Consider the following 57671-nt stretch of genomic DNA (forward strand, 5'->3'; position numbering starts at 1 on the left):
CCCCCTGGCTGGGCGCCACCATGGGCTTGACAGGCCGACCGATGGCTTCGCCGTCCATCTGGCGCAGGGTGTCCACCCACACGCCCGTGGCGTTGACCACCGACCGAGCGCGCACCGTGAATTGCTGGCCGCTGTCCGCGTCCTCGCAGACAAAACCCACGACCTTGCCAGCCTCGTGAACCAGCGACCGTGCAGGACAGTAATTGACAACCAAAGCGCCCAGGCTGGCGGCCGTGCGCGCCAGCGCCAAGGCCAGGCGAGCGTCATCGAACTGGCCGTCCCAATATTTGACACTGCCCTTGAGCCCCTCGGTACGGGCGGTGGGCAGACATTGCAGGGTGCGAGCGCGCCCCAGAAACTCCGTAGCGCCCAGGCCAGCCTTGCCTGCAAGCGCGTCATACATCATCAGCCCGATGCCATAGAAGGGTGTTTCCCAGAAACGGTACGACGGCATCACAAAGGGCAGCGGTTGCGCCAGATGGGGCGCGTTGTGCAGCAGAGTAGTGCGTTCATGCAGCGCCTCGCGCACCAACGCGATGTTGCCCTGGGCCAGGTAACGGACCCCGCCATGCACCAGCTTGGTGGCCCGGGACGAGGTTCCTTWGGCGAAATCGTGTGAATCCACCAGCACGACGCTGAAGCCGCGCGCCGCGGCATCCAGCGCCACCCCCAGGCCCGTCGCGCCACCGCCGATAACGGCGAGGTCATACTGGTGCGGCTGGGCGAGGCGGGCCAGGAGGTCGGCGCGCCGTGTAGGAAGGGGTGCGGTGGCAATGGTCATGGGGTGATTGTCCATGGGCGGAGTAGAAACCAAGGGTTTACCCTTGAATTCCTGACACTCCCGGGGTGAGAACCCGCCCCGCAGCCGCACAGGTGCCGAGGGCGGTATCGAGCAAAAAAGGCAGCCAGAGACCTTGTGAGCCCTGGCTGCCGATCAATGGTGGTTACAACCACACCTTGATCTGTGGATCAGCGCGTCTTGCCGTCCTTCCACGCCTGCAGCAACTTGTCGTAGGCAATGGTTTCGCCCTTTGGCTTCTCATTGGCCAGCTTCTTCCAGGGGGCCTGCTTGTCGCTCAGCCACTTGTTGGGGTCGCTCTTGGGGTTGAGCTTGGGCGCGCAGTGGGCCATGCCTGCGCGTTCCAGGCGGGCCATCACCTGGTCCATCTCGTCGGCCAGGGTGTCCATGGCGCCCTGGGGAGTCTTCTCGCCCGTGACCGCCTGCGCCACGTTCTTCCACCACAACTGGGCCAGCTTGGGGTAGTCGGGCACATTGGTGCCGGTAGGCGACCATGCCACGCGCGCCGGGCTGCGATAGAACTCGACCAGGCCACCGAGCTTGGGCGCGGCGTCCGTCATGGCCTTGGACTGGATGTCGCTCTCGCGGATCGGGGTCAGGCCCGTCAGCGTTTTCTTGAGCGACGTGGTCTTGGCCGTCACGAACTGGGCGTACAGCCAGGCGGCAGCCGTCTTGTTGGCGTCATGGTCCTTGAAGAAGGTCCASGAGCCCACGTCCTGGTAGCCGTTCTGCATGCCCTGCTTCCAGTASGGGCCGTTSGGGCCGGGGGCCATGCGCCACTTGGGCGWGCCGTCGGCGTTCACCACGGGCAGGCCGGGCTTGGTCATGTCGGCCGTGAAGGCGGTGTACCAGAAGATCTGCTGCGCGATCTGACCTTGCGCGGGCACGGGGCCGGCTTCGCCGAAGGTCATGCCCGTGGCTTCCTTGGGCGCGTACTTCTTCATCCAGTCCACGTACTTGGTCAGCGCATATACGGCTGCGGGCGAGTTGGTCGCACCGCCACGGGCCACGCTGGCGCCCACTGGCGTGCACTTGTCGTCCGCCACACGGATGCCCCATTCGTCGATCGGCAGGCCGTTGGGCGCGCCGATGTCGGCAGAGCCCGCCATGGACAGCCATGCGTCGGTGAAACGCCAGCCCAGGGATGGGTCCTTCTTGCCGTAGTCCATGTGGCCRTAGATSGGCTTGCCATCGATGTTCTTYACGTCGWTGGTGAAGAACTCGGCGATATCCTCATAGGCGCTCCAGTTGAGCGGCACACCCAGGTCGTAGCCATACTTGGCCTTGAACTTGTCCTTGATGTCCTTGCGGTCGAACAGGTCGGCGCGGAACCAGTACAGGTTGGCGAACTGCTGGTCGGGCAACTGGTACAGCTTGCCGTCTGGCCCGGTCGTGAACTTGGTGCCGATGTAGTCCTTGATGTCGATGCCGGGGTTGGTCCACTCCTTGCCTGCACCGCCCATGTAGTCGGTCAGGTTCATGATCTTGCCGTAGCGGTAGTGCGTTCCGATCAGGTCCGAGTCCGAGATCCAGCCGTCATAGATGGACTTGCCCGACTGCATGGAGGTCTGCAGCTTCTCGACCACGTCGCCCTCCTGGATCAGGTCGTGCTTGACCTTGATGCCAGTGATTTCCTCGAACGCCTTGGCGAGCGTCTTGGATTCGTATTCGTGGGTGGTGATGGTCTCGGACACCACCGAGATTTCCTTCACACCCTTGGCCTGCAGCTTCTTAGCCGCGTCCATGAACCACTTCATTTCGGCCATCTGCTGGTCCTTGCTCAGCGTGGAGGGCTGGAACTCGGTGTCGATCCATTTTTTGGCCTCCGCCTCGCCCGCCATGGCGGCCTGACCCGTCATGACCGCCACTGCCAGTGCCAGCGCTGTGTACCGCGTCTTCATAGTGCCTGTCTCCTCATAGTCATCTCCCCTTTGGATGCAAGGGTCACGCGGCTCCGGGGAAGGGTTGAGCCGCGCGACGGGAACCATTGAAACCAAGGCTGCCTGCAAACACCTCACCCCTTGCGCAGGATGAGCAGCAGCAGCGCCATCGACAACACAAAGCTGATCCAGATCGACGGGTCGCCCTGCAGGCTGAACCACTGGGCCAGCTTGCCGCTGACGCCGACAAAAATCAGATTCACGTAGGCCGCCGACAACAGCCCAATGAACAGCCGATCACCGCGCGTTGTCTCCAGCGGCAAAAAACCCTTGCGCATCGTCGTGGGCGACTTGATCTCCCACACTGTCATACCGATCAGCATCAGCACGATGCAAATGAAGAACACCGCCACGGGCAGCGTCCAGGCCATCCAATCAAACATGTCGCTGCCTCCTCAAACCCGCCCCATCGCAAAGCCTTTTGCGATGTAGTGGCGAACAAACCAGATCACGATCGCACCCGGCACGATGGTCAGCACGCCAGCGGCGGCCAGCGTCGCCCAGTCCATGCCCGAGGCGCTCACGGTGCGCGTCATGGTGGCCACGATGGGCTTGGCATTCACGCTGGTCAGCGTGCGCGCCAGCAGCAGCTCGACCCAGCTGAACATGAAGCAGAAGAACGCGGCCACACCCACACCAGCCTTGATGAGCGGCAGGAAAATGGTCATGAAAAAGCGCGGAAAGCTGTAGCCATCGATATAGGCCGTCTCRTCGATCTCGCGCGGAATACCGCTCATGAAGCCTTCSAGAATCCACACCGCCAGCGGYACGTTGAACAGCAGGTGCGCCAGTGCCACGGCAATGTGCGTGTCCATCAGCCCCACGGTGGTGTAGAGCTGAAAGAACGGCAGCAGGAACACGGCGGGCGGCGTCATGCGGTTGGTCAGCAGCCAGAAGAACACATGCTTGTCGCCCAGGAACTGATAGCGGCTGAAGGCATAAGCAGCGGGCAGCGCCACGGTGAGCGAGATCACCGTGTTGATGSCCACRTAGATCAGGCTGTTGATATAGCCCGARTACCAGGACTCGTCSGTGAAGATGSTCTTGTAGTTGGCCCAGGTGAAGTGCTGGGGAAAGAACGTGAAGGTCGAAAGRATCTCCTCGTTCGTCTTGAAGCTCATGTTGACCATCCAGTAGATGGGCAACAGCGCGAACAGCAGGTAGACAACAAGGAAGATCGACCGCTTCTGGAAGCGCTTTTCATTCATGGCCGGCTCCTTCGTTGCTGGCGGTACCCACGCGCTGCATCCAGTTATAGAGGATGAAGCACAGCAGCAGGATGATGAAGAAATAGATCAGCGAAAACGCTGCGGCAGGGCCCAGGTCGAACTGGCCCACGGCCTTGGTCGTCAAGTACTGGCTCAAGAAGGTGGTGGCATTGCCCGGYCCGCCGCCGGTCAGCACGAACGGCTCGGTGTAGATCATGAAGCTGTCCATGAAGCGCAGCAGCACCGCRATCATCAGCACGCCRCGCATCTTGGGCAGCTGGATGTAGCGGAACACCGCGAACTTGCTGGCGCCATCGATGCGTGCCGCCTGGTAGTACGCGTCGGGGATGGAGCGCAACCCGGCAAAGGCCAGCAGCGCGACCAGCGGCGTCCAGTGCCACACATCCATCAGCAGCACCGTGAGCCAGGCCTGCGTGGCGTTGCCGGTGTAGCTGTATTCGATGCCCACCTCTTGCAGCAGCCTGCCCATGAGGCCGATGTCGGCACGGCCATAGATCTGCCAGATGGTGCCCACCACGTTCCAGGGGATCAGCARCGACAGCRCCACCACCACCAGCACSGCCGAMGACTTCCAGCCCTKSGCMGGCATGGACAGYGCCAGCAGAATGCCCAGCGGAATCTCCACCGCCAGCACAGCCAGCGAGAAGGTGAGCTGGCGCAGCAGCGCGGCGTGAAGTTCCTCGTCGCGCATCACCTGTACGAACCATTCCGTGCCCACGAAGACACGGCGCTCGGGGCTGATGATGTCTTGCACCGAGTAGTTCACCACCGTCATCAGCGGCAGGATGGCTGAGAAGGCCACACACAAAATCACGGGCAGGATCAGGAACCAGGCCTTCTGGTTCACGGGTTTGGTCGTGGTACTCATTGGAAACCTCCTTGCTGCGCACTGCGGTGCTGAGCGCCTTCGGGCGGCCGGGCGGCGCTCATGGGGCGACCTCCGCGGTCAGCAACTGCTCGTTCTGGTAGAAGCAGGTGTGGGTTCCCAGCACCTGCAGCCATGCCGTGTCGCCGGCCGATGGAAGCCGCGTCTCGGGCGTGAAGCGCGCCTTGACGGTGTGCTCGCCCACCTTGGCGGTCAGCATCTGGTAGGTGCCGATGTCCTGCACTTGCACCACGTTGCAAGGCAATGCGCCCGGCTGCTGCGGTTGGGCCAGCGTCAGGTATTCGGGCCGGATGCCGACCTGCAGGTCACCGTTAGGCAGCGCACGGCCCACGGGGCTGGCCAGGCGGTGCCCGGCCACAGTGAGGCTGTCGCCCTCGCTGTTCGCAGGCAAGAAGTTCATGCCTGGCGAGCCAATGAAGTGCCCCACAAAAGTGTGCGCAGGCCGCTCGAACAAGGCATCGGCCGACCCCACCTGCACGGCCTTGCCGCGCGTCATCACCACCACCTGGTCGGCAAAGGTCAGTGCCTCCACCTGGTCGTGSGTCACGTAGATCAGCGTGAGCTTGAGYTCGYGGTGGATCTGCTTGAGCTTGCGGCGCAGCTGCCACTTGAGGTGCGGRTCGATCACSGTSAGCGGYTCGTCGAACAGCACSGCYGMSACRTCGSYGCGCACCAGKCCRCGGCCSAGCGAGATCTTCTGCTTGGCRTCGGCCGCGAGGCCSGMGGCGCGCTGGTTSAGCTGGCCGCTCATKTCSAGCATYTCGGCRATCWCGCCCACACGCTKCYTGATCTGGTCCTCGGGCACCTTGCGGTTGCGCAGCGGRAASGCSAGGTTCTCGGCCACSGTCATGGTGTCGTAGATCACCGGAAACTGGAACACCTGSGCRATGTTGCGYTCCTGSGGSSTGGCGCGCGTCAYGTCRCGSCCRTCRAASRKCACCKTGCCSTGCGASGGYACGAGCAGGCCCGASATGATRTTGAGCATGGTSGTCTTGCCRCAGCCCGAGGGGCCGAGCAGCGCATAGGCACCACCGTCCTCGAACTCCATCTTCAAAGGCAGCAGCGCGTAGTCGCCGTCCTGCTGCGGGTTGGGCTTGTACGAATGCGCCAAGTCCAGGCTGATGCGGGCCATTTCAGCGCCCTCCTTGTGCAGTAGCGGGCCGTGCGGGCGCCCAAGCCAGTCGACCGTCGGCACCAAACACATAGACCTGGGCAGGGTCCAGGTGCAGTGTGATGGGCGTGCCCAGTTCAAAGTAATGCACACCGGTCAACTGCGCCACCAGGTCACCCCAGGGTGTGGCCGCATGCACAAAGGTGTCGGAGCCCGAAATTTCGGCCAGCTCGACCACTCCGCCCACACTGATGTCACCCGGGCGGGCCACCACGCGCAGCGCACTGGCGCGCACGCCTGCCGTGAGCCCTGCGGCCGTGGCCACCCCTTGCGGCAGATGCACGGCCAGCTCCACCCCACCCTGCAGACGCACCCCGGAAGGGGCCGCCGAGGCAGCAATGAGGTTCATGGGCGGGTCGCTGAAAGCGCGCGCCACACGCAGCGAATTGGGGGAATGGAACACCTCGGCGGTGGGGCCGTACTGCAGCAACTGACCTTCGTCAAGCACTGCGGTGTAGCCACCCAACAGCAGGGCCTCGCCCGGCTCGGTGGTGGCATAGACCACGGTGGACTGGCCGGCGGCAAACAGCTGGGTCAGCTCCTCGCGCAGTTCTTCGCGCAGCTTGTAGTCSAGGTTCACCAGCGGYTCRTCSAGCAGCATCAGCGGCGCRYYCTTGGCCAGCGCRCGCGCCAGCGCCACRCGCTGCTGCTGCCCGCCGGAGAGTTCGGCCGGGTAACGATCCAGAAACATGTCGATGTGCAGGCGGCTCGCAATCTCACGCACCCTGGCGTCGATGTTCTTTTCACCGCGCAGCTTCAGGGGCGACGCAATGTTGGCCGCCACCTTCATCGAGGGGTAGTTGATGAACTGCTGGTACACCATGGCCACATTGCGGTCGCGCACGGGCATGCCAGTCACATCCACACCATCGACCTTGACGGTGCCCGACGTGGGCGTATCCAGCCCGGCCATGATGCGCATCAGGCTGGTCTTGCCCGCCTGGGTCGCTCCCAGCAATACCGTCACGGCATTGGGCTGAAGCGACAGGTTCATGTCGTACAGCCAGGTCTGCGCCCCGACTTTTTTGCTGATGCTGTCCAACGCCAGCTGCATGAAGCATCCTCTTCCGGCCCTGAGGCCTGTGTGAAAGGGCTGCACACACGCACGGCAGCCCTCAAATTTCGATCTTTTTCATTTTTGTTCCTTTTTGTTCGAATCGAATCAAGGTTTACCCTTAATCAATTCGTTTTTGTTCGATTTACAGTCTTTAGCGTGCCACCGGGCACCAAAGCGAATGTTTCAGATTCGTTACGATTCGGTGACATAACACTGCGCACAACACCCCCACCGTGAACACCAATCCCCGCCAACTCCAACTCCTCGAAGAAGTGCGCGCGCGCAAGTCCGCCACGGTGGAACAACTTGCCGACACCCTGGGGGTCACGCTGCAGACGGTGCGCCGCGATGTGCAGCGCCTGGCGGAGTCGGGACTGCTCACGCGCTTTCATGGCGGCGTGCGCGTGCCCAGCTCCACGGTGGAGAACCTGGCGCACACCCAGCGCGAAAACCTGCATGCCGAAGGCAAAGCGCGCATTGCGCGCGCCGTGGCCGAACAGGTACCCAACGACTGCTCGCTGATCCTGAACATCGGCACCACCACCGAGGCCATTGCCAAGGCGCTGCTGCACCACCGGGGCCTGCGCGTGATCACCAACAACCTCAATGTGGCCGCGATCCTGAGCGGCAACCCCGAGTGCGAGGTCATCGTGGCCGGCGGCGTGGTGCGCGCCCGTGACCGGGGCATCGTGGGCGAAGCGGCGGTGGACTTCATCCGCCAGTTCAAGGTGGACATTGCGCTCATCGGCATTTCGGGCATCGAGCCGGACGGGTCGCTGCGCGACTTCGACTACCGCGAGGTGAAGGTGGCGCAAACCATCATCGAGCACGCGCGGGAGGTCTGGCTGGCGGCCGACTTCAGCAAATTCAACCGCCCGGCGATGGTGCAACTGGCCACGCTGGCGCAGATCGACCGCCTGTTCACCGACGCACCGCCGCCCGAGCCCTTCCCGGCCCTTCTGCAAGATGCTGAAGTCATCTGCACGGTAGCTGCGTAGCTTCACCTATCCTTTGCCCTCATGACCTACCTGCTCGCTCTCGACCAAGGCACCTCCAGCTCCCGCAGCATCGTTTTTGACGAAAGCGGCCACATCGTGGCGCAGGCGCAGCTGGAGCTGCCGCAGATCTACCCCCAGCCCGGCTGGGTGGAGCACGACCCGCTGGAGATCTGGCGCACCCAGCTCGCCACCGCACGCGATGCGCTGGCCAAGGCGGGCATTGCGGCCAGCGACATACGCGCTGTCGGCATCACCAACCAGCGCGAGACCACCGTGCTGTGGAACCGCCAGACCGGCCAGCCCGTGCACCACGCCATCGTGTGGCAGGACCGGCGCGCCGAACCCGCCTGCGCCCAGCTGCGCGAACAAGGCCATGCCGCCACCATCCAGGCCAAGACCGGCCTGCTGGTGGACGCCTACTTCTCCGGCACCAAACTGCAGTGGATGCTGGACCATGTGCCCGGCGCGCGGCAAGCGGCCGAGCGCGGCGAGCTGGCCTTTGGCACGGTGGACAGCTGGCTGATGTGGAAGCTCACCCACGGCAAAGTGCACGTGACGGATGTGAGCAACGCCTCGCGCACCATGCTGTTCAATGTGCACACCAACCAGTGGGACGACGAGCTGCTGGCGCTGCTGCGCATTCCCAAGGCGCTGATGCCCGAGGTGCTGCCGTCCAGCGCCCACTTTGGCGACATCGCGGCCGACCTGCTGGGCCACGCCATCCGCATTGGCGGCGTGGCGGGCGACCAGCAAAGCGCGCTGTTCGGCCAGGCCTGCTTCACCGCCGGCATGGCCAAGAACACCTATGGCACGGGCTGCTTCATGCTCATGCACACAGGCGGCACGTTCCAGACATCGCAAAACGGCCTGCTCACCACCAGCGCGGCGCAGCCGGGCACGCAGCCCGAATTCGCCATGGAAGGCAGTGTGTTTGTCGGCGGCGCGGTGGTGCAGTGGCTGCGCGACGGCCTGCGCGCCATCTCCACCAGCAACGAGGTGGAGTCACTGGCCCAAAGCGTGCCCGATTCGGGCGGCGTGATGATGGTGCCCGCCTTCACCGGCCTGGGCGCCCCGTACTGGAAGCCTGACGCACGCGGCACCATCACGGGCCTCACGCGTGGCACCACGCTGGGCCACATTGCGCGCGCGGCGCTCGAAAGCATTGCCTACCAGAGCGCCGCCCTGCTGCTGGCCATGAGCCGCGAYGCTGTGGCCGCCGGCGGCGCCCCSGTGRGCGAGCTGCGYGTGGACGGCGGCGCSWGCRTSAACGACYTGCTGATGCAGTTCCAGGCCGACCTRCTGGGCATYCCGGTGGTGCGGCCTGCAGTCATCGAGACCACCGCTTTGGGCGCGGCCTACCTGGCAGGGCTGTCGAGCGGCGTGTACCGCAGCACGGATGAACTCTCGCGGCTGTGGCGCGCCGACCGCCGCTTTGTGCCCACGCTCGGCAGCGCGCGTGCGCAGGAGCTGATGGCGAACTGGGAGCATGCGGTGCGCCAAACTACGGCAGCCTGAGGTCCCCGCGGCGCTGGGGTGACAAGGTCTCTGCCGTCCCAGTAGCCCGTCTTTCCTCCCATGAGTCCTGCCGCTGTCGCCGCTGCAGACATGGACTGACGGCCCGGCGGCGCTACCATCGTGGCCCTTCCTTGTTTGCCACCTTGCCTGCACGCACCATGAGCCAGACCACTGCCTCCCCAAACCTCCCCACCATCGCCTTCATCGGCGGCGGCAACATGGCCAGCGCCATCATCGGCGGCCTGATCGGCCAGGGCCACCCCGTGAGCCAGATCGAGGTGGTCGAGCCCCACGCCCCCACGCGCGAGGCGTTGCTCAAGAACTTTGGACTCACGGCGCAGCCCGAGGCGGGCGCTGCACTGCAGCGCGCCAGCATCGTGGTCTGGGCGGYCAAGCCCCAGACCTTCAAGGACGCCGCCGCACAGGCCAAGGCGCACACCCAGCAGGCCCTGCACCTGAGCGTGGCGGCGGGCATCCGCTCGGACAGCATCGCCCAGTGGCTGAGCACCGAGCGCATCGTGCGCACCATGCCCAACACGCCCGCGCTGGTGGGCAAGGGCATGAGCGCGATCTACGCACGCCCCGCCGTGACCAGCGCCGAACGCCAGAGCGTGGAGTCCATCATGGCGTCCACCGGCGAATTCCTGTGGGTAGAGAGCGAGACCCAGCTGGACGCTGTCACCGCCCTCTCGGGCTCGGGCCCGGCCTATGTGTTCTATTTCCTCGAAGCCATGACGCGCGCCGGTGTGGGCATGGGCCTGACCGAAGCGCAGGCGCACCAGCTGGCCGTGGGCACCTTTGTGGGCGCCTCGGAGCTGGCTCGCCGCTCCCATGAACCCCCGGCCGTGCTGCGTGAACGGGTCACCTCCAAGGGCGGCACCACCTATGCCGCCCTGCAGTCGATGGAAGCCAGCGGCGTGTCGCAGGCGTTCGAGGCCGCCATGCGCGCTGCCGAAAAGCGTGCCAACGAACTCGGCAACGAGTTCGGATCTTGATGTTTTGGGGCGGTAGCGCTAGTCGATCAAGCGCTGACTGCTATTAATTTGTGAGCACCACCCGCACCAGATAGCTGCCCGCAATGCCCGCAAACACCGTGGCGCCCAGCCAGTGGTTGATGCGGAACGCCTTGAAGCAGCCCTCGCGGGTGCGGGTGCGGATCAGGGTGAAGTGCCACACGGCCTGGGCCAGCGCCACCGCAAGCGCTACATAAAATATAGCGCCCAAGGCATACGGTTGTAGCACTACCGCCCAAATACCCAAGAAAAGCAGATAAAACACCACGATGGCGGCCACATCCAGCCGCCCGAGGGTGATGGCCGAGGTCTTGATGCCGATCTTGAGGTCGTCGTCGCGGTCCACCATGGCGTATTCGGTGTCGTAGGCCAGCACCCAGAACATATTGCCCAGCCACATCCACCACGCCACCGCAGGCACGCTGCCCTGCACGGCGGCAAACGCGATGACGATGCCGAAGTTGAACGCAATGCCCAGCACCGCCTGGGGCATGGAGATGATGCGCTTGGTGAACGGGTAGGCAATGGCCACCAGCACGGCGGGCACCGACCAGGCGATGGCGGCGGTGTTGGTGGTGAGCACCAGGCCAAATGACACCAGCGCCAGCACCGCCCCCAGGCCCAGCGCCTCCTTCACCGACACCGCACCGGTGGTGACCGGGCGCTGCGCCGTGCGCTTGACGTGTTTGTCAAAGTCGCGGTCGGCCACGTCGTTCACACAGCAGCCTGCGCTACGCATGAGGATGGTGCCCAGCACAAACACCGCCAGCAGGTGCCAGCCCGGGAACCCCTCGGCCGCAATCCACAGCGCGCTCAGCGTGGGCCACAGGCACACCAGCCAGCCAGCGGGGCGGTCCCAGCGGATCAGGTCGAGATAGAGCGAAAAACGGCTGCGGGGGGAAACAGGGGACGACGACATGATGGGACCATTACAAGAGCAGGCTCCGCAGCAAGACGCTGCGGCGGGTGGCGGGCCACGGGCGCACAGAATGTAGCAGCAGCGCCGCGACTGGGGCACGCATCGCCGGGGCCAGGTAACGGCCCCAGCGCGAGCACAAAACCCGTTAAAGTCTCCGCTCGTTCCCCCAACGCACCGCCCCCTGGGGCACCAACGCATGCCCCATACATCGACCTCCCAGGCCGCCACGCGTTTTGCTGTCCCCCGCGGAATGCTGGTGGGATTTGTGATTGCTGCCCTCGCCACGGTGCTGATCGCGCTGGTGAACTTCCGCACCGCCCAGGTGCGCGCGCAAGCGGTGGAAGCCATGGACGAAACCACGGTGACCATGCGCCACCTCAACCTGTTCGTGTCCTCGCTGAAAGACGCCGAGACCGGGCAACGCGGCTATCTGCTGACGGGGGACGACACCTATCTGCAGCCCTACAACCTGTCGCTGGGCGCCATGGAGCGCAATATGGCGCGCCTCAAGGAGCTGACGAACGACAGCGCCGTGCAGCGCCGCCTCGTCGTGCAGATCGACGACCTGCACCACGAAAAACTGCGCGAGCTGGGCGAGACCATTGAACTGCGCCGCTCAAAAGGCCAGGAGGCCGCCGTGGCCGTAACCCGCAGTGATGCCGGCAGGGTGCTGATGGACCGCATCCGCGACCTGGCATCGGACCTGTCCACGCTGCTGAACCAGCAGCTGGAAAGTGACCGCAAGCAGTGGGTAGAGGCGGCCTCGATGTCCACCTACTACTCCTGGGGCGGCTCGTTCGTGCTGCTGGTGCTCATCTGCCTGTCGGCCGCCGCCAATGCACGGGAGTACCGCCTCAAGGCGCAGCAGTCCTGGGTGGCGGCCGGCCTCAACGGGCTGAGCCAGCGCATCCAGGGCGACCACCGGCTGGAGGACCTGGGCCAGCTCACGCTCGAATACCTGGCGCAATACCTGCGCGCGGCCGTGGGGGCCGGCTATGTGGCCGACTGCAACGGCGCGCTCACCCTGTTTGGTGGCTACGCCCTGCCCCGCGAACGGCTGGAGCAGCGCCTGCTGCCCGGCGAAGGCCTGGTGGGCCAGGTCGCGCGCTCGCGCCAGATGCTGCATGTGCGCGATGTGCCCGCCGGGCACCTGATGGTGTCGTCCAGCACCGGCCAGTCCGCGCCAACCGAGCTGCTGCTGGCCCCCGCCATCGAGAACGGCGAAGTGTTTGCCGTGATCGAGCTGGGCTTTCATCGCCCGCTGACCGAGCCTGAGCGCACCCTGATGGAACGCGCCTCGGGCATTCTGGCGGTGGCGATCCGCGCGGGGATTGACYGCAACCGCCTGGAAGCCTTGCTGGAAGAAACCCAGCGCCAGTCCGAAGAGCTGCAGACCCAGCAAGAAGAGCTGCGCGTGAGCAACGAGGAGCTGGAGCAGCAAAGCCGCATCCTGCAAGAGTCGCAGGCCCAGATGGAGGTGCAGCAGACCGAGCTGGAGCAGACCAACGCCCACCTGGAGGCGCAGACCCAGCAGCTGGAATACCAGCGCGAGCAACTGCTGCGCGCCCAAAGCGCCATGACGGACAAGGCGCGCGAACTGGAGCTGGCCAGCCAGTACAAGAGCGAGTTCCTGGCCAACATGAGCCACGAGCTGCGCACACCGCTCAACTCCACCCTGATCCTCGCCAAACTGCTGTCCGACAACAAGCCAGGCAACCTGAGCGCCGAGCAGGTGAAGTACGCGCAGACCATCTACGCGGCGGGCAACGACCTGCTGGCACTCATCAACGACATCCTCGACCTGTCCAAGATCGAGGCCGGCCAGGCCACCGTGTCGGTGGAAACGGTGACGCTGTCCAAGGCCCTGCAAACCCTGATCGACCCGCTGCGCCCGCTGGCGCAAGAAAAGGGCCTGACGTTCACTGCCACCGTCGCGCCCGACGCACCCGCCACGCTGGACACCGACCCGCAGCGCCTTGGGCAGGTGCTCAAGAACCTGCTGTCCAACGCGCTCAAGTTCACCGAGAAAGGCTCGGTGGCGCTGCATGTGTCGCGCAACCCGGACGACACCCTGTCGTTTGCCGTCAAGGACACGGGCATCGGCATTCCGGCACACCAGCAGGAACTGATCTTCGAAGCCTTCCGCCAGGCCGATGGCAGCACCCACCGCAAGTACGGCGGCACGGGCCTGGGCCTGTCGATCTCGCGCGATCTGGCTCAGCTGCTGGGTGGGTCCATCCACGTGCACAGCACGCCGGGCGAGGGCAGCGTATTCACCCTGGTCCTGCCCCAGAAGCTGGTGCCTTCGTCGCCTGAAGCTGAACCCGCAATGCCGGTGGCGGCGCCTGCGCCAGCCCACGCGACGGCACCGGTCGTCGCACCGGCTGCTTCAGCCCCCGCGTTGCCACCCGTGGCGGCCCCCACCGCACCCGCAGCCCCGCGCCGCGCGAGCGCGCGCAGCATTCTGGTGATTGAGGACGACGTGCGCTTTGCGCAGATCCTGAGCGACCTCGCCGGTGAGATGGACTTTGACTGCCACCTGGCCCACAACGCGGCGGACGGTCTGGCCTATGCGGTACACAGCCTGCCCAGCGCCATCGTGCTGGACGTGAACCTGCCCGACTTCTCGGGCCTGGGCGTGCTCGACCAGCTCAAGCGCAACCCGGCCACCCGCCACATCCCGGTGCACGTGGTCTCGGTGGCAGATTACTCGCAAGAGGCCTTGGGCCGGGGCGCCGTGGGCTACGCCCTCAAGCCCGTCAAGCGCGACGAACTGGTGCATGCCCTGCAGCGGCTGGAAGCCAAGTTCACCCAGAACCTGCGGCGCGTGCTGGTGGTGGAAGACGACGAACGCCAGCGCGAGAGCGTGCGCCACCTGCTCACCAACGACGACGTGGAGATCGTGGGCGCCGGCACGGCAGCCGAGGCGCTGGCGCACCTGCGCGGCTCCACCTTTGACTGCATGGTGATGGACCTGAACCTGCCCGACCTGAGCGGCTACGAATTGCTGCAGCAGATGACGGAGCAGGACGGCGTCTCCTTCCCGCCCGTCATCGTGTACACAGGCCGCGCCCTGTCGCGCGACGAGGAGCAGCAGCTGCGCCGGTTCTCCAAGTCCATCATCATCAAGGACGCCCGCTCCCCCGAGCGGCTGCTCGACGAGGTCACGCTGTTCCTGCACCAGGTGGAGTCGGAGCTGTCGGCAGAGCACCGCCAGATGCTGCAGGTGGCCCGCAACCGCGAGACTGCCCTGGAAGGCCGCAACGTGCTGGTGGTGGAAGACGATGTGCGCAACGTGTTTGCGCTCTCCAGCATCCTGGAGCCCACCGGCATCCGCGTGGAGATCGCGCGCAACGGCCTGGAGGCCCTGCAGGCGCTGGAGCGCGCCGGCAGCGGCGGCCACCCCGCGATTGACCTGGTGCTGATGGACATCATGATGCCGGAGATGGACGGTTACACCGCCATGCGCGAGATCCGCAACCGCCCCGAGTGGCGCCGCCTGCCCATCATCGCGCTGACCGCCAAGGCCATGAAGGACGACCAGGAAAAATGCCTGGCCGCCGGGGCCAATGACTACATCGCCAAACCGCTGGACGTGGAGAAGCTGCTGTCCCTGGTGCGGGTGTGGATGCCCAAGTAGGCCCCGCCATGCCCCATCGCAAGGCCCGCACGGCAGACATCGAGCAGCGCCTGCTGATCGATGCCATCTACCACCGCTRCCACTACGACTTCAGGGGCTACGCACAGGCGTCGCTCAAGCGGCGGCTGGCGTCGGCGCTGGTCCAGTTCGACTGCAAGACGCTGTCGCAGCTGCAGGACCGCGTGCTGCACGAGCCCGCCGTGTTCCCTGCGCTGCTCGAATACCTCACCGTGCAGGTGAGCGACATGTTCCGCGACCCCAGCTACTTCCAGGCGCTGCGCCAGGAGGTGGTGCCACTGCTGCGCACCTACCCGTCGCTCAAGGTCTGGGTGGCCGGGTGCAGCGCGGGAGAAGAGGTGTATTCGCTGGCCATCCTGCTGCAGGAAGAAGGCCTGCTGGACCGCACGCTGATCTACGCCACGGACATCAACCCGCACGCGCTGCGCGCCGCCGAGGCGGGTGTGTTCGACCTGTCCCGGGTGCCTGCCTTCACCGAGAACCATGCGCGCTCCGGCGCCCGCAGCTCGTTGTCGGACTACTACGCTGCCGGCTATGGCCGCGTGGTGTTCGACAAGGGCTTGCGCGAGCACATGGTGTTCTCTGACCACAGCCTGGCCACCGACAGCGTGTTTGCCGAGGTCCATCTGGTGTCCTGCCGCAATGTGCTCATTTACTTCGAGCGCGACCTGCAGGACCGCGCCCTGGGGCTGTTCCGCGAGTCGCTGTGCCACCGGGGGTTTCTGGGCCTGGGCTCCAAGGAGTCGCTGCGGTTTTCGGCGCACACCGATGCGTTCGACGACTTCGTGCTGCAAGGCCGCATCTACCGCAAGAAGGCCGGGCTGTGAGCAGCCCAGCCCACACACCCAGGCCAGTGCCCCCCGAGGGCTACGCCGCCATCGTGGTGGGCGGGTCTTCGGGCGGTATCGATGCCTTGCTGGAGCTGCTGCCAGCACTGCCCGCCACGCTGCAGGCGGCGGTGCTGGTGGTGCTGCACCTGCCCCGGGACCGGCGCAGCCTGCTGGTGGAGATTTTTCAGCCCCGCTGCGCCCTGCCGCTGCGCGAGGCGCAGGACAAGGATGCCATCACGCCAGGGTCGGTGAGCTTTGCGCCCCCGGACTACCACCTGCTGGTTGACGGTGGGCCCCAGCGCCCGCATGTGGGGCTGTCGGTGGACCCTCCCCTGCATTTTTCCCGCCCCTCCATCGACGTGCTGTTCGAATCGGCGGCAGACCACTACGGCCCCCGGCTGGTGGGCGTCCTGCTGTCGGGCGCCAACGAAGACGGCGTGCACGGCCTACAGGCCATTCAGGCGGCGGGCGGCCTCACCATCGTGCAAGACCCCGCCAGCGCCAGCATGCCCACCATGCCGCAGGCGGCCATCGCGGCCTTGGCGGTTGACCACATCCTGCCCCCTGAAGGCATTGCAAGGCTGCTGGCAGACCTGCACCAGCGCCAGCAGCTTTGATACGGGCGCATGCGTCCCTCTTTGAGAACCCCACCCACCCTCCCCACCGCCCATGCCCCAGACCGACCGCACAAAATGCCTGCTCGTTGACGATGTCGAGGAAAACCTGATCGCCCTGGAGGCGCTGCTGCAACGCGACGGGCTGGACATCCTCAAAGCCCAGTCGGGCCCCGAGGCCCTGGAACTGCTGCTGGCGCATGACGACGTGGCCCTGGCCTTGCTGGACGTGCAGATGCCCGACATGAACGGCTTCGAGCTGGCGGAACTGATCCGGGGCAGCGAGCGCACCCGGCACATTCCGCTCATCTTCATGACGGCGGGCTCACGCGAGCAGAACTGGCAGTTCCGGGGGTACGAGAGCGGGGCGGTGGACTTTCTCTACAAACCCATCGACCCGCACATGCTCACCAACAAGGCGAGCGTGTTCTTTGAACTGCACCGGCGCAAGCAGGCGCTGGCGCACGAGCTGCGAGCGCGCACCGAGGCCTTGCGCATCAACGAAATGTTCATGGCCGTGCTGAGCCACGACCTGCGCACACCGCTGCAGTCCATCGTCGCGGCGGCCACCGTGCTCAAGCGGCGGCCGCCCCCCGACAAGGCGGTACTCATGGCCGACCGGGTGCTGGGCGCCAGCCAGCGCATGGGCCACATGATCGAAGACCTGCTGGACGTGACCCGCATCCGCCAGGCGGGTGGGCTGGCCCTTCAGTTGGGCCCTGCCCACATGCAGGCGCTGGTGCAGCGCACGCTGGACGAGGTGGCCACCAGCCACCCGGAACGCCCCATCGATTCCACCCTGCAGGGAGACCTGGCAGGCACCTGGGATGCGGAGCGCCTGTGTCAAGTGGTCACCAATCTGGTCGGCAATGCACTGCACCACGGCAGCGCCGACCACCCCGTACGAATTGCGGTGGACGGGACCCGCCCCGAGCAGGTGAGCATCACGGTGGCCAACGGCGGCACCATCCCCCCCGAGCTGTTACCGCATTTGTTCGACCCTTTCCGGGGAGGAGAACGCGAGCCTGGCCGCCACCAGGGTCTGGGGCTGGGGCTTTTTATTGCACACCAGATCGTGCGGGCCCACCGTGGAACCATCGAAGCCAGGTCGCAAGACAATGTCACCACCTTCCAGGTGACACTGCCGCGCCATTCGCCAGCGCGCCCGCACCGCAGTTGACCATGTCAAGCACGCGCAGCCAGCGTGCCCACCAGCAGACAAGCCGACCGCCGGAAGCCGTGAAGGCGCTACCAGGGTGATATGACAAGGGGGGGAGACAAACCGCGAGCGGGCGGTGCCCGCAAACGTCAGCCGGCGGCCGAGGCCAGCGCGCTTTGGATGGAATCGAGCAGCTGCTCCAGCTCTTCCAGTTCGAAGGGTTTGAGCAAGGCGCGCACGTTCGGCCCCCAATTGCTCGGATGGCTGCCCAGTTCATACCCGGAGCACAGCACCACCCAGCGCTGCGGATCATCTGCCAGCAGCTGGCGGGCCAGATCCGTGCCCGAAAGGCCGGGCAGGCTGACATCGGTCACCAGCACGTCAAAGGGGTCGCCAGCATCCAGCGCCAGCGCCTCTTCGGCAGAGGCGCAGGGCGTGACCGTCCGGCCTTCGCCTTCCATGAGCATGCCGATGGTCTCGCGCAGCTCCGGGTTGTCTTCAACGTACAGGATTCGCATACATCACAGGGAGTTGATCCGCCATGCCGTCCTGCGGGAAGGGAGCATGACCAAAACCCGCATCATGCGCAGGCGACCGTGCTGCGCCGTGTAGGACAAGGCGCTATTCTGCGCGCCTGTGCCATCTCCGCCGCGCGCAGCCGGGCCGTGCGTCGGCCGACGCGCGCAGCGGAAGGAGAGCCCTTTTTATTCTTCCAGCAGCGAGCGCAGCATCCACGCCGTCTGTTCGTGCACCGTGAGGCGCTGGGTCAGCAGGTCGGCCGTGGGCTCGTCGCTGGCCTTGTCGGCCAGAGGGAACAGGCTGCGCGCCGTGCGGGCCACGGCTTCGTGGCCCTCAACCAGCACACGCACCATGTCCAGCGCCTTGGGGGGCTTGGCGGGTGCGTCGGGCACCGTCGCCAGCTTGCCAAACTCGGCATAAGAACCTGGTGCCACATGGCCCAGCGAGCGGATGCGCTCGGCAATCGGATCCACCGCGTTCCACAATTCTGTGTACTGCGCCATGAACATGGTGTGCAGGGTGTTGAACATGGGGCCCGTGACGTTCCAGTGGAAGTTGTGGGTGGTGAGGTACAGCGTGTAGGTGTCGGCCAGCAGGCGCRACAGGCCCTGAGCGATGGCAGCGCGATCCTTGTCGCTGATGCCGATGTTGATGCTGGGGGCAGAGGTTTTGCCGGATGCGGCTTTGCCAGGAGCTTTGGCCATGGGGAGGTTCCTTCCGTGCGGAGAACATGAAACACCCCGCGCTGTGCGGGGTCCTCAAATACTGTAGCGCAAGCGCCTGGCCCCCAGTGTCAGCCAAGGCCGATGCCTTGCACCTGGGTTAAGAAAACGCAAGCGGAGCCAAGCCCCGCAGGCTTATTGCATGTGCGGCAAGTTGCCAATGCGCACCAGCATCTCGGTGAACATCTGCATGTCGGCATCCAGGTCCGCCACTTCCTTGAACTCTTTGGCATTGTGGGCGGTGTACTTCTTGCCAGGCATGGCAGGGCCAAAGTTGATGGCGTTGGGCATCAGCTTGGCGGTGGTGCTGCCGGCCGTGGGCACGGGCTTGGCTTCGAGGCCGGTGGTGTCGCCAAAGGTGTTGAGCAACGTGGCCAGCCAGGCGCCCTTGGGGTCGCGGGCCATCCAGTTGCCTTGGTTGTGGTCCACCTCCACCGCCACACCGGCCTGGGTGCCCCAGGCCTTGATGCGTTCGGTGGTGGCTTTGGCCAGTGCTTCGGGCGTGTTGCCCCGGGGCATGCGCACGTTCACCAGCACATCGACCTTGCCATCCTTTTCGCGGATGAGGTTGGGAGACATCGTGAGCGGGCCCATGAAGTCATCGCTGTAGGCCAGCCCCATCGTACGACCCAGGTAGTCGGTGCCATACAGGTCTGTGAGGTAACGCACAGCCTGTGCGTAGCCGTTGGGGGCCAGCACTAGGCCCGACTCCTTGAGGAACAGCGCCAGGCGCGGCAGCGGATTCACGCCTTCTTCGGGGCGCGAGCCGTGGGCCGATGCGCCCGTGACCTTGACCAAGACGTCTGCGCCTTCACGCGCCACATCGATGCTGAACTTGCCGCCCTGGCTGGTGTATTTGCCGATAAAGGCGTCCTTGCCAGCGCTGAGCCGGCGGGTGGTGGCATCGGCGTTGCCGCCACGCAGGCGGGCCGTGGCCGTCTGGGGCACGGCGTTGGCCGATGCGGCGCCCGCCATGGCCACGATGGTGGGCTGGTTGCCTGCAGCGGCGCCCAAGGCAAAGGTGGTGCGCAGCGCGCCCGAGCCCTTCTCGGCCACCACCGCAGGATATTTGCTATCGAGCACGATGTTGTACTCAGGCAGAGAGGTCTTGGCGCGGTAGTACTTCATCGCGTCGCCACCGGTTTCCTCGGTGGTTTCGATCATGAGTCGGATGGTGCGCGCCAGCGGCAGGCCGCTGTCCTTGACGGCTTTCATCGCAAACAGCACGGTAGCGATGGAGCCCTTGTCGTCGATGGAGCCCCGGCCATACAAGTTGCCGCCCACGCGGGTCAGCTGGAAGGGGTCAAGCTTCGTGCCATCGTCCAGCACCCATTCGTCGGCCACCACGGGCACCACGTCGGCATGGGTGAGGATGCCGAATTCTTCGGGGCCACTGCCGGGCAGCTTCACTTCAAAGATGCGGTTGTCCACATTGCGGTACTGCAGGCCAAAGTCCTTGGCCATCCCTTCGACCAAGGCACCGAACGCGATGATGTGCTTGTCTTCGTGCGGCGGCACCTTATCGGCCCGCACCGTGGGAATGGCCACCATCTTCGCCGTGGCGTCGATCACCGCCGCCTGGTTGCGCAAGCGGTTGTGCAGCCCCAGCAAGCGGCTGATGTTGACCAGGTCATCACCCACTAAGGGCTTGTGCGCCAGGTAAGCCGACACGGCGGTCTGCAGCTGCGGCTGCATCTGTGCAGCCAGCGCCAGGAACTGTCGGAAGTCCGCTGCTGCAGCGGCGGCAGGCGCGGCCGCAATGCGGTCGAGCGCAGGCTTCTTCAGCGTCTGGGCTACGGGTGGGGGGGTGGGGGTGGAGCAAGCCGTCAGGGCGGCAACCAGCGTGGCGGTGAGCCAAAGCGTCTTCATTGGAACCTCTTGTGGGGGCAAAGGCACCGACCGCCGATGGGCAGAGGGCGCCGTGGAGCAGGGCCTGCCCGGGCCGGGTGGACCTGCGCAGGGGCGGCGGGAGTGTAGCGCCGATTCCAGGAAGCGAATCAGTGCCCAGCAGCCGTTCAGGACAGTCGCGTCACGCCTGGCAGCTCGCACGCATAGATGGCGTTGCGCAGGGCGGCAATGGCTTCGTAGCGCGTGAAGCTGCGGCGCCACGCCAGCACCACGCGGCGCACGGGCGGCGGGCCACCGTCTTCCTCACGGATGGGCAGGTAGCGGATGTAGGTCTCGTCGCTCTTACGGCGGCGCGACACCGTGAGCAACGCATCGCGCGGCACCGACAGGCGYGGCACCAGCGTCACSCCCATRCCSGMKGCCACCATGTGCTTGATGGTCTCSAGCGACGAGCCCTCRAASSWCTTGCGGATGCCCTCGGCRTTGCTCGMRAAGCGCGCGAACTCGGGGCASACCTCSAGCACRTGGTCSCGRAAGCARTGGCCSGYSCCSAGCAGCAGCATGGTCTCGTTTTTCAGCTCGGCAGCCGTGACCGACTTCTTGGCCGCCAGGGGGTGCGTGCTGGGCACGGCCGCCATGAAGGGYTCGTCRTACAGCGGCGCCATGGCCAGGCCGGTGTCGGGRAARGGCTCGGCCAKGATSGCGCAGTCGATCTCGCCSGYRCGCAGCATCTCSAGCAGCTTGRCGGTGAAGTTCTCCTGCAGCAYCAGCGGCATCTGCGGSGTGCGCGYGATSRMCTGGCGCACCAGSTCGGGCAGMAGRTASGGCCCGATGGTGTAGATCACGCCSAGSKTSAGCGGSCCKGCCARCGGGTCYTTKCCRCGCTTGGCGATYTCCTTGATGSCSGCGGCCTGSTCSAGCACGCTTTGCGCCTGGCGAACAATGTCCTCGCCCAGCGGGGTCACCGTGACTTCGCCCGCGCTGCGCTCGAACAGCTTCACGTCCAGCTCTTCTTCCAGCTTCTTGATGGCCACCGAGAGMGTGGGTTGSGASACATAGCAGGCSTCGGCCGCATGGCCAAAGTGCTTCTCGCGGGCCACCGCAACGATGTACTTGAGTTCGGTGAGGGTCATGGTGTGTTCCTGCGGGCCACGTCAGTGTCGTTCTGAGCGTCTCATGCCTTGAGATAGTCCGATTTTCCACCCAACCAGCGCGCCACGTGTTTGGCGGCCAATTCCGGGTAGCGGTCCAGCATCTGGGGGGCCAGCTCGCGCGCCCATTCCAGCAGATGGGTGTCGGTCGCCAGGTCGGCAAACCGCAGCAGCGCATCGCCCGACTGACGGGCGCCCAGAAACTCGCCGGGCCCCCGGATCTCCAGGTCGCGCCGGGCAATCTCGAAGCCATCGTTGGTCTCTGCCATGGCGCGCAGGCGCTCCTTGGCGGTTTCACCCACGCGGCCGCTGTCGTTGGTGGCGTACAGCAGCACACAGGCCGAGGCCGCCGCGCCGCGCCCCACGCGGCCGCGCAGCTGGTGCAGCTGCGAGAGGCCAAAACGCTCGGCATGTTCAATGACCATGAGCGAGGCGTTGGGCACGTCCACGCCCACCTCGATCACGGTGGTGCTGACCAGCACGCCCATCTGGCCACTGGTGAAGAGCGCCATCACGGCCTTCTTCTCGGCGGTGGGCATGCGCGAGTGCAGCAGGCCGACCATGCAGCCCGGCAAGGCCTCGCTCAGGTCGGCGTGTGTGGCGGTGGCGTTGGAGAGGTCCAGCGCCTCGCTCTCTTCGATCAGCGGGCACACCCAGTACACCTGCCGCCCGGCCTCCACCTGCGCGCCGATGCGTTCGATCACCTCGTCCTTGCGGCTGTCGGCAATCAGCTTGGTGACGATGGGCGTGCGGCCTGGCGGCAGCTCGTCGATCACCGACACATCCAGGTCCGCGTAGTAGCTCATCGCCAAAGTGCGCGGGATGGGCGTGGCGCTCATCATGAGCATGTGCGGCTCCATGCCGTGGGCCGCCAACTTTTGCCGCAAGGCCAGCCGCTGGGCCACGCCGAAGCGGTGTTGCTCGTCGATGATGGCCAGCGCCAGGTTCTTGAACTGCACCTGGTCCTGGATCACGGCGTGCGTGCCCACCACCAGCGCCGCCTCGCCGCTGGCCACCAGCGCCAGCATGGCAGTACGGTCCTTCTTCTTTTGCCCGCCCACCAGCCAGGCCACCTTGCGGCCGTGTGCGGCCAGCAGCGGTTCGAGCCAGCCGATCATCTTGGCAAAGTGCTGCTCGGCCAGGATTTCGGTGGGTGCCATCAGCGCGCACTGCCAGCCCGCGTCCATGGCCAGGCAGGCGGCCAGGGCCGACACCACGGTTTTGCCCGAACCCACATCGCCCTGCAGCAGCCGGTGCATGGGCACCTGGCGGGCCAGATCGGCCGCAATCTCTTCGCCCACGCGGCGCTGGGCCGCCGTCAGGTCAAACGGCAATACGCCCATCAACTGTTCGTGCAATGGCAAGGCGCCGTCGGTGCTGCGCCGGGGCCGCAGCACCGGCGCGCGCAGCATGTCGCGTTCGCGCCGCGACTGCTGCTGCGACAGCTGCTGGGCCAGCAACTCCTCCGCCTTCAACCGCTGCCAGGCGGGGTGGCTCTGGTCCTCCAGCGTGGACAGCGCCACATCGGGCGTGGGATGGTGCAAAAAAGTGAGCGCCTCGCGCAAGCTGAACCTGCGCTGCAGGCCATTGGGACCATAAACCCGTGCCATCGGTGGCTCTGTGCCGGGTGGCAGGGTGTCCGACAAATCCACCCGCGTCAGCGCACTGACGACGGCCCGGCGCAGGTAGGGCTGGGGCAGTCCGGCGGTGGTGGGGTAGACGGGCGTGAGAGCGGCGGGCAACTCGCCACCCGCCACGCGGAAGGCCGGGTGCAGCATCTGCCGCCCCCAGAAGCCGCCTTTGACCTCGCCCCGAATGCGCAGGCGCGCGCCCACGGCCAGGGTCTTCTGGTGCGACGGGTAGAAGCTGAAAAAGCGCAGCTCACAGCTGCCGGTGTCATCCTCTACCTGCACCAGCAGCTGGCGGCGGGGGCGCAGTTGCACCTCGCTGGCAGTGACCGTGGCCTCGATCTGCACCGTTTGGCCGTCGCGCGCGTTGGCCAGCGGGGTGATGCGGGTTTCATCCTCATAGCGCAAGGGCAGGTGCAGGGCCAGGTCGATATCGCGGCGCAGGCCCAGTTTTTGCAACGCCTTCTGCGCCACCGAGGCCGCACCCTGGCCACGCGCGGCCGGGACGGCGGAGCGCGCAGTGGGTTTGGCGGGAGCAGGGGCGGCAGCGGGCATGGAGAGCAATTTGCTAGGGAAAAAGAGCGGAGATCGCAGCCTGAAAAGGCTACCATGGTTACCATTGCTAACGCCTGATCACGGCGTGTTTTCGAGTCCGGGGCCCCGTCATGCTCAAGCGCATTCAAATCCAACACCTGACCCTGGGCATGTACCTGCACGAGTTTTGCGGCTCGTGGATGGAGCACCCCTTCTGGCGGGCCAAGTTCCTGCTCAAGGACCCCAAGGACCTCGCCCGCATCCAGGCCACTGCCATTCAGGAAATCTGGATCGACACCGACAAGGGCCTGGATGTGGCCGCAGGCACGGCGTCGATGTCGCGCGAAGAGGTGGATGCGCAGATCGAGACCGACTTCAGCCGCCTGGAGGACCTGCCCCCCATCAAGGTGACGCTGCCCTCACCCCCTCCTCCCCCCAAGCGGGACCGCCAACCGGCGGACATGCACAGCGAACTGAGGATGGCCGCCGCCATCTGCGTCAAGTCCAAGGAAGCGGTGGTCTCGATGTTCAACGAAGCCCGCATGGGCCGCRCAGTGGACTCGGCCAGTGCACAGAGCCTGGTGGAAGAAATCTCCGACTCCGTCACCCGCAACCCCGGCGCACTCATCAGCCTGGCGCGGCTGAAGACGGCCGACGACTACACCTACATGCATTCGGTGGCGGTGTGCGCACTCATGGTGGCCCTGGCCAAGCAGCTCAAGCTCAAGGACGACCAGCAGCGGCTCGCTGGCATGGCGGGCCTGCTGCACGACCTGGGCAAGGCGGCCATCCCGCTGGCAGTGCTCAACAAGCCCGGCAAGCTCACCGACCAGGAGTTCACCGTGGTGCGCAGCCACCCGGTGGAGGGCTACCACATGCTCAAGGAGGGAGGTAACGTGCCCGACGCCGTGCTGGACGCCTGCCTCCACCACCATGAAAAGGTGGACGGCTCGGGCTACCCCGACAAGCTGCAGGGCGAAGGCATCAGCGTGATCGCCCGCATGACGGCCATCTGCGACGTATACGACGCCATCACCTCCGACCGGCCCTACAAGCGCGGCTGGGACCCGGCCGAGTCGCTGCGCCGCATGGCCGAGTGGACCAGGGACCACTTTGACGCACGCATCTTTCAGGCGTTTGTCAAAAGCATCGGCATCTACCCCGTGGGCTCGCTGGTGCGGCTGACCTCGGGTCGCATCGGCATCGTGACTGAGCAATCGCCCACCGCGCTGACCACCCCCATCGTCAAGGTGTTTTTCTCGACCAAGTCCGACCTGCGCATTCCGCCCGAGGTGGTGAACCTGGCCGCCCCGGACTGCAACGAGAAGATCGTGGCACGCGAAGACCCCGAGAAGTGGCGCTTTCCCGACCTGGACGAGCTGTGGTCCGGCTTCTCCGACAAGGTCTGGTAGCCCATGCCTGCACTGATCATCACCCTGACGCTCAACCCCGCCCTGGACCTGGCGACCACCACCGACCACGTGGTCCCCACACACAAGCTGCGCTGCGGCCCGGTGCGGCGGTTTGCGGGGGGCGGCGGCATCAACGTGGCGCGGGTGCTGCACCGCCTGGGCGCGGACGTGAGCGCGTGGGCACTGGCGGGCGGCGCGGCGGGCGCCCAGGTGCAGCAGTTGCTGGCCGGCGAGGGCGTGCCCACGCGGCTGCAGCGCATTGCGGGCGACACGCGCGAGAACTTTTCGGTGGTCGAGACCAGCACGGGCCAGGAGTTTCGGTTTGTGCTGCCCGGCCCCACGCTGCAGGCCAGCGAGTGGCAGGCCTGCCTGGATGCGCTGGCTACCCACACACCGCCACCCCGCTGGCTGATCGCCAGCGGCAGCCTGCCGCCTGGCACGCCGGACGACTTCTACGCCCAGTTGGCGCGCGCCGCATCCGGCCGGGGCGTGCGGGTGGCCGTCGACACCTCGGGGCCGCCGCTGGCGGCGGCATTGCAGGCCGGGGTGGCGCTGGTCAAACCCAGCCTGCGCGAGCTGCGCGACCTGTTGCAACAGCCCCTGGAACAGGCGGCCGACTGGTGCACTGCCGCCCAGTCGCTGGTGCGCAGCGGCGCCGCCGACACCGTGGCCCTGTCGGTGGGCGAGCAAGGCGCCGTGCTGGCCACGCGGGAGGGGGTATGGCAGGCGCCAGCGCTGAACGTGCCCGCTACGACCGGCACCACGGGCGCTGGGGACTGCTTTTTGGCGGCACTGGTCTGGGCGCTGGACCGGGGCGATGCGCCCGCCGAGGCGCTGCGCTGGGGCGTGGCCGCAGGCGCTGCCGCCTTGCTGCACCCGGGCACCACCCTGGCCCAGGCCGATGACGTGCAACGGCTGGTGCACAGCGTACCGGCACCGGTGGCATTCACCACCTCGCCCTAGCACCGCGCCTGCAGGGGCTGCAGCCCCGTGGGACAATCGCGCCTTCCGCAATTTTTACCTTGGCACGGGCCCGTTCGGCCCTCAAGCACGATGACTGATCTCTCCAGCGGCGCAACCAGTGCGCCCCTCGCCTCCGGCGGCCCTTCCACGCCCCGCGTGTTCACCCTCAGCGACTTCGACTTCTCGCTGCCCCCCGAACTCATTGCCCAGCACCCCGCGCCCGAACGCAGCGCCTCGCGCCTGCTGGACGGCCGCGCCATGCAGCCGGTGGACCGCATCTTTCGCGAGCTGCCCGGCCTGCTGCGCGAGGGCGACCTGCTCGTCTTCAACGACACGCGCGTGGTCAAGGCACGCATCTTTGGCGAGAAGGCCAGCGGCGGCAAGCTGGAGCTGCTGATCGAACGCGTGTTGCCCGCAGAGGCTGGCAACCCAGGTAATGAAGTCGTGGCCCACATGAAGGTCAGCAAGAAGCCCCTGCCCGGCAGCGTGGTGCACATGGCTGGTGGCCGCAAGGCGGGCGGCTTTGACGCGCAGCTGCTGGGCCGCTGGCCCACCGAGGACGGCCCGCTGTTCCGCTTTGCGCTGCACGGCCCCGCAGGCGAGTCACCCTGGGAGCTGATGGACCGCCACGGCCACCTGCCGCTGCCGCCCTACATCGAGCGCCAGCAAAACACCGACCACGACCCGGACGAGGCCGAGGACAGCCAGCGCTACCAGACCGTGTTCGCGCGCAACCCCGGCGCCGTGGCCGCGCCCACTGCCGCGCTGCACTTTGACGAAGGCGTGCTGGCCGACATGGCCGCACGCGGCATCGAGCGCGCCAGCGTCACGTTGCACGTGGGCGCAGGCACCTTCCAACCCTGCAAGACCGAGAACCTGGCCGAGCACCAGATGCACAGCGAGTGGTACGAGATTCCGCTGGCCACGCTGGCCGCGCTGGAGCGCTGCCGCCAGCGCGGCGGCCGCGTGGTGGCCGTGGGCACCACCACCGTGCGCACACTCGAATCCTGGGCGAAGACGGGCCAGGCCTCTGGCGACACCAACATCTTCATCACACCGGGCTTTGCATTCCAGGTGGTGGATGTGCTGGTCACCAACTTCCACCTGCCCAAGAGCACGCTGATGATGCTGGTGAGCGCGTTTGCGGGCTACGCCCACATCATGGGCCTGTACCGGCACGCCATTGCGCAGCAGTACCGCTTCTTCAGCTATGGCGACGCCATGCTGCTGGAGCGTGCACGCAGCACGCCGTGAGTTCCTCAGGCCCTGCGACGTCGACCAGCCCTGCAGCCCGCCGGCGTGCGGCGCTGGCGGGCATCGCGCTCGCCGTCACAGCCTGCGCGTTCTTTGCGCTGCTGGACGCCGCGAGCAAGCTGGTCAGTGTGGGTGTGCCCATCGTCATGGCGCTGTGGATGCGCTATGTGTTCCAGTCGCTGCTGACCACGGCCTTCGTGCTGCAACGGGCGGGGCGCCCAGCCCTGCGCACCACACAGCCCCGCTTCCAGGCCTTGCGCGGCGCGCTGTTCGCCATGACCAGCCTGTTCGGCTTCATCAGCCTCACGGCCCTGCCGCTGGCGGAGTTCACGGCCATCGTGGCCACGGTGCCGCTGTGTGTGACGGTGGTGGCGGCCCTGTGGCTGCACCAGCCGGTGAGCCCTTTGCGCTGGCTGCTGGTGGTGACGGGCCTGGCGGGCACGCTGGCCATCATCCGGCCCGGCGGCGAGGCCTTCACCTGGGCGCTGCTGTGGCCGCTTTGCATGCTGGCTGCGGGCACCGGCTACCAGGTGCTGAGCAGCAAGATGGCCGGGCACGAGAGCCCCGCCACCACGCAGCTCTACACCAGCTGGATCGCCACCGCGCTGGTGTCGCTGGGCGTGCCGTTCTTCTGGCAGCCGGTGAGCGACCCGTGGCTGTGGGCCGGCATGTTCACCATGGGCCTGTCGAGCGCGGTGGGCCACATGCTGCTGCTCAACGCCTATGCGCGCACCACGCCGGTGACGATTGCGCCGTTCCTGTATTCACAGATCGGGTTTGCCATGCTGGCGGGCTGGCTGGTGTACCGCCATGTGCCCGATGCGTGGTCCATGGCGGGCATCGCGGCCATCGTGCTCAGCGGCGCGGCCAGCGCCTGGCTGACCGTGCGCGAGACCCGTTAAGCACCAAAACAGCCGGTAGCGCTAGTGCAATATGCCTGAGCAGCTATATATTCAATAGCTTCAAGCCCGCCGCCTGGGCATGGATCAGAACGCCACCGCGTGCCCGTCCTTGCGCGGGTCGGAGCCAGCGATGTAGCTGTTGCCGTTCTTCAGCACCAGCTGCGCGCCGCCAAAGGCGAACACGCCGTTGCCCTCTTCCACCGTCACCTCGTGCCCACGTGCACGCAGTGCGGCGACCACGGCGGGGTCAAAGCCTGGCTCCACCGCCACGCCCTTGCCGCCGGTGATGCGCCAGCGCGGCGCATCAGCGGCTGCCTGCGGGTTCTGGCCGTAGCGCAGCACGCGCAGCGCCATCTGGGTGTGGCCCTGGCTTTGCATGGGGCCGCCCATCACGCCAAACGCCATCTGCGGCGTGCCGTCGGCATGCATCGCAAAGGCCGGGATGATGGTGTGCGAGGGGCGCTTGCGCGGCGCCACCTGGTTGGCGTGGCCCGGGATCAGGTTGAAGCCATGGCCSCGGTTCTGCAGGCTGATGCCCGTGCCCGGCACCACTACGCCTGAGCCAAAGCCCATGTAGTTGGACTGGATGAACGAGACCATCATGCCGGACGCGTCGGCCGCCGCCAGATACACCGTGCCGCCGGGGCGCGGCGCGCCGTAGCCGGGGTCGCCAGCGCGCGTGGTGTCGATCAGCGCGGCGCGGCTGCGCAGGTAGTCGGGGTTCAGCAGCGCATCCGGTTTCACCGGCATGGCGTCGATGTCGGCGTTGTACTGGTGCAGGTCGACAAACGCGAGCTTCATGGCCTCGATGCTGGCGTGCACGGTCTCCACATCGTCCACCGGGTGCGCGCCAATGCCGTGCGCGTCGAGCATGCCCAGCGCCATCAGCGCGGCAATGCCCTGGCCGTTGGGCGGGATCTCGTGGATGACCGAGTCCCCAAACCGCTGCTGGATGGTGCCCACCCAGTCGGCCTGGTGCGCGGCCAGGTCGGCCATCGTCATGGCGCCGCCGTTGGCTTGCGCATGGGCGGCAATGCGTTCGGCAATCACGCCCCGGTAGAAGGCCTCGCCCTCGGTCTCGGCAATCAGCTCCAGCGTGCGCGCATGGGCGTCGCTGCGGAAGATTTCGCCCGCCTGGGGCACGCGACCATTCGGCATGAAGCACTCGGCAAACCCGGGCTGCGTGCCCAGCTTGGCCGCGCCCAGCGCCCACAGGCGGGCGATGGTGGGCGACACCGGAAAGCCGTTGCGCGCGTAGTCGATGGCGGGCTGGGCCAGTTGTGCAAACGGCAGCTTGCCCAGGCGCTTGGACAAGGCCACCCAGGCCGACACGGCACCCGGTACGGTGACGGCGTTCCAGCCGGTTTCGGGAATGCCGCCCAGCTTCTCGAAATATTCCGGCGTCCATGCCGCAGGCGAGCGGCCCGAAGCATTGAGGCCATGCAGCTCCTTGCCATCCCACACGATGGCAAACCCGTCGCTGCCCAGGCCGCAGCCCGTGGGCTCCACCACCGTGAGCGCCATGGCAGCGGCAATGGCGGCGTCCACCGCGTTGCCGCCTGCCAGCAGCATGCGCAGGCCCGCCTGCGCCGCCAGCGGCTGCGAGGTGGAGACCACGTTGCGGCCCATGACCGCACTGCGGTTAGAGGCGTAGGGAAGGGACCAGTCGAGGGATGGGGTATTCATAGCGTTCTGACTCTGTTGCCCCGCACAGGGCGGGCTGCATGAAACCGGCGCGGCGCAAAGCGAGGGACGCCGAGGAAGGGCCGCCCCGCACCGAGGGCGTCGTCCCCCTTCCCGAATGGCAACGCCATTCGAGAGAAGGGGGAAGCGGCAAAGCCGCTCAGGGGGATGTCACTCCAGGGTTATTTTGTGTTGGCGAATCACCGTCGCCCAGCGGTTGCTGTCGGCCTGCACCATGGCACCAAACTGCGCGGGCGTGCGCGGTGCGGCGGGCTCCACGCCCAGCTTGGCCAGGCTCTCGGCCACTTCGGGCGCCTGCACGGCTTTGGCGAAGGCCTTGTGCACCTTCTCGACCAGCGCGGGCGGTGCGCCCGCAGGCAGGTACACACCAAACCAGGTCACCGACGAATAACCGGGCAGGCCGGACTCGGCCAGCGTGGGCAGCTCGGGCGCCAGGGTGCTGCGCTTTTCGCTGGTCACCGCGATGGCGCGCAGGCGTCCGGCCTTGGCGTGCGGCATGCCGGTGGGCAGAGAGTCAAACAGCACATGCGTCTGCCCGGCAATCAGGTCCGGGATGGCCAGGGCCGTGCCCTTGTAGGGGATGTGCGTCATCTCCACACCCGCCTGGGCGCTGAAGGCGGCCGTGTTCAGGTGCACGATGGTGCCATTGCCGCTGGTGGCGTAGTTGAGCTTGCCGGGGTGGGCCTTGGCGTAGGCAATCAGCTCGCCCACGGTCTTGACCGGCAGGCTGTTGGTGACCAGCAGCACGCTGGGTGCGTCGGCCACATGGGCCACCGGCGTGAAGTCCTTGCGCGGGTCATAAGCCAGCTTGGGCATGAGGTGGGGCGAGATGGCATGTGTGCTGCTGGTGGTCAGCAGCAGGGTGTAGCCGTCGGGCGCGGCCTTGGCCGCCTCGGCCGTGCCCAGGGTGCCGCCAGCGCCGGGCTTGTTGTCCACCACCAGTTGCTGTCCCAGGTCGGCCGCGACGCGCTGGGTAACGGTGCGGGCCACCAGGTCGGTCGCGCCGCTGGCGGGGAAGGGCACGATCACCCGCACAGGGCGATCCGGCCAGTTGGCTTGTGCCTGCGCGGCAGATGCCAGCACCAGCAGGCCGGCCAGGCCCCAGACACCACGGCCCCAGGAAAGTAGACGCATACAGAGCACTCCCGCAAAGAAATCGGACACAACAGAGGATGGAACCATCTTAGGAAGCTGCGCCTTGCTTGACCACCAGCATTTCAGCAAGCTGCTTTGCCACCACGGCAAACCGGCGCATACTGAACACCTCCCTCTCCGCCCCTTCCTCCATGCGTCCCCACCTGCTGCAAGACACCACCCTGCGCTACTTTCTGGCCGTGGCGCAGAGTGGATCGCTCACCGAGGCTTCGGCCCGGCTGCATGTGGCCGCCTCGGCACTGAGCCGCCAGATCGCGGGGCTGGAGGCCCAGCTGGGCACGCCCCTCTTTGAGCGCCACCCGCGCGGCATGGTGTTGACGGCGGCGGGCGAGATCCTCGCGGTGCACGCGCGCCGCACGTTGCTGGACGCCGAGCGCGCGCTGGGCGAGATCGGCGCGCTGCAGGGCCTGCGTGCGGGGCAGGTGCGCCTGGCCACATCGGATGCGTTTGCGAACGAGCTGGTGCCGCGCCTGTGCGTGGAGTTCCAGCGCACGTACGCAGGGGTGCAGTTCAGCGTGATCGCCTTGCCCACGGCCCAGGTGCCCGACGCCGTGCGCAGCGGCGCAGCCGACATCGGCCTGTGCTTCAGCCGCGCACCGCACAAGGACATCGACGTGGCCTACCGCCAGAGCGCGCCGGTGCTGGCCCTGCTGCCCCCGGGCCACCCGCTGGCCAGCGCAGGCAGCGTGACCCTGGCGCAGATGGCCGGGTACCCCCTCGCGCTACCCCCTCCTGAAACCACGGTGCGCCAGATGATCGACATCGTCTGCAGCCGCCAGGGCCTGCAGCTGGAGGCCGTGCTCATCAGCAACCACGCCAAGACGGTGGTCAACTTTGTGCAGCTGGGCGGCGGGATGTCGGTGGCCAGCGAGATCGCCGTGCGCCACCTGGTGGCCGAAGGCGCCATCGTGGCCCTGCCCATCAGCGACCCTGGCATGGACCTGCGCGACATCGAACTCCAGACCCTGGCCGGGCGCAGCCTGCCGGTGGCGGCGCAGGCGTTTCTGGAGCTGCTCAAGGAACGGCTACCGCAGCCGTGGTAGCCCTTGGCGTGGGTTATTCGCTGGGCTGGTCATCCATCGGCAGACCGAGGCGAATCGGGCCGCCGGGCGCTTTGGCATCCACCGGCACCCCGCCGCGCGTGACGCGCAGGCGGTGCTGCTGGGCCAAAACCTGCGCCACCTGCCTGACTTGAGGCATGTAGTGGCGCCAATCACCGCCCTCTGGCACCAACGCCCGAGCGACCTCTGACGGGCAGATCGTCGTGTGCGGCTTGCGCTGCGCCAGCAAGGCGAAGATTTGCGCCTCCACGTCTGCGTCGGTCATGGCGCGCGTGCGGTGTTGCGAACCCTGCTCAGTACCCGTGCTGCGCGCGAAAATCCCGCGCCTTGCCAAAGTGCCCGTTGCCAATGAAGGGCACCGGCGGGCGCAGGGCCGACAGCGGCGAGGGGTGGTTGGAAGTGAGCACCAGGTGCCCCCGGTCTGCGGGAATCCACGCGCGCTTTCCCTGTGCGTGCGAGCCCCAGAGCATGAACACCACCGGACGCGGGCCCTCGGCCACGTGGCGGATGACGGTGTCGGTCAGCTCTTCCCAGCCCTTGCCCGCATGGCTGGCGGCCTGGCCCTCTTCCACCGTGAGGCAGGTGTTGAGCAGCAGCACGCCATTCTTTGCCCACTTGACCAGGCTACCGCCGGGGTTCGGGAACGGGGGAAACGCCACCCCCAGGTCGCGCTGCATTTCCTTGAAGATGTTCTGCAGCGAGGGCGGCAGCCGCACGCCCGGCGCCACCGAAAATGCCAGCCCCTCGGCCTGGCCCCGGCCGTGGTACGGGTCCTGCCCCAGGATGACCACGCGCACGTCTTCGGGTGGCGTCAGGTCCAGCGCGCGCAACGGCTGGGGCGGAAAGATCGCTGCTCCCGCCTGCAGCCGCGCCTGCAAGTGAGCGAGCAACGCCTGCCCACGCGCGCCTGCAAAAAAGGCGTCCACCAAGGGCTGCCAGCCAGGGGCCACCGGCCAGTCGGCGGGTTGGGCCGTCTGGAGTTGCGTGGCGGGCATTTCAGAGGGATTCATGGCGAAATGGGTTGGTAGCGCTAGTTACATATGCTCCAGCAGCTATCAAAAACATAGTGATCGATCACTGTCAAGCGAACAGCTTGGCCAGCGCCAGGCCAGGGTCATCCGCCCGCATGAAGGCCTCGCCCACCAGAAAGGCGTGCACACCCGCGTCGCGCATGGTCTTCACATCGGCAGGCTTGAGGATGCCGGACTCGGTGACCAGCAAACGGTCCGCAGGCACATCCTTGAGCATGCCCAGGGTGGTGTCCAGCGTGACTTCAAACGTGCGCAGGTTGCGGTTGTTGATGCCCACCAGCGGGGTCTTGAGCTTGAGCGCCCGCTCCAGCTCGGGGCGGTCGTGCACCTCCACCAGCACGGCCATGTCCAGGCTGCGGGCAATGGCCTCGAAGTCAGCCATCTGGGCGTCATCCAGGCAGGCAGCGATCAGCAGGATGGCATCGGCGCCCATGGCGCGGGATTCGTAGATCTGGTACGCATCCACCATGAAGTCCTTGCGCAGCACCGGCAGTAAGGTGCTGGCGCGGGCCTGCTTCAGATAGTCGGGCTGGCCCTGAAAGAACTGCCGGTCGGTCAGCACCGACAGGCAGGCCGCGCTGACCTTGCCATCGCCTTCCATATAGCTTTGCGCAATGTCAGCGGGCTCGAAGTCAGCGCGCAGCACGCCCTTGCTGGGGCTGGCCTTCTTGACCTCGGCAATCACCGCCGCCTGGCCCTTGGCGATCTTGGCGCGCAGCGCGCCTTCAAAGTCGCGCGTGAGCACGCGGCTCTCGGCGTCGGCGCGCATGGCGTCGAACGGCAGGCGCTTCTTGGCGGCGGCCACTTCTTCATGCTTGACGGCCACGATCTTATTGAGGATGTCACTACTCATGGTTGGCTGCCTTGTCGGTTTCGGTGGGCTCAGCGGAGCCCTGTTTCAGAATGCGGGTGAACACGCGATGCATCACGACCCCGGCCACGATAAACAGGGCAGAGACGCCCAGTGCGATCCAGGTGCCCGGGTCGTGCCACATGGCTGGGTCAGGCCGCCGTATCAGACCGCTGTGGCCAGCGCATGCGTGCGCGTGACCACCTGCTCCAGCTTGGCCAGCGCGGCGCCGGAGGCAATCGCAGCGCGTGCCTTGGCAATGCCCGTCTGGATGGACTCGGCCACGTTGGCGGCATAGAGGGCCACGCCTGCATTCAGGCAGACGATGTCCTGCGCGGCACCGGGTTCGCCCTTGAGCACGCCGATCAGCATCTCACGCGACTGCTCGGGTGTTTCGACCTTGAGCGCCCGGTTGCTGGCCATCGGCAGGCCGAAGTCTTCAGGGTGGATCTCGTATTCGGTGATCTGGCCGTTCTTCAGCTCACCGACCAGCGTGGCGGCGCCCAGGCTCACTTCATCCATGCCGTCACGGCCGTACACCACCAGCGCGTGTTCGGCGCCCAGGCGCTGCAGCGCGCGCACCTGGATACCGACGAGGTCGGGGTGGAACACGCCCATCAGGATGTTTGGCGCACCGGCCGGGTTGGTCAGCGGGCCCAGGATGTTGAAGATGGTGCGCACGCCCAGTTCCTTGCGCACCGGGGCCACGTTTTTCATGGCGGGGTGGTGGTTGGGCGCAAACATGAAGCCGATGCCGACTTCTGCGATGCACTGGGCGATCTGCTCGGGCTTGAGGTTGATGTGGATGCCCAGGGCCTCCATCACATCGGCGCTGCCGCTTTTGCTCGACACACCGCGCCCGCCATGTTTGCTGACCTTGGCGCCCGCTGCGGCGGCTACGAACATCGAGCAGGTGGAGATGTTGAAGGTGTTGGCTCCGTCGCCGCCCGTGCCCACGATGTCCACCATGTGGGTCGCGTCCTTGACGTGCACCTTGGTGCTGAACTCGCGCATCACCTGCGCGGCTGCGGTGATCTCGCCGATGGTTTCCTTCTTCACGCGCAGGCCGGTGATGATGGACGCGGTCATGACGGGCGAGAGTTCGCCGTTCATGATGAGCCGCATCAGGTGCAGCATCTCGTCGTGGAAGATTTCGCGGTGCTCGATGGTGCGCTGCAGCGCTTCCTGGGGGGTAATGGGCATGGAATGTCTCCTGGTATTTATGCAGAGGGCTGGTCTGTGAAGGCCAGCTTGAGCCCGAAGCCGATGAACATGGCACCGGCCACGCGGTCCAGCCAGTGCATGCCGCGCTGGATCACCCCGGCGCGCCGTGCCATCCACGATGCCGCCAGCGCCCAGCCCACATTGACGGGGACGGCGTTGAGGTTGAACAGCACGCCCAACAGCACAAAGGCCAGCGCCTTGTTGTCCGCGCCCGGCGCGATGAACTGCGGCACGAAGGCCAGGAAGAAGATCGCGACCTTGGGGTTGAGCACATTGGTCCAGAAGCCACCGAGGAACACCTTGCGCAGCGGTGTGTGCTGCGCAGGGGCCGCCTGCGCGGCTGCCAGCGCTGCGCTGTTGCCCCCGTCGGCACCGGGCTTGGATAACAGCATGCGCACGCCCATCCACATCAGGTACGCTGCACCGATCCACTTGAGCACGGTGAACGCCGTGGCCGATGCGGCCAGCAGCGCGCCCACGCCCACGGCGGCCGCAAAGATGTGCACAAAACACCCAGCCGTGATGCCCAGCCCCGCCACGATGCCCGCGCGGGTGCCGGTCTTGAGCGCGTTGGTCACGATGTAAAGCACATCGGGGCCTGGCGTGAGGTTGAGCAGCCAGCCTGCGGCGATAAACATCACCAGCTGGTGGGCGTCGATGAAGCTCATGCGCGCTGCTCCAGAAAGTTCTTGAGCATGGCGTGGCCGTGTTCGGTGAGGATGCTTTCGGGGTGGAACTGCACGCCTTCGATCGCCAGCGTCTTGTGGCGTACGCCCATGATCTCGCCGTCCTCCGTCCAGGCCGTCACCTCCAGCACATCGGGGCAGGTGGCGCGCTCGATGGCCAGCGAGTGGTAGCGGTTGACGGTGAACTGCTCGGGTAGCCCGGCAAACACGCCCTTTTGCGTGGTGGTGATGACGCTGGTCTTGCCGTGCATCAGCTCCTGCGCGCGGATGATGTTGCCGCCGAAGGCCGCGCCAATGCTCTGGTGGCCCAGGCACACGCCCAGGATGGGCAGCTTGCCGGCAAAGTGCTTGATCGCTGCTACCGAGATACCCGCCTCTGCGGGCGAGCAAGGGCCGGGCGAGATGACGAGGCGGTCGAGCTGGCCCGCGTTGAGGCGTGCTTCGATCTCGGCCACGGTGATCTCGTCGTTGCGGAACACCTCGACCTCGGCACCCAGTTCACCAAAGTACTGGACGATGTTGTAGGTAAAGCTGTCGTAGTTATCGACCATCAAGAGTTTAGTCATGCGGCGCTCCCGGCAAGGGCGGGCTCGCGCAGACGGGCGAACTCGCGGTGTTCATAGGCAATGCAGGCTTCCATGAGGCTGCGGTAGATGGCTTCCATCACGTCGGCGTCGCCGCCTTCGGCCCCAGCGCGTTCGCGCACGCGGGCCACGATGGCCTCGATGCGCGCTTCATCGCGCACCTGTTCCACACCTTGCTTGATGCGGGCGGCCTGGGTCATGTAGCCCACGCGCTCCACCAGCAAGGGCACCAGGACGTCGTCCAGCGCGTTCACTTCGCGGCGCACGTCCTCCATCGTGGTGCAGGGTTTGACTCGGGTGATAGCGAAGGTCATTCCAGCCCCTCCTCGACCAGCTCTGCTGCACGCAGCAGCGCACGGGCCTTGTGTTCGGTTTCTTTCCATTCCAGCTCGGGCACCGAGTCAGCTACCACACCGGCAGCCGCCTGCACGTAGAGCGTTCCGTTCTTGATGATGCCGGTGCGGATCGCAATCGCCACGTCCATGTCGCCCGCGTAGCTCAGGTAACCGCAGGCGCCGCCGTAAAGGCCGCGCTTGGTGGGTTCGAGCTGGTCGATGAGTTCCATGGCGTGCACCTTGGGCGCACCGGTCAGCGTGCCGGCGGGGAAGGTGGCCTTGAGCACATCCATGCTGGTCATGCCGTCGTGCAGGATGCCTTCCACGTTGCTCACGATGTGCATCACATGGCTGTAGCGCTCCACTGCAAAGGCCTCGGTCACCTTCACGGTGCCGGTTTTGGCGATGCGGCCGATGTCGTTGCGCGCCAGGTCGATGAGCATCACGTGTTCGGCGCGTTCCTTGGGGTCGTTGATGAGTTCGACCTCGGTGGCCTTGTCCTTCTCGGGCGTGGCGCCGCGCGGGCGGGTGCCGGCCAGGGGGCGGATGGTGACCTTGGTGCCTTCGTCGGTCTTCTCCTGGCGCACCAGGATCTCGGGGCTGGCGCCCACCACATGGAAATCGCCAAAGTCGTAGAAGTACATGTACGGCGAAGGGTTCAGCGAACGCAGCGCGCGGTACAGCGACAGGGGCGACTCGGTGTAGCGCTTGTGGATGCGCTGGCCCACCTGCACCTGCATGAAGTCACCCGCAGCAATCAGCTCCTTGGCGCGGTTCACAGCGGCCAGGTAGTCGGCCTTGGCAAAGTCGCGCTGGGCGGGGTGGCTTTCGGTGGCCTTGACCACGGGGGCGCTCACCGAATACTTGAGCTGCTCTTTCAGCTCGCGCAGGCGCTTCTTGGCCTTGGCGTACGCCTCCGGCTGGGCCGGGTCGGCGTAGACAATGAGGTACAGCTTGCCCGAGAGGTTGTCGATGACGGCCAGCTCCTCGCACTGCAGCAGCAGGATGTCGGGGCAGCCCAGGGTGTCGGGTGGGCAGGTGGTCTCCAGCTTCTTTTCGATGTAGCGCACCGCGTCGTAGCCGAAGTAACCGGCCAGGCCGCCACAAAAACGCGGCAGCCCCGGGCGCAAAGCCACTTTGAAACGCTTTTGGTAGGCCTCGATGAAATCGAGCGGATTGCCTTGCGCGGTCTCGACCACCTGACCGTCGGTCACCACCTCGGTCTTGGCCTGGTCGCCAAAGCCGCTGGCACGCAGCAGGGTGCGGGCGGGCAGGCCAATGAAGCTGTAGCGCCCGAAGCGCTCGCCGCCCACCACGGATTCGAGCAGGAAGCTGTGCTTGCCGCCGTCTTTGGTGTGCGCCAGCTTCAGATAGAGCGAGAGCGGCGTTTCCAGGTCCGCAAAGGCCTCGGCCATGAGCGGAATGCGGTTATAGCCTTCGCTGGCCAGGCTTTTGAATTCAAGTTCTGTGATCACGGGGAGGGCTCCCAGCTGTCGCAGCGCGTGTCCCTGTGCAATAGAAAAGGGGCGCTGCGGTCCATTCAATCGGCCTCACCGCATCCGGGTGGAGGCCACGGGTGCACGCTGGGGCTGCTGCCCAGGTGCCATCAGGCGTTCAAAGCGACAGGCTGACGCCAGGGCCAGGCTCCCCGGTCGCTGCAACCTGTGATGAACACGTGGTGAATGAACATGGGCCAAAGTGTAGCAAAGCTTTTTTAGCGGGCTGATTTGACAGCCCTCACAGCGAGATCGCACAACCGCTCGAAAACCCTGTTGCGGCCCGACAGGAGCGCTGCAACAATTTGAAACGAACGACCGTTCTTTTTTAAGGAGCTGCGCATGAAATTCCTGACGCGATGCGCTGTGATGGCGGGAGCTTGCCTGTTGGCAGCCAGTGCCATTGCCCAGCCCATTACCGTGGCCGACGTGAAGTACGAAGAAACCGCCAGCCTGAGCGGCAGCACCCTGCAGCTCAACGGCGCAGGGGTGCGCTACAAGGCAGTGTTCAAGGTGTACACGGCGGGGCTGTATCTTGAAAAGAAAGCTGGCACACCCGCCGACGTCATGGCCCAGAAGGGCCCCAAGCGCATGAGCATCACCATGCTGCGCGACATCGACTCCACCGAGCTGGGCAAGCTGTTCTCGCGCGGCATGGAGGACAACATGGACCGCGCGGCATTCTCCAAGCTCATTCCTGGCGTGCTCCGCATGAGCCAGATCTTCTCGGACCACAAGAAGCTGGTGGCGGGAGACCAGTTCCAGATCGACTGGATTCCGGGTACCGGCACCATCATCACCGTCAAGGGCAAGCCGCAGGGAGAGCCCTTCAAGGAACCCGAGTTCTTCAACGCGTTGCTGGGTATCTGGCTGGGCAATGCGCCAGCTGACTGGAAGCTCAAGGACGCGTTGCTGGGCAAGACCGCCCAGTCATCGTCCTAGTTGTCCTAGGGCAAACACCCACGCCCTCCCGGCAAAGGCTGTCGCGCGCCCGACAGACGCACCCCCTACCCGGGAGTAGCCTGTGCCTCAGTCCCCGCTCCAGCCATTGCCCAACCTTTCCAGCCCTTTTTTGACAACGCGACAACCGGTCTCCCGCTGCGTGCACCCGCAGCGCCCGAGGCCACGGCCTGAACCGAGCTTTGTGCGCTATCCGCGCCCCGCAACGAGCCGTCTGTAACGCCCCTTCTGCCCCCAGCCCCCTTACGCGCCAGACACCACCATGAAACTCAGCAACCTTTCCGTCGGCCTGCGCCTGGGCGCATCCTTCGGCGCCATTCTTCTCATCACGGCTCTCATTGCGGCCACAGGGATGTGGCGCATTGCCAGCCTGCAAAGTGCCAGCGAGCGCGTCGCCACGCAGGAGATCGAGCAGCAAACCCTTGTGGAGGACTGGGCGTCGGACATCCGTCTGAACTGGGTACGCACCGAGGCCTTCCTCAAGGCCATCGACCGCGACTACATGGACAAGCTCACCGCCGATACCCAGGCGACAGCGAAGGGCATGGAAGCCAASGTCAAGCGCATTGAGGCACTGGTGCAAGGCGACCAGGCCAAGGGGCTTCTGGCCGCAATTGCGACGGCCCGGCAGGCCTACAACGACAAGCTCAACGAAATCCGGGAACTGCACCGCGGTGGCGAACCCAACGTGCCCGCCCTCGTGGACAAAGACCTGCGCCCGCTGGCCGACAAATACCTTCAATCCCTCGACGACCTGCGCAAAACCATGGCCGCCCAGCTGGCCGAAAGCCAGGCCGACACCTCCACCCTGGCCAAAGCCAGCCAGGTGCTGTTGGGCGTAGGCACGCTGGTGGCCGTCGCGCTCGGCGCATTGATGGGCCTGACCGTCACGCGCTCCATCGTGCGCCCGTTACAGCAAGGCCAACAAGCCGCCGAAAGCATTGCAGATGGCGATCTGACCCACCCCATCACCACCAGTGGCAATGACGAAACCGGCCAGTTGCTCCAAGCACTGTCCACCATGCAATCGCGCCTGGCCACCATCGTGGGCAACGTGCGCAACAGCGCCGAGGGCGTGGCCACGGCCAGTGCCGAGATTGCATCCGGCAACAACGACCTGAGCGCCCGCACCGAGCAGCAGGCCAGCGCACTGGAGGAAACCGCCGCCTCCATGGAAGAGCTGGGCTCCACCGTGCGCCAGAACGCCGACAACGCCCGCACCGCCAACCAGCTGGCCATGAGTGCCAGCACCGTGGCCGTGCAGGGCGGAGACGTTGTGGCCGAGGTGGTGGACACCATGAAGGGCATCAACGACAGCAGCCGCAAGATCGCCGACATCATCAGCGTCATCGACGGCATCGCCTTCCAGACCAACATCCTGGCACTGAACGCCGCGGTGGAAGCCGCCCGCGCGGGCGAACAGGGTCGGGGCTTTGCTGTGGTGGCGGGCGAGGTGCGCAGCCTGGCGCAACGCAGCGCCGAGGCCGCCAAGGAGATCAAGGGTCTGATTGGGACCAGTGTGGAACGCGTGGAGCGCGGCACGGCCCTGGTGGACAAGGCAGGCGCCACGATGACCGAAGTGGTCAGCGCGATTCGGCGTGTGACCGACATCATGGGCGAGATCAGCGCTGCCAGCAGCGAACAAAGCCAGGGCGTCTCACAGGTCGGCGAGGCCATCACGCAGATGGACCAGGCCACCCAGCAAAACGCCGCCCTGGTGGAACAAAGTGCGGCCGCCGCCGACAGCCTCAAGACCCAGGCCGGCCAGCTGGTGGACGCCGTGGCGGTGTTCCGCCTCTCAGACAACGCCACGCGCCCCAACAACACCGTGCCCCCCCCCGTGCGCAGCAATCCCCCCGCGTCATCACGTCTGGATTACCGCAGCGTGGCGCCGCGCCAGCTGACCGCCTGAACAGGCAAGCTCTGCCAGCTCAGGCGAGCTGCGCCAGCGTATCCACAAAACCATCGGCATCCACGGCCCGCACGGGCTGGCCGTGGTTGTAGCCATAGGTGACCAGCACCACCGGGCAGCCCGCAGCCCGCGCGGCCTGCGCATCGTTGCTGGAGTCGCCCACCATGAGAGTGCGCGCAGGGTCGGTACCCAAGGCTTCGCAGGTCTTGAGCAACGGCAACGGATCGGGCTTCTTGCGCTCGAACGAGTCGCCACCGAAGACCTTCTCGAAATAGCCGTCAAACCCCTTGGACTGCAGCAAGGGCAGCGCAAAGTCCCGGGGCTTGTTGGTCAGACAGGCGAGACGCAGACCCCGGGCGCGCAAAGCCTGGAGCCCCGCCTCCACACCGTCATACACCCCGGCATACTGGCCATTGATGGCGAGATAGTGGCGTTGGTAGCTGGCCCAGGCCGATGGATACAACGCTTCAATTTCAGTAGCAATAGAGGCATGATTTATCTGCGCTAGCACGTGGTTGAGCACTGAACGCAGCAAATGCTCCGACCCCTTGCCCACCATGTGTTCGATGGTCTGCGCCGCAATCGACGGCAGCTCCAGTTCGCGCAGCATGCGGTTCAGTGCCTCGTTGAAATCACCCATGGTGTCCACCATGGTTCCGTCCAGGTCGATGATGGCGGCGTCCACGCCGGTGAGCAATGTGGACAGCGAGGGGGTAACGGCGAGAGACATTGGGCAAGCATTCGGAAAGAGAAGACGGGACCAAGTTTACGGAACCCGTCAAATCCTCCCCTGGTCTGCCTTGCTTCGTTCACCGCAGACTGAGCGTCTCGCGCTTCCACGCAGGGTCTTGCCAACGCTGGAACAGGGGCAGCGCTGCAACATCGCCCGTCACGCGCTCGGTGGTCAATCCCTCCAGCCGCACCACCTCAAAACTCTTGCGGTAGCGGCCCTGGCCCCGGGCTTCGCGCGCCACCAGCATCTGCTGGCCGCCGGGCACCCAGCCCGCCCACTCGGCCACGCCGGTTTCGGGCGTGGCGGCGGCGGGCGGCAGCACATCGGCCAGCCAGCCGCCTTCCGTTTTGCGAAGCACCCACAGCTCGCGCCAGCCTTCCATAGGCTGCACGGCCAGGGCCAAGGCTGTGCCTTCGCGGTTGATGCTGGCCGATGCAGTCCACACCACGCCGTAGGTGCAGCGGCGCAGCAGTGGCGCCTTGGCGCTGTGCTGCGCGTCCACCAGCAGCACACAGGTTTCGCCGGGGGCGCCAGGCTCAGTCAGCAGCGTGGGGCGGGCTCCGGCGGCGGTCGCGACAGGCGCCGCAGCGGGGACCAGCGCCCAGCGTACGGCGCTCACCCGCATGGCAGCGTCGTTGTAGGCGCTCTGGTCCTCGTCGGGCAGGTCAACCTTGCTCACGCCAGTGAATTCCGTCAGGGCGCGTGCGGCGGCCGCGGCCACCGCCGGGTCGGCCGCGTTCTTACGCGCCTGCTGGAAGGCTGCGGCGCCCCACACGCTGGCGCGCCGCATCTGCACACGGTTGCGCAGGTAGCCGGGCAGGCCCGCCACGTCCGCGCGCTCCAGCACCTCCGCCTGCCAGGCGGTGACCTTGGCACGCTCATGTGCGGGCAGGTCGGGGTTGATGCATTCGGGGCGGGTCAGCGCCAGGACGGCACGGGCGCGCTGCTCGGCATCGGCCACGGGCATGGCCAGCACGCGGCGAAAGGCCTCGCCCTCGTAGCAGACCTGCATGCGGCTTTCGACCTCGTAGGTGGCAAAGCGCACGCCGTAGCCATTGGCAACATCCAGGTGGGCCGACAACGTGGCACCCGAGGTCTTGCCCGGCACGGCCACCGAGGCACGGCGCGCCAGGCGGTCGGCAAAGGTGCCCAGGGCATCGAAAGCCTGGGCACCCTCCACACCCACCAGGGCCTTGGCGGGCGCGGCTTGCAGGTAGGCGGCGGTGAGGCCAATGCCCAGCGCTTCGGCACCCGGGGTGTCCTGCACAAAGCGCATCACGGCCAGCAGCGCGGGGCCTTCGGCCTCGGTCAGGGCCACGCGGCGCACATCGCTGGCGCGGATGAAGCCACCGCGCTCGCGCTTGTGGTCCCACACCTGCAGATAGTCGAGGCGCTCGCCGCGCACTTCGAGCACTTCGCCCTGCCACAGGCTGGTCTGCTGCTGGGCACCATCGCGCGGTGCAGCGCGCAGACCAGCCTGGTCTTGCACCACGATGGCGCTGCCCTGGGCGCTGGGCGATGGCTGGGGGGCGGCCTCGGCCGCCACGGTCACTGCAGCGCAGGCCACTGCTGCGAGCAAAGTTGCGAAGGCGGCGTTCATGTTCACTGCTCCACGGCTTGGGTGGTGGTGGCGTCATCGGCCACGGCAGCAGCCTGTGCGGCCCCGGCCTGGGCGTTGCGGTTACCGCCCAGCAGTGCGGCACCGATGAAATCGCCATTGGTGGGTGGGGGCGCGATGATGACCTGGATCTTGTCCGAGAGCTTGTCGGCCAGCGTCTTCTGAATGAGCAGCGGGTGTTTGGTCACCAGTGCGCCTTCGCGGGCCATTTGCTCGGCGTTGACCTTGCCCACGCGGTCCATGCGGTAGGCCTCGGCCTCGGCCAGCTTCTGGCGGGCGTCGGCCTCGCCGTTGGCTTCGATGCGGCGGGCCTGGGCGCTGCCTTCAGCAGCTTTGACGCGGGCCACACGTTCAGCTTCAGCTTCGAGCTGGCGCTGTTCGATCTGGCGCTGCTTGAAGGGCAGCACGTGCTTCATGGCCTCTTCCTGGGCCTTGGCAGCGATAACCTGCTCACGCGCGGCGGCTTCGGCGGCCACTTCGCGACGCACCTTGTCGGCGTTGGCGTCCAGCTCGGTTTCCTTCACACGCTTGTCTTTCAGCTCCAGCGTGTAGCGCATTTTTTCGGACGCCAGCTCTTCGGCCAGCAGGCTGTCCATGCCGCGGCGGTACTCCGCGGGCAGGTCCACCTTGCCAATCTGCAGGCTGCGCAGCGTCACGCCATCGGCCGCCAGGCGGGCGCGCAGTTCGGTTTCGATGATCTGTGCAATTTCGGCGCGCTTGGACGAGAAGATTTCGCGCACCGTGTAGCGGGCAAACACCTTGTAGACCAGGCCCTGCACGGCAGGCTCCACGATGTCGACACCCACGTTGTCGGGCAGGTTGCCGGCCTTGACGGCGGGCGAGTTGGGGTCCAGGGCATAGCGCACGCTAAGGTCCAGCCCCAGCGACAGGCCTTCCACTGACTGCAGCGGCGCGCTGCCCGTGGCCTGGCGCATGGCTTCGGGGCGGTAACTCTGGTCACGCAGCGAGAACACGCGCACCGTGTGCAGGCCGGGCACCACCCACACGCTGCCATCGCGCCAGAGGCTCACGGCACCGGTGAACTGATTCAGGCGCACACCGAGGTCGCCTTGCGCCAGGTGTTGCACCGGCGGATTGCGGTACACCATCAGGCCTGCGGCGGCCACCATAGCGCCAGCAGTCAACCAGCGCACGGTGCGGGCGGTGGGCAGCAGGTAGGCCCAGTTCAGGCGAGGGGCATCGGCACCGCGTGCATCGGCTGCCACAGGGCTTTGCGATTCAGCGTCCAGCACGGGCTCCGTGCCGGCTTCGGACAACGGGGTAGAGCGACGGCCCTTCAGGGTCTGCACGATGCGGTTCCAGGTGGCTTTCATGGTGTTTCTCTCTCGGGTTGGTTCGGTGTTGTTGTCGGTGTCTGAGCCGCCGCAATGGCTGGCTCATTGAGGACCGATTGTTCGGATCCACCCCGGAAGCAACAACGCAGTGCAGCCCCCAATGCGCTCACACCGCCCGCACGAACCTTCCGCCCCCGGAAGAAAAACTCACACCGCCCGGAGCGGGCCGCCGGGATAATCCGCCCACCCCTCCACTGCCCCGCCAGCCCATGACCCGCATTGCCGTGATCGAAGACGACCTGCCCACCAGCAACCAATTGGCCGGGTGGATACGCAGCGCCAAGAGCGGCATCGTCATCGACCAGTGGTTCACCCGCGACGAGGCCGAGGCCGCGCTGGCCCGCGAGCACTACGACGCGGTGGTGCTGGACATTGAGTTAGGCCGCGAGCGCCATGCGGGCGTGGCCCTCATCAACGCCATCAACAAGCTGCGCCAGGGCACGCCGGTGCTGGTGGTGTCGGCCATGCCTGCGGCCATTTACCGCAGCATCATGAAGGCGCTGGACGCGTGGGACTATCTGCAGAAAACCACGTTCGAAGAGGCCGATTTCATTGAGACCTTTCTCGACATCCTGCGTACCACACAGGCCCAGGCCCCAGCCAGCGCGCCCTCCGCCCCCGTGGGTGATGCACTGGTGCTGGACCCGCTGTGGCAGCGCACCCCCACCTGGCGCGGCGAGCGCATCAACCTGCCGCTGACGGCCCAGCGCATCCTGGCCACATTGCACCAGCGCAGCGGCGAGGTGGTGTCGTATGACGAACTGTTCGAGGTGGTGAAAAGCGGCCGCAACCGCGACAACGTGCGCAAGCACGTGAGCACCATCCGCGAGGCGTTGCGTGAAGTCGATCCTGGGTTTGAGGGAATAGAAAACGTGCCCATGCGCGGCTTCCGCTGGGTCGGTAAATGAAGCGCCTGCTGCGCCGCCCCGCGCTGGAAATGCCCCGGCTGGGCCTGCCCGCGTTCCGCCTGCGCATTCTGGTGCGCGGGGTGTTCGTGCTGCTGGCCCTGGCCACGGTGGTGCTGAGCGTGGTGGTGCTCAAGGACGAAAAAGAGCGCGCCTGGCAGGCTTACCAGCATGGCTTTGTGCGCAGCCAGGCCGAGGTCATGGCGCGGCTGCGCCACCCCTCGGGCCAGTTGGCGCTGCTCAATGCCAGCCACCTCGGCCAGGGCGTGACGCCGCTGGCGCCGCTGCTGCTGCCCTATGCGGCCATCGACTTTGACGATCCCCAAAAATCGCAACAGGCCGTGGAGATGGCTGGCTGCTCCGTGCAATACCCCGATGGCGCCTCCGTGTGCGCGGCGATTGGCAACAACCCCTATGCGGGCGGCTTCATCTACCTGGTGGGCAGCTTCTATGCCGGCGAGCTGATACCCCGCGAGCGCGGCGCCTTGGTGCCCGCCGAGGCACACCGCGCGCGCATCAGCCTCGACATGCGGGGTGCCACCTACCGCTGGATTGCGCCGTATGAGGCCATGCCCCCACAAGGCAGCGCGGCCGTGCGCGGGCGCCTGACGGGGTTTGTGGACAACGGCACGCCGCAGCTCGACGCCCGCGCGCGGCCGGTGCGCGACTTTCGCGGCTGGCTGTGGCAAAACGGCCAGTGCCGCGACCTGCCGCCCCCATCGGTGCAACAACCCACTGGCGGGGCCGCCATCACCTCCGACTGCCTGCGCCGCACCCACTACTCCATCCGCCTGCCCGTCGAGTTGTTCCGCGAAGCCCTGTTCCGCAGAGACGAGCGCCTGGTCTGGCCGCCGGAAGACCTGGGGCAGATGCGTGTGCGGGTGGAGATGCTGGCGCCGGGCGAGGACACCAAACCGCTGTTCGACAGCGACGCACCCGGCGCGCAACTGGCCGCATCACTGGGCGACCTCTCGCGCAGCCTGTTGCCGGGCGAGCGTGTGCAGATCCGCAAGCTGGGCAGTGACGAAGCCAGCGCCATCACCCTCAAGGGCGTCGAAGTGCAGGCCGATCCATCTGCCCCCTGGCTCCTGCGCCTGATCCGCTGGCTGCCGCTGGAGGCCGCAGGTGTGGGCCCGGCAGCAGCCACGCCCGCCGCCCCCACAGCCCTGGACATTCTGGACACGCCCACGGGCAATTACGTGGTGAACTTCACCGGCCACCTGCGCGGCGTGGAGCAAGGCCTGGCCGCTGTGGCTACGCGCCTGTCGTGGTACCTGGGAGCCATGCTGGGCGCCATTGCGCTGGCCTGGCTGGTGGTCGAGGTGGGCCTGATCCGCCGCGTGACGGCCCTGACCCGCCGCGCCGCCGCCGTGTCGTACAACGTGCAGCCTGGCCACACCGGCCCCCGGCTGGGCGATCTGGATGTGTCGGACCTGCGCGGCTCGGACGAGCTGGGCATTCTGGCCGGTGGCTTGGCCGACCTGCTGCAGCGCGTGAAGGACGACCTGCAGCGCGAGCAGCTGCGCGCCCAACAAGAGCGCGACATGTGGCACGCCGTAGGGCACGAGATCATGTCGCCCCTGCAGTCGCTGATGGCGCTGAACGGCCCACAAGACCCCGGCCACCGCTATGTGCAGCGCATGCAGCAGGCCATCCATGTGTTGTATGGCACGGCATCGCCCGCCGAAGCGCTGCAGGCCGCCGATGTGCCCGAGGGGCGGCTGGACCTGGATGCCTTCTTGCGCAACGTGGCCGACAACGCCCACTTTGCGAGCATTCTGGATGTGGTGTACGACCTGGGCCCAAGCCACCCTGGCCCGGTCATCGTGCGGGCCGATGAGTTTGCGCTCGAAGACGTGGTGACCCACATCTTGCACAATGCCGACCGCTATCGCCCCACAGGCAGCCCCATCAAGCTGACACTCACGGCGTCGGAATCCACCGCCAGCGCTACGCTGCACAACCAGGGATCCACCATTGCAGACGAACTGCTGGACCGGATTTTTGAGCTGGGCGTTTCCGACCCCGCCAGCCCCACCCCGCTGGGCGAGGGCGAGCACCGGGGCCAGGGGCTGTTTGTGGCCAAAACCTACATGGCCAAGATGGGCGGCACCATCAATGCGCGCAACACGTCTGATGGCGTGGCCTTCATCCTGACCTTTCAGCGACTGGGCTGACCCAGCCCAAGACGCGAAGCGCGCGCACGGGCAAGGGCGGCTCTGTCCGACAGGGGCACATGGCCCCGGCGCCTACCCTGCAGGCATAGGTTCAGACCTTCGTCTGCCATTGCCTCAGGAGCCCTCCATGAAACGCCTTCGCTTTGCCACCTCTGTATTCACTGCGGCCGTGCTGCTGGCCTGTGCGGGCGCATCCGCTCAAACGCCGCCGCAGGACGCGCGGGCACGCTACGAGCAGGAGCGGGAAAAGTGCATGACCAACAACACCCAGGACAGTCTGGCCACCTGCCTGCGCGAGGCCAACAACGCACTGGACGCTTCCCGCAAGGGCGATCTCAGCAACCCTGGAGCCGCCGCCACCGACAACGCCACCCAGCGTTGTGCAGCGTTCCAGACGGCTGCTGACCAGGCGGATTGCATGCGCCGCGTGCAAAGCAGCCCGGCGAGTGGCTCGGTCTCCGGCGGCGGCGTGCTGCGCGAATCGACCACGACCACCATCACCGTGCCTGCGCAACAGTAGCCTGACCTCCCATTAGGTGCGGTTTGTCACAAAGGCATCCGCACCCAATCTTCGCAGCGACCGAGGCGATCAGCCCAAAGCCACGCGCATCGCGTCGATCACGCCCCGGTAGTCCGGCTTGCCAAAGATGGCACTGCCTGCGACAAAGGTGTCAGCGCCCGCGTCAGCCACGCGGCGGATGTTGTCGGTCTTGATGCCGCCATCGACTTCCAAACGAATGTCCTTACCAGAAGCATCAATGCGCTTGCGCACAGCTTCGATCTTGCGCAGCGCGGAGTCGATAAAGCTCTGGCCGCCAAAGCCGGGGTTCACGCTCATGATGAGGATGAGGTCGATGTCGTCGATCACCCAGTCCAGCACGTCCAGAGGTTCGGCAGGATTGAACACCAGGCCAGGCTTGACGCCTTTGGACCGGATGGCCTGGATGCTGCGGTGCACATGGCCCGAGGCATCGGGGTGGAAGCTGATGTAGTCAGCACCCGCGTCGGCAAAGGCAGCGGCCAAGGCATCCACGGGCTGGATCATCAGGTGCACGTCAATCGGCACGGCCACGCCCGCAGGCGTTTTGGCGTGGGGCTTCAAGGCCTGGCAGACCATGGGGCCAAACGTCAGGTTGGGCACGTAATGGTTGTCCATCACGTCAAAGTGAATCCAGTCGGCGCCAGCGGCAATGACATTGCGCACTTCCTCGCCCAGGCGGGCAAAGTCGGCGGAAAGGATAGAGGGGGCGATTTGGAATGTGCGGCTCATCCCCCGATTGTCGCAAAGCGCAGAACCACTGGGGTTTTCGCACTTGGGAGTTGCCCACACACGGGGCGGCACGGTTACCATGCGGCCCATGCCAAAGTACCAGTTTGACGTGGAAGTGCTGCCCGAATACCTGCCCGAGCAGTCTGCGCCGGACACCGGGGTGTTCAGCTTCGCCTACACCATCACCATCACCAACGCAGGGGACGTGCCCGCCCAGCTGATCTCGCGACACTGGATCATCAGCGACGCGCGCGGCCACACCGAAGAGGTCAAGGGCCTGGGCGTGGTGGGACAGCAGCCACTGCTCAAGCCGGGTGAGTCGTTCCAGTACACCAGCGGCTGTCGCCTGCGCACCTCCAGCGGCACCATGCACGGCACCTTCCATTGCGTGGCCGAAGATGGCGAGCCTTTCAATACCCCGGTGCCCTTGTTCGTGCTGGAGGCGATCAGCCACGGCCCGTCGGGTGAGCCCCTGAGCGGCCGGGTGCTGCATTGAAGAACCATTCCCACAGCCCCCATGCCCACCCTTCCATGGGACCGCTATCCATCGGATGGGCGGCTTTTCCTATGGGGGCCGGCCACCCATGAAAAATTCCGCCGAGCCCAAAGACCTGGCCCACCTGCTGGCGGCGCTGGACCCTGCCGCCGACCTGGCCCATCGCCACCTCTGGCTCATCCACCTGCTGGACTGGGTGCGCGGCAAGCGTGATTCGGTGCCTGCCGCGGTGTGCCGGGTGCAGCTTTTCATCGATGCGGTCGCGGCACGGCCCGATATTCAGCAGCGGCTGCAGGCCTGGTGGGCGACGCTGGTGGACCAGGTAGACATCACCACCTTGCTGGCTGACTTTGGCTTTGCACCCCGCACCGCCCTGGTCAGCGAGATGGCCGAACGCTTGCGCACCAAGCTGCTGCCGGGCAGCCCAGAGACCATCGATGCGTCCGAACTGTTCATGCTGGCCTTGCCCAGTGCGTTCGACGCGCAATGGCTGGCCGCACTGGATGAAGCCACCCTGAACCGCCTGGTGATGTTGCTGGCCCAGGACAACGCCGATGAGCGCCCAGGCGGCGCGACACGCTGGCACCGCGCCTTGTTGGATGCCATCACCTACTGTGCAGGGCAAATCCTCTCGACCGGCTTTGCACCCGAACTGCGACTGCGCATGAGCGAATCTGCACGGGAGGCACAACCCTTCCACGCCCTCATCCGCGACGTGGAAAGCCTGCGGGTCGAGGTGCTGCACGCGCTGCGCACACCCGACCGGCTGGACGCATCCGCCCAGCGCCTGCGCGAACGCCTGGAGGCCTGCCGCGCGGCGGCTGCCACCGTCTATACGCATTTCGAGGACAACGGCATTTCGGTGGGGCTGGTGTTCCGGCTGCGGCAGCTGCGCGAGCGCATCTTGCGCGTGCGCGTGTTGCTCGACTGCCTGTTGTCCGCGCAGCCCGCAGTCACTGCGGCGCAACTCATGGCACAGCTGGTGATGGTGGGACAAGAGCGGCGCAGCCTGCGCGCGCTGCTGGCCTCCAACTCCTCGCTGCTGGCGGCCAAGGTGGCCGAGCGCAGCGCCGAAACGGGCGAGCACTACATCACCCGCACCAGTGCCGAATACCGCTCCATGCTGCGCAAGGCGGCAGGCGGCGGTGCGCTGATGGCCTTCACCACACTGATCAAGTTTGGCCTGTATGCGCTCGCGCTATCGGCCTTCTGGGGCGGCTTCATGGCGGGCATCAACTATGCCGTGAGCTTTGTGTTAATCCAGTTGCTGCACTTCACGGTGGCCACCAAACAACCGGCCATGACGGCGCCGGCCATGGCAGCCAAGCTCAAGGAGCTGGGCTCGGGCGGCGCGATCGAGGCGTTTGTGGATGAGATCACGCACCTGGTGCGCTCCCAGGTGGCGGCCGTGCTGGGCAATGTGCTGGTGGTGTTTCCCGCCGTGCTGGCGCTGGCCACGCTGATTGCCCTGGCCACGGGCGGGCCCGCCATCAGCGTGAAGGAGGCAGAGCATGTGCTCGCATCCTTGCACCTGCTCGGGCCTTCGCTGTTTTTTGCGGCCTTTACCGGGGTGCTGCTGTTTGCCTCCAGCATCATCGCTGGCTGGACAGAGAACTGGTTTGTGCTGCACCGCATGGACTCGGCCTTGCACTACAACCCGCGCATCACCGGGCTATTGGGTGCCGAGCGCGCCGCGCGCTGGGCGCGCTTCCTGCGCGAGAACCTGTCGGGCTTTGCAGCCAACATCTCGCTGGGTTTCATGCTGGGCCTGGTGCCTGCTTTTGCTGCGTTTTTCGGCTTGGGGCTGGATGTACGGCACGTCACCCTCTCCACCGGGCAGGTGGCGGCCGCTGGCGCCACGCTGGGTCTGCAGGTGCTGCAGTTGCCCGCGTTCTGGTGGGCGGTAGCCTCGCTCCCGTTCCTGGGCGCACTGAATGTGTCGGTGAGCTTTTATCTGGCCTTTAGTCTGGCGCTGCGTGCACAGAACGTGAGCGGCGTGGACCGCTCGCGCATCTATGCCGCCATCCGCGCCCGCCTGCGCACCGCGCCGCTGAGCTTTTTTGTGCCCGAGCGGCGGGGACCGCTGGCGACAACGGCACAGTCCTGAGGCGAAACCGCCGCCTCTGTCCTACAAGGGCGGAGTGTTTCCGCCTGTAAATTCAAGGGCCCAACGCCCCAGCGCACCCCGTCCCATCTGCGGAGGGCCTGTGCGCCGGGGCCTCCACTCCAACGGGCAGCGCCCGTCTGACGCAGAGGTCCGATGAAATGAATGAAATCCTGAGCTTTTGGGCGCAGTGGCTGCGCCCCTCGGCCGGGCTGCCCACGGTGCAATGGTCACTGCTGCTGGCGGTAGCCGCGATGGCAGGCTATCTCACCCAACGCCACACCGGCCTGCCCAAGGTGGTGGGCTATTCGCTGGTGGGCACGGCAGCCGGCCTGGCAGGCTTCAGCGGCGCGGTCTGGCCGCTGCAGGGCATTGGCCTGTTCCTGCTGGAGCTGGGCGTGGCCATTGTGCTGTTCGAATGTGGCGGCCGTATCCCGCTGCRCTGGTTCCGTCACAACCCCATGGTGCTGGTGCAGAGCATCGCCGAATCGGTGCTGACCTATTTCGCGGTGTACTGGGTGCTGGTGTGGCTGCAGCTGCCGCCCCAGGCGGCTGGCCCGCTGGCCCTGGTGGCGCTGGCGGCATCTCCTGCAGTGCTGACCCGTGTGGTGGCCGACACCCGTGCCGCCGGCCCGGTGACCGAACGCGCCATTGTGCTCACCACCCTTTCCACGTTGTATGCCCTGACGCTGGGCAGCGCCAAGGCAGAACTCATCAACCGCCAGAGCCTCACCGTGCTGGAGGCCGTGTCGCCCGTGGTGGTGGTGCTGGGCGTATCGATCGTGGTGGCCGCCGTGCTGGCCCTGGTGCTGCGCATGGCGCTGCGCTTTATGAGCCCCACCAGCGAAAACACCTCCATGCTGTTCCTGGCCCTGGTGGCTGCAGGCACGGCAGTGGCCGCTCACATGGGTGGCTCGGCACCACTGGCCGCGCTGCTGGGGGGCATGCTGCTCAAGCAGCTCAACCCGCGCCCCTGGGCCTGGCCRCGGCAGCTSGGCAMTGCATCGTCCCTGCTCACCATGCTGATGTTCGTGCTGGTKTCSAYCGTGGCGGCGCAGGCCGACTGGAGTGCGCCCGTGGCCGGCGTGGTGCTGGCCCTGATTGCCGTGCGCCTGCTGGCCAAGGCCACCGGCGTGGCGCTGGGCAATGTGGGCAGCGGCGCCAGCTGGAAGCAGGCGCTGTGGGTGGGCTGCGCGATGACCCCCATGTCCTCCATCGCCCTGCTGATCGCCTCGCAGTTTGTGCTCGCGTCGCCTTCCACCGGCCATGTGATCGCGGGTGTGGCGCTGCCCGCCATCTTGCTGATGGAGGTATTTGGTGCCGTCATTGCCACCGTGGCCATCTACCGTGCGGGCGAAAGCTCCAAACCCTGGGCACCCCTGACCCGCAGCAACAACAACGGAGAGTCCCCCCGTGAGTCTTGAAGCCTTCACCCATTCCGAGCCGCTGACGCTGGGCGTCGAGCTGGAGCTGCAGCTGGTCAACACCAATGACTACGACCTGGCGCCCTACGCCGAGGACATGCTGCGCCTCATGAAGAAAACCCCGCTGCCCGGTAGCGTGGTGCCCGAGATGACGAACAGCATGATCGAAATCTCCACCGGCATCTGCCACTCGGCCAGCGAGGTGCTGGGCCAGCTCACGCCCATCCGCGATGCGCTGGTCAGAAGCGCCGACAAGCTCAACATTGCCGTGGTGGGTGGCGGCACGCACCCGTTCCAGCAGTGGCACGAGCGCCGCATCTACGACAAGCCGCGCTTTCGCGAGCTGTCCGAGCTGTACGGCTACCTGTCCAAGCAGTTCACCATCTTCGGACAGCACGTGCACATTGGCTGCCCGGATGCCGATGCCGCGCTGCTGATGCTGCACCGCATGTCGCGCTACATCCCGCACTTCATTGCGCTGTCGGCGTCCAGCCCCTATGTGCAAGGGCAGGACACGGCATTTGACTCGGCCCGGCTCAACTCGGTGTTTGCGTTCCCCTTGTCGGGCCGCGCCCCGATGGCGCTGACCTGGGACGACTTCACGACCTACTTCAACAAGATGACCCGCACGGGCGTGGTCAAGAGCATGAAGGACTTCTACTGGGACATCCGCCCCAAGCCCGAGTTCGGCACCATCGAGATCCGCGTGTTCGACACGCCGCTCACCATCGAGCGCGCTGCGGCCCTCGCAGGCTACGTGCAGTCGCTGGGCGCGTGGTTCCTGGCCGACCAGCCCTTCATGCCTGAAGAGGACGACTACCTCGTSTACACCTACAACCGCTTCCAGGCCTGCAGGTTTGGCATGGACGCGGTGTATGTGGACCCGGCCACGGGCGACCACATGCCGCTGCGCGAGCACATCCTGCGCACCATGGACAAGATCGCAGGCCACGCGGCCGTACAGGGCGCATCAAGCGCCATGCACATGCTGCGCACCGAGGTCGAGGCGGGGCAGAACGATGCCCGCTGGCTGCGCCAACGCCAGAGCGAAGAGCAGCTGCTGGCCGAGGTAAGCCGCCAGGCAGCGCAGCGCTTTCGCGGCGCGGCAGCCTGACCCGCACGCCAGGTGCCGGCCACCTCACGCGACTCTGACCTCAAGCAGCGAGCGCCAATCTGCGCGCCTGCTGCGTACGCCCGCCATAGCCCCAGTCGCTGGCGGGCAGCTCCCGCACCACCACGTAGCTCGCAGCGGCCAGGGCGCCATCCCCCGCCAGCTGGCGCTTCAGCTCGGCAAACGCGGCAGCGATGAAGGCGGCCTTCTCCTCCTCGGAGTTCGTGCCCTCGGTGATGCTGATCTCCAGCAAGGCCGTGGGCTGCGCCACCGGTGCACCACCGATATGCCAGCGGGCAGGGGGCACGTCGTCGATGACCACAGCAGTCACCTCGCGGCGTTTGCCCAACCGCTGGACTGTGAGGTCGGTGAGGGCGCTGGCCAGCGCCTGGTAACGCTCAGGGTTTTGCAGCGGGGTCAGTTTCAGAACAAGGGTTGGCATGGTGTTGAGGCCTCCTGGGTGGATGGGGTCGTGGGCGCGGACGGGGTCCGCAGGAAGAGGAAAACCCGGCGGGTCATGCGCACAAGCCCCCGCGCCACCCAGGCATGGGCTTCGCGAATCGCCTCCCGGCGCAACTGCATGGCATGGCGCTGGGCCGCATCGCGCAGGCGCTGGTACTCGTCGGGGTGTAGGTGGGGGTCCATGGCATTCCTTTCGGGGTGAGGCCACTGTAGGCAGCACCACGCAAGGCCGAAAGCGCATCCCGCGCAAGACCGTTTTGCACCCAGCGCACAGCCCCACCGTTACCATCGGCCGATGCGCGACATCCGCTTTGAATACATGCACCTGTTCGCCCGCGTGGCCGACCTGGGCTCGCTGTCGGCCGTGGCGCGCGAGCGCGATGCACCGGTGAGCCAGGTCTCGCGCACCCTGGCGCGCATTGAGAAAGCCTGTGGCGCACGGCTGCTGCACCGCACCACCCATGGCCTCACGCTCACGGCAGAAGGCCAGACCTTTCTGGACTACTGCCGCCGCATCAACGGCACCCTCGACGAGCTGGAAGGTGAGTTCGCCCAACAAAGCGGCCAGCCCAGCGGCTGGGTGCGCGTGGCATCCAGTTCGGTGGTGGCCGAGCACCTGCTGATCCCCAGCTTTGACAGCCTGCAGCACAAGCACCCGCAACTGCGCGTGGAACTGGTGGTGGACGACCGCATGGCCGATATGGCACGCGATGGGATCGACATTGCCATCCGCACCGGCCCGCCGCTGACCGACACCGTGGTGGCGCGCCCCCTGGGCACGCTGGCCCGCGCGCTGTACGCCACACCCGGCTACCTGCAGGCGCACGGCGTGCCACAGCACATCGACGATCTATGCCAGCACCGGCTCATCACCAACAGCGCGGTGGCGTTTCTGAACCACTGGCCTTTCCAGATCGATGGCGCACCCCGCGTGATGGTGACCGAGGGCCACTGGCGCTCGGGCAGCACGGCCATTACCGCTCGCCTGGCGCTGCAGGGCCTGGGCATTGCGCGCCTGGCCACAGTGGTGGCGGAGCCCCTCGTGCGCCAGGGCCTGCTGGCCCCGGTGCTGGCCGACTGCGTGGACCTGCAGCCCAGCACCATTCACGCCATCACCCTCACCCGCAGGCACCGGCTGCCCAAGATCCAGGCCTGCATCGACCACTGGGCAGCGTGGTTTTCTCAGACAGAAAGCAGCACCTGATGCCTTTGACCTTTTTGACCTTTTTTTCTTGGCCCACCAGGCAGCGCCATGGGTGAGTTCGACCTGATCGCCCGCTACTTCACCCGCCCCGTCCACAAGGCAGCCCTGGGCGTGGGCGACGACTGCGCGCTGCTGGCGCCCGCACCCGGCATGCAACTGGCCGTCTCCAGCGACATGCTGGTGGAGGGCCGCCACTTCTTTGCCGACGTGGACCCCGAAGCCCTGGGCCACAAGGCGCTGGCCGTGAATCTGTCAGACCTGGCGGCGTGTGGTGCCAAGCCGCTCGCGTTCACGCTGGCCCTGTCACTGCCCCGGGTCGATGAGGCCTGGCTGGCGGGCTTCTCGCGCGGGCTGCTGGCGCTGGCCGATGCCCACGGCTGCGAGCTGGTGGGCGGCGACACCACGCAGGGCCCGCTCAACATCTGCATCACCGTGTTTGGCGAGGTCCCCACCGGCCAGGCCCTGCTGCGCAGCCGCGCACAACCCGGCGACGACATCTATGTGAGTGGCACGCTGGGCGACGCCCGGCTGGCGCTGGAGGCGCTGCTCGGCCACATCGCCCTGCCCGCCGAGGTGCTCGCCCGCGCCCGCCAGCGGCTGGAGCGCCCCACCCCGCGCGTGGCCCTGGGCCTGGCCCTGCGCGGCGTGGCCACCAGCGCCATGGATGTGAGCGACGGGCTGCTGGGCGACCTGTCGCACATCCTCCAAGCCTCGGGGGCAGGRGCCTGTATCGACACCTCCAAAACTATACATTTGATAGCAGCAAAGGCATATTCGACTAGCGCAACCAGCCCATTGGACCCTGAACTGGTCCACCAATGCACCTTGGCGGGCGGTGACGACTACGAGCTGGCCTTCACCGCCCCGCGCGCGCGGCGTGACGCGGTGGCCGCCTCGGCGCAGGCAAGCGGCACGCCCGTCACCCGCATCGGCACCGTGCTGGCTGAGCCAGGCCTGAGGCTGGTGGACGCGCAGGGGCAGGCGGTGGAGAACCGTTACGCCTCGTTCGACCATTTCCGGTGACGGGTGGTGGCAGGCAAAAATCTTTTTTGCAACCCATGAATCCTTTTGCGCAACCAGCCGCTCTTGGTAG

General features: G+C 66.4%; 53 protein-coding genes. 23 read left to right on the plus strand and 30 right to left on the minus strand.

Going from position 1 to position 57671, the window contains the following annotated elements:
• From AC04MI_RS00490 to AC04MI_RS00520, 7 genes are all read right to left on the minus strand, one after another.
• On the minus strand, positions 1-781 hold a 781-nt coding region (locus AC04MI_RS00490), incomplete at its 3' end, for a glycerol-3-phosphate dehydrogenase/oxidase (protein ID WP_476496891.1).
• 188 nt (positions 782-969) lie between these two features.
• The gene (locus tag AC04MI_RS00495; protein WP_476496893.1) at positions 970-2700 is read right to left on the minus strand and encodes an ABC transporter substrate-binding protein; all 1731 of its coding nucleotides are present in this window, start codon (positions 2698-2700) and stop codon (positions 970-972) included.
• A 113-nt stretch (positions 2701-2813) separates the two neighbouring features.
• Positions 2814-3122 (minus strand): DUF2160 domain-containing protein, encoded by a 309-nt coding sequence (locus AC04MI_RS00500; RefSeq protein WP_056065375.1) that lies wholly within the window; start codon positions 3120-3122, stop codon positions 2814-2816.
• A 12-nt stretch (positions 3123-3134) separates the two neighbouring features.
• Positions 3135-3947 carry a carbohydrate ABC transporter permease gene (locus AC04MI_RS00505; protein WP_476496894.1) on the minus strand — a complete coding sequence of 271 codons (813 nt, stop codon included), beginning with the start codon at positions 3945-3947 and terminating at the stop codon, positions 3135-3137.
• Positions 3940-4836 (minus strand): carbohydrate ABC transporter permease, encoded by an 897-nt coding sequence (locus AC04MI_RS00510; RefSeq protein WP_476496896.1) that lies wholly within the window; start codon positions 4834-4836, stop codon positions 3940-3942. The genes AC04MI_RS00505 and AC04MI_RS00510 overlap by 8 nt, the downstream gene beginning before the upstream one ends.
• A 58-nt stretch (positions 4837-4894) precedes the next feature.
• Positions 4895-5986: an ABC transporter ATP-binding protein gene (locus tag AC04MI_RS00515; RefSeq protein WP_476496897.1), complete on the minus strand. Its 1092-nt coding sequence runs from the start codon at positions 5984-5986 to the stop codon at positions 4895-4897.
• A 1-nt stretch (position 5987) separates the two neighbouring features.
• Complete coding sequence (locus AC04MI_RS00520; protein ID WP_476496898.1) at positions 5988-7079, minus strand: ABC transporter ATP-binding protein; 1092 nt, start codon at positions 7077-7079, stop codon at positions 5988-5990.
• A 236-nt stretch (positions 7080-7315) separates the two neighbouring features.
• Here AC04MI_RS00520 and AC04MI_RS00525 point away from each other — a divergent pair, with 236 nt between their 5' ends.
• From AC04MI_RS00525 to proC, 3 genes are all read left to right on the plus strand, one after another.
• Positions 7316-8080 (plus strand): DeoR/GlpR family DNA-binding transcription regulator, encoded by a 765-nt coding sequence (locus AC04MI_RS00525; protein WP_056065359.1) that lies wholly within the window; start codon positions 7316-7318, stop codon positions 8078-8080.
• Positions 8081-8101: 21 nt separating this feature from the next.
• Positions 8102-9595, plus strand: a complete 1494-nt coding sequence (glpK, locus tag AC04MI_RS00530; protein WP_476496900.1) for a glycerol kinase GlpK — start codon at positions 8102-8104, stop codon at positions 9593-9595.
• Positions 9596-9753: 158 nt separating this feature from the next.
• Positions 9754-10590 (plus strand): pyrroline-5-carboxylate reductase, encoded by an 837-nt coding sequence (proC, locus tag AC04MI_RS00535; protein ID WP_476496901.1) that lies wholly within the window; start codon positions 9754-9756, stop codon positions 10588-10590.
• Between the two features lie 43 nt (positions 10591-10633).
• Here the strand turns inward: proC and ubiA are convergent, their stop codons facing one another.
• Positions 10634-11527, minus strand: a complete 894-nt coding sequence (gene ubiA, locus AC04MI_RS00540; RefSeq protein WP_436076902.1) for a 4-hydroxybenzoate octaprenyltransferase — start codon at positions 11525-11527, stop codon at positions 10634-10636.
• A gap of 196 nt (positions 11528-11723) precedes the next feature.
• Here ubiA and AC04MI_RS00545 point away from each other — a divergent pair, with 196 nt between their 5' ends.
• From AC04MI_RS00545 to AC04MI_RS00560, 4 genes are read left to right on the plus strand one after another with little or no spacing between them, the layout of a single operon-like run.
• Positions 11724-15167: a response regulator gene (locus AC04MI_RS00545; RefSeq protein WP_476496902.1), complete on the plus strand. Its 3444-nt coding sequence runs from the start codon at positions 11724-11726 to the stop codon at positions 15165-15167.
• Positions 15168-15175: 8 nt separating this feature from the next.
• The gene (locus AC04MI_RS00550; protein WP_476496904.1) at positions 15176-16012 is read left to right on the plus strand and encodes a CheR family methyltransferase; all 837 of its coding nucleotides are present in this window, start codon (positions 15176-15178) and stop codon (positions 16010-16012) included.
• Complete coding sequence (locus AC04MI_RS00555; protein WP_436076899.1) at positions 16009-16632, plus strand: chemotaxis protein CheB; 624 nt, start codon at positions 16009-16011, stop codon at positions 16630-16632. Before AC04MI_RS00550 ends, AC04MI_RS00555 begins: the two co-directional genes overlap by 4 nt.
• A 52-nt stretch (positions 16633-16684) precedes the next feature.
• Positions 16685-17809: a hybrid sensor histidine kinase/response regulator gene (locus tag AC04MI_RS00560; protein ID WP_436076898.1), complete on the plus strand. Its 1125-nt coding sequence runs from the start codon at positions 16685-16687 to the stop codon at positions 17807-17809.
• Positions 17810-17937: 128 nt separating this feature from the next.
• On the opposite strand, the gene AC04MI_RS00565 is transcribed toward AC04MI_RS00560, so the two are convergent.
• The 5 genes from AC04MI_RS00565 to recG all read right to left on the minus strand — a co-directional run bounded on the left by AC04MI_RS00565 (position 17938) and on the right by recG (position 24211).
• Entirely contained in the window at positions 17938-18306 is a 369-nt protein-coding gene (locus tag AC04MI_RS00565) for a response regulator (protein WP_056747877.1), read from the minus strand.
• 186 nt (positions 18307-18492) lie between these two features.
• Positions 18493-19011, minus strand: coding sequence for a Dps family protein (locus tag AC04MI_RS00570; RefSeq protein WP_476496905.1), 519 nt, complete (start codon positions 19009-19011; stop codon positions 18493-18495).
• A 153-nt stretch (positions 19012-19164) separates the two neighbouring features.
• Entirely contained in the window at positions 19165-20898 is a 1734-nt protein-coding gene (locus AC04MI_RS00575; RefSeq protein WP_436076897.1) for a dipeptidase, read from the minus strand.
• Positions 20899-21044: 146 nt separating this feature from the next.
• On the minus strand, positions 21045-22010 hold the full coding sequence (locus AC04MI_RS00580; RefSeq protein WP_476496906.1) for a LysR substrate-binding domain-containing protein: 966 nt from the start codon (positions 22008-22010) through the stop codon (positions 21045-21047).
• A 41-nt stretch (positions 22011-22051) separates the two neighbouring features.
• The gene (gene recG / locus AC04MI_RS00585; RefSeq protein WP_436076896.1) at positions 22052-24211 is read right to left on the minus strand and encodes an ATP-dependent DNA helicase RecG; all 2160 of its coding nucleotides are present in this window, start codon (positions 24209-24211) and stop codon (positions 22052-22054) included.
• Between the two features lie 110 nt (positions 24212-24321).
• Between recG and AC04MI_RS00590 the strand changes: the two genes are divergently transcribed.
• The 4 genes from AC04MI_RS00590 (at position 24322) to AC04MI_RS00605 (ending at position 28721) form a co-directional block, all read left to right on the plus strand.
• The gene (locus AC04MI_RS00590) at positions 24322-25602 is read left to right on the plus strand and encodes an HD-GYP domain-containing protein (RefSeq protein ID WP_476496908.1); all 1281 of its coding nucleotides are present in this window, start codon (positions 24322-24324) and stop codon (positions 25600-25602) included.
• 3 nt (positions 25603-25605) lie between these two features.
• Positions 25606-26565, plus strand: a complete 960-nt coding sequence (locus AC04MI_RS00595) for a 1-phosphofructokinase family hexose kinase (RefSeq protein ID WP_288853395.1) — start codon at positions 25606-25608, stop codon at positions 26563-26565.
• A gap of 90 nt (positions 26566-26655) precedes the next feature.
• Positions 26656-27819 (plus strand): tRNA preQ1(34) S-adenosylmethionine ribosyltransferase-isomerase QueA, encoded by a 1164-nt coding sequence (gene queA, locus AC04MI_RS00600; RefSeq protein ID WP_436076895.1) that lies wholly within the window; start codon positions 26656-26658, stop codon positions 27817-27819.
• Complete coding sequence (locus tag AC04MI_RS00605) at positions 27816-28721, plus strand: DMT family transporter (RefSeq protein ID WP_436076894.1); 906 nt, start codon at positions 27816-27818, stop codon at positions 28719-28721. The genes queA and AC04MI_RS00605 overlap by 4 nt, the downstream gene beginning before the upstream one ends.
• A gap of 84 nt (positions 28722-28805) precedes the next feature.
• Here the strand turns inward: AC04MI_RS00605 and AC04MI_RS00610 are convergent, their stop codons facing one another.
• On the minus strand, positions 28806-30407 hold the full coding sequence (locus tag AC04MI_RS00610) for a gamma-glutamyltransferase family protein (RefSeq protein ID WP_436076893.1): 1602 nt from the start codon (positions 30405-30407) through the stop codon (positions 28806-28808).
• A gap of 168 nt (positions 30408-30575) precedes the next feature.
• Positions 30576-31559 carry a Bug family tripartite tricarboxylate transporter substrate binding protein gene (locus AC04MI_RS00615; protein ID WP_436076892.1) on the minus strand — a complete coding sequence of 328 codons (984 nt, stop codon included), beginning with the start codon at positions 31557-31559 and terminating at the stop codon, positions 30576-30578.
• A 152-nt stretch (positions 31560-31711) separates the two neighbouring features.
• Here AC04MI_RS00615 and AC04MI_RS00620 point away from each other — a divergent pair, with 152 nt between their 5' ends.
• A complete protein-coding gene (locus AC04MI_RS00620) occupies positions 31712-32623 on the plus strand; it encodes a LysR family transcriptional regulator (protein WP_288853423.1) in 912 nt (303 codons plus the stop codon).
• Between the two features lie 13 nt (positions 32624-32636).
• Here AC04MI_RS00620 and AC04MI_RS00625 read toward each other — a convergent pair whose 3' ends face one another.
• The 9 genes from AC04MI_RS00625 to trpE all read right to left on the minus strand — a co-directional run bounded on the left by AC04MI_RS00625 (position 32637) and on the right by trpE (position 38826).
• Complete coding sequence (locus AC04MI_RS00625) at positions 32637-32906, minus strand: DUF3253 domain-containing protein (RefSeq protein WP_260668760.1); 270 nt, start codon at positions 32904-32906, stop codon at positions 32637-32639.
• Between the two features lie 28 nt (positions 32907-32934).
• Positions 32935-33651, minus strand: coding sequence for a uracil-DNA glycosylase (locus tag AC04MI_RS00630; RefSeq protein ID WP_108497474.1), 717 nt, complete (start codon positions 33649-33651; stop codon positions 32935-32937).
• 70 nt (positions 33652-33721) lie between these two features.
• Entirely contained in the window at positions 33722-34525 is an 804-nt protein-coding gene (trpC, locus tag AC04MI_RS00635; RefSeq protein ID WP_099731942.1) for an indole-3-glycerol phosphate synthase TrpC, read from the minus strand.
• Complete coding sequence (locus tag AC04MI_RS00640; RefSeq protein ID WP_192421952.1) at positions 34518-34667, minus strand: hypothetical protein; 150 nt, start codon at positions 34665-34667, stop codon at positions 34518-34520. The genes trpC and AC04MI_RS00640 overlap by 8 nt, the downstream gene beginning before the upstream one ends.
• A 20-nt stretch (positions 34668-34687) precedes the next feature.
• Entirely contained in the window at positions 34688-35725 is a 1038-nt protein-coding gene (trpD, locus tag AC04MI_RS00645) for an anthranilate phosphoribosyltransferase (protein ID WP_056747856.1), read from the minus strand.
• A gap of 17 nt (positions 35726-35742) precedes the next feature.
• Positions 35743-36414, minus strand: coding sequence for a LysE family translocator (locus AC04MI_RS00650; protein WP_436076891.1), 672 nt, complete (start codon positions 36412-36414; stop codon positions 35743-35745).
• Positions 36411-36998, minus strand: coding sequence for an aminodeoxychorismate/anthranilate synthase component II (locus tag AC04MI_RS00655; protein WP_436076890.1), 588 nt, complete (start codon positions 36996-36998; stop codon positions 36411-36413). Before AC04MI_RS00655 ends, AC04MI_RS00650 begins: the two co-directional genes overlap by 4 nt.
• Positions 36995-37330: a chorismate mutase gene (locus tag AC04MI_RS00660; RefSeq protein WP_436076889.1), complete on the minus strand. Its 336-nt coding sequence runs from the start codon at positions 37328-37330 to the stop codon at positions 36995-36997. The genes AC04MI_RS00655 and AC04MI_RS00660 overlap by 4 nt, the downstream gene beginning before the upstream one ends.
• On the minus strand, positions 37327-38826 hold the full coding sequence (gene trpE / locus AC04MI_RS00665) for an anthranilate synthase component I (protein WP_436076888.1): 1500 nt from the start codon (positions 38824-38826) through the stop codon (positions 37327-37329). The genes AC04MI_RS00660 and trpE overlap by 4 nt, the downstream gene beginning before the upstream one ends.
• A gap of 363 nt (positions 38827-39189) precedes the next feature.
• On the opposite strand from trpE, the gene AC04MI_RS00670 reads away from it, so the two are divergent.
• Together AC04MI_RS00670 and AC04MI_RS00675 are read left to right on the plus strand one after the other, a co-directional pair.
• Entirely contained in the window at positions 39190-39789 is a 600-nt protein-coding gene (locus tag AC04MI_RS00670) for a chalcone isomerase family protein (protein ID WP_015016056.1), read from the plus strand.
• 280 nt (positions 39790-40069) lie between these two features.
• Positions 40070-41719, plus strand: coding sequence for a methyl-accepting chemotaxis protein (locus AC04MI_RS00675; protein WP_476496910.1), 1650 nt, complete (start codon positions 40070-40072; stop codon positions 41717-41719).
• A 19-nt stretch (positions 41720-41738) separates the two neighbouring features.
• Here AC04MI_RS00675 and gph read toward each other — a convergent pair whose 3' ends face one another.
• The 3 genes from gph to AC04MI_RS00690 all read right to left on the minus strand — a co-directional run bounded on the left by gph (position 41739) and on the right by AC04MI_RS00690 (position 45404).
• A complete protein-coding gene (gene gph, locus AC04MI_RS00680) occupies positions 41739-42449 on the minus strand; it encodes a phosphoglycolate phosphatase (protein WP_436076886.1) in 711 nt (236 codons plus the stop codon).
• A 79-nt stretch (positions 42450-42528) separates the two neighbouring features.
• The gene (locus AC04MI_RS00685; protein ID WP_436076885.1) at positions 42529-44052 is read right to left on the minus strand and encodes a hypothetical protein; all 1524 of its coding nucleotides are present in this window, start codon (positions 44050-44052) and stop codon (positions 42529-42531) included.
• Positions 44053-44054: 2 nt separating this feature from the next.
• Positions 44055-45404, minus strand: coding sequence for an SPFH domain-containing protein (locus tag AC04MI_RS00690; protein WP_436076884.1), 1350 nt, complete (start codon positions 45402-45404; stop codon positions 44055-44057).
• A 230-nt stretch (positions 45405-45634) separates the two neighbouring features.
• On the opposite strand from AC04MI_RS00690, the gene AC04MI_RS00695 reads away from it, so the two are divergent.
• The 3 genes from AC04MI_RS00695 (at position 45635) to AC04MI_RS00705 (ending at position 49027) form a co-directional block, all read left to right on the plus strand.
• Positions 45635-46333 carry a response regulator transcription factor gene (locus AC04MI_RS00695; protein WP_056747842.1) on the plus strand — a complete coding sequence of 233 codons (699 nt, stop codon included), beginning with the start codon at positions 45635-45637 and terminating at the stop codon, positions 46331-46333.
• Positions 46330-48507: a sensor histidine kinase gene (locus tag AC04MI_RS00700; protein ID WP_395456709.1), complete on the plus strand. Its 2178-nt coding sequence runs from the start codon at positions 46330-46332 to the stop codon at positions 48505-48507. Before AC04MI_RS00695 ends, AC04MI_RS00700 begins: the two co-directional genes overlap by 4 nt.
• Positions 48508-48634: 127 nt before the next feature.
• Positions 48635-49027, plus strand: coding sequence for a hypothetical protein (locus tag AC04MI_RS00705; RefSeq protein WP_395456711.1), 393 nt, complete (start codon positions 48635-48637; stop codon positions 49025-49027).
• Positions 49028-49096: 69 nt separating this feature from the next.
• Here AC04MI_RS00705 and rpe read toward each other — a convergent pair whose 3' ends face one another.
• A complete protein-coding gene (rpe, locus tag AC04MI_RS00710) occupies positions 49097-49777 on the minus strand; it encodes a ribulose-phosphate 3-epimerase (protein ID WP_099731931.1) in 681 nt (226 codons plus the stop codon).
• Positions 49778-49865: 88 nt separating this feature from the next.
• Between rpe and apaG the strand changes: the two genes are divergently transcribed.
• The 4 genes from apaG (at position 49866) to AC04MI_RS00730 (ending at position 54915) form a co-directional block, all read left to right on the plus strand.
• Positions 49866-50273 (plus strand): Co2+/Mg2+ efflux protein ApaG, encoded by a 408-nt coding sequence (gene apaG / locus AC04MI_RS00715; RefSeq protein WP_395456713.1) that lies wholly within the window; start codon positions 49866-49868, stop codon positions 50271-50273.
• 88 nt (positions 50274-50361) lie between these two features.
• The gene (locus AC04MI_RS00720) at positions 50362-52380 is read left to right on the plus strand and encodes a site-specific recombinase (protein WP_436076883.1); all 2019 of its coding nucleotides are present in this window, start codon (positions 50362-50364) and stop codon (positions 52378-52380) included.
• A gap of 158 nt (positions 52381-52538) precedes the next feature.
• Positions 52539-53801 carry a cation:proton antiporter gene (locus AC04MI_RS00725; RefSeq protein WP_476496911.1) on the plus strand — a complete coding sequence of 421 codons (1263 nt, stop codon included), beginning with the start codon at positions 52539-52541 and terminating at the stop codon, positions 53799-53801.
• Complete coding sequence (locus AC04MI_RS00730) at positions 53791-54915, plus strand: YbdK family carboxylate-amine ligase (protein ID WP_436076882.1); 1125 nt, start codon at positions 53791-53793, stop codon at positions 54913-54915. The genes AC04MI_RS00725 and AC04MI_RS00730 overlap by 11 nt, the downstream gene beginning before the upstream one ends.
• Positions 54916-54955: 40 nt before the next feature.
• Here AC04MI_RS00730 and AC04MI_RS00735 read toward each other — a convergent pair whose 3' ends face one another.
• The gene (locus tag AC04MI_RS00735) at positions 54956-55354 is read right to left on the minus strand and encodes a tautomerase family protein (RefSeq protein ID WP_436076881.1); all 399 of its coding nucleotides are present in this window, start codon (positions 55352-55354) and stop codon (positions 54956-54958) included.
• Positions 55336-55557: a hypothetical protein gene (locus AC04MI_RS00740; protein ID WP_436076880.1), complete on the minus strand. Its 222-nt coding sequence runs from the start codon at positions 55555-55557 to the stop codon at positions 55336-55338. Before AC04MI_RS00740 ends, AC04MI_RS00735 begins: the two co-directional genes overlap by 19 nt.
• A 112-nt stretch (positions 55558-55669) precedes the next feature.
• On the opposite strand from AC04MI_RS00740, the gene AC04MI_RS00745 reads away from it, so the two are divergent.
• Together AC04MI_RS00745 and thiL are read left to right on the plus strand one after the other, a co-directional pair.
• Positions 55670-56578 carry a LysR family transcriptional regulator gene (locus AC04MI_RS00745; protein ID WP_436076879.1) on the plus strand — a complete coding sequence of 303 codons (909 nt, stop codon included), beginning with the start codon at positions 55670-55672 and terminating at the stop codon, positions 56576-56578.
• A gap of 48 nt (positions 56579-56626) precedes the next feature.
• Positions 56627-57601 (plus strand): thiamine-phosphate kinase, encoded by a 975-nt coding sequence (thiL, locus tag AC04MI_RS00750; protein ID WP_436076878.1) that lies wholly within the window; start codon positions 56627-56629, stop codon positions 57599-57601.
• The last annotated feature ends 70 nt before the right edge of the window (positions 57602-57671 follow it).

It is taken from the genome of Acidovorax sp. LjRoot204 (assembly GCF_056175785.1).

Coding starts and splice junctions, on each gene's coding strand:
- AC04MI_RS00500 (WP_056065375.1), bottom strand. CDS start 3,122: ATGTTTGATTGGATGGCCTGGACGCTGCCCGTGGCGGTGTTCTTCATT.
- AC04MI_RS00745 (WP_436076879.1), top strand. CDS start 55,670: ATGCGCGACATCCGCTTTGAATACATGCACCTGTTCGCCCGCGTGGCC.
- AC04MI_RS00700 (WP_395456709.1), top strand. CDS start 46,330: ATGAAGCGCCTGCTGCGCCGCCCCGCGCTGGAAATGCCCCGGCTGGGC.
- AC04MI_RS00660 (WP_436076889.1), bottom strand. CDS start 37,330: ATGACCTTCGCTATCACCCGAGTCAAACCCTGCACCACGATGGAGGAC.
- AC04MI_RS00735 (WP_436076881.1), bottom strand. CDS start 55,354: ATGCCAACCCTTGTTCTGAAACTGACCCCGCTGCAAAACCCTGAGCGT.
- trpC (WP_099731942.1), bottom strand. CDS start 34,525: ATGAGTAGTGACATCCTCAATAAGATCGTGGCCGTCAAGCATGAAGAA.
- AC04MI_RS00630 (WP_108497474.1), bottom strand. CDS start 33,651: ATGAATCCCTCTGAAATGCCCGCCACGCAACTCCAGACGGCCCAACCC.
- queA (WP_436076895.1), top strand. CDS start 26,656: ATGACTGATCTCTCCAGCGGCGCAACCAGTGCGCCCCTCGCCTCCGGC.
- AC04MI_RS00685 (WP_436076885.1), bottom strand. CDS start 44,052: ATGAACGCCGCCTTCGCAACTTTGCTCGCAGCAGTGGCCTGCGCTGCA.
- AC04MI_RS00565 (WP_056747877.1), bottom strand. CDS start 18,306: ATGCGAATCCTGTACGTTGAAGACAACCCGGAGCTGCGCGAGACCATC.
- AC04MI_RS00595 (WP_288853395.1), top strand. CDS start 25,606: ATGCCTGCACTGATCATCACCCTGACGCTCAACCCCGCCCTGGACCTG.
- AC04MI_RS00625 (WP_260668760.1), bottom strand. CDS start 32,906: ATGACCGACGCAGACGTGGAGGCGCAAATCTTCGCCTTGCTGGCGCAG.
- AC04MI_RS00740 (WP_436076880.1), bottom strand. CDS start 55,557: ATGGACCCCCACCTACACCCCGACGAGTACCAGCGCCTGCGCGATGCG.
- AC04MI_RS00720 (WP_436076883.1), top strand. CDS start 50,362: ATGAAAAATTCCGCCGAGCCCAAAGACCTGGCCCACCTGCTGGCGGCG.
- gph (WP_436076886.1), bottom strand. CDS start 42,449: ATGTCTCTCGCCGTTACCCCCTCGCTGTCCACATTGCTCACCGGCGTG.
- ubiA (WP_436076902.1), bottom strand. CDS start 11,527: ATGTCGTCGTCCCCTGTTTCCCCCCGCAGCCGTTTTTCGCTCTATCTC.
- rpe (WP_099731931.1), bottom strand. CDS start 49,777: ATGAGCCGCACATTCCAAATCGCCCCCTCTATCCTTTCCGCCGACTTT.
- AC04MI_RS00670 (WP_015016056.1), top strand. CDS start 39,190: ATGAAATTCCTGACGCGATGCGCTGTGATGGCGGGAGCTTGCCTGTTG.
- trpD (WP_056747856.1), bottom strand. CDS start 35,725: ATGCCCATTACCCCCCAGGAAGCGCTGCAGCGCACCATCGAGCACCGC.
- AC04MI_RS00560 (WP_436076898.1), top strand. CDS start 16,685: ATGCCCCAGACCGACCGCACAAAATGCCTGCTCGTTGACGATGTCGAG.
- AC04MI_RS00690 (WP_436076884.1), bottom strand. CDS start 45,404: ATGAAAGCCACCTGGAACCGCATCGTGCAGACCCTGAAGGGCCGTCGC.
- AC04MI_RS00705 (WP_395456711.1), top strand. CDS start 48,635: ATGAAACGCCTTCGCTTTGCCACCTCTGTATTCACTGCGGCCGTGCTG.
- AC04MI_RS00615 (WP_436076892.1), bottom strand. CDS start 31,559: ATGCGTCTACTTTCCTGGGGCCGTGGTGTCTGGGGCCTGGCCGGCCTG.
- AC04MI_RS00695 (WP_056747842.1), top strand. CDS start 45,635: ATGACCCGCATTGCCGTGATCGAAGACGACCTGCCCACCAGCAACCAA.
- AC04MI_RS00640 (WP_192421952.1), bottom strand. CDS start 34,667: ATGTGGCACGACCCGGGCACCTGGATCGCACTGGGCGTCTCTGCCCTG.
- AC04MI_RS00575 (WP_436076897.1), bottom strand. CDS start 20,898: ATGAAGACGCTTTGGCTCACCGCCACGCTGGTTGCCGCCCTGACGGCT.
- AC04MI_RS00655 (WP_436076890.1), bottom strand. CDS start 36,998: ATGACTAAACTCTTGATGGTCGATAACTACGACAGCTTTACCTACAAC.
- AC04MI_RS00620 (WP_288853423.1), top strand. CDS start 31,712: ATGCGTCCCCACCTGCTGCAAGACACCACCCTGCGCTACTTTCTGGCC.
- recG (WP_436076896.1), bottom strand. CDS start 24,211: ATGCCCGCTGCCGCCCCTGCTCCCGCCAAACCCACTGCGCGCTCCGCC.
- apaG (WP_395456713.1), top strand. CDS start 49,866: ATGCCAAAGTACCAGTTTGACGTGGAAGTGCTGCCCGAATACCTGCCC.
- AC04MI_RS00650 (WP_436076891.1), bottom strand. CDS start 36,414: ATGAGCTTCATCGACGCCCACCAGCTGGTGATGTTTATCGCCGCAGGC.